Consider the following 57,671-nt stretch of genomic DNA (forward strand, 5'->3'; position numbering starts at 1 on the left):
TTGTATAATTTATCACCATAAAATTTGCTATACTGCTACACTACTATCTTGTAATAATAGCTTCCGAGAACCATTTGGGAATCATTTCTTTACCGTTTTTTAATAAAAACGAAACACTGCTATCAAGAATATAGGTATTTGCGTAATCATCAGCATTTCTAACACTTCTTCCATATGCTTGTATAAGTCGTAGTATCGTATTCCATTCGTACCACTTTGGATTACGCTGTTTTAGTACCGAGACTTTCTTATCCGTTAGATCGGGATATGGAACTTTTACTATTATTTGGAATCTAGAAAGATCATCCTTAAGGTCCACTCCTAAGAACATGGATGGAGATATAAGGACTGTGGGTCTTTCACTTTGAGTATGTTTTAGTATCATTTCATTTCTATCAAACTTTGGATTGGTTTCAATGAGCCTTGATAAATTTGCCTTCGACAAGTTATTCTTTATAAACTGAAGCTGGGAATAAGACGTTGTGTGAATTATACCTTTGTCATTCTTATGCACAGAAAGAAGATTATCAATTACTTTGACTATATTTGGCAAAGACTCGCTCATAGTTCGTGCATTTAACCAGGCTACATTCATCAGATAGATAGGTCTATTTTTAATTGGGAAATCGGAATTTTCAACTCGTATAAACTTTACGTCTTCGTTCTTTAATCCTACAGCTTTACATAGATTTTCTTTACTCAAAATAGTAGCGCTCATCAACAATGAAACGGAACCCTTATCAAAAATATCTGTAAAGTAGTTTGATACTACTAGTGGTTCTAATTTAATTCTTGCAAGTTTATTGTCTATTTCATTTTTAGTAATATTTGTAACTAGCCAGTTTTCCTTATTAATACGCAAGTCCTCTAAAAATGTCAACAAATTTTTTTCATAATTTATGGCATCTATAAGATTCTTTTCGCTAACATGAATATCCTGACTGATGCCCCCTGATCCCAAAATATTTGCGGCTTTCTCAACATACCTAGTAAATTGCTCTTTTAATCGGGTACAAAAATCTATCCAGGTTTCGACATCGGTCTGTTTACTATCGGGTAAATCTATTTTTGGAAAGAACCTAATTAAAGATTCTTTACTGAATATGATATTTTTGAATGAGGATACTTCAGATTCTAGCGTGTGAGCTTCATCTAAGATCAAGAGCTTTCTTTTATTTACGCCAGATGAATAAAAGAGATCGGATAGAAAATATTTGTAATTATAGATAGTATGGCTAGATTTTATAGACATCCATTTTTGATGATAATACTCACAGGGCTTCCATTCGATTCGAACAAGCTGGGAATGTTCTTTTGCTTTGTCATAATATTTTTTTAAAGCGTATTTATTTATCTCTAGGTTTTCATAAATAGTTCCTTCAGATTTTACATCATAATCGCTCATTCTAGTCTTATAGATACAATCAAAATTATCATCTTTCAGGCAAGGTCCATATTCACAACTTTCTCTTATGCCCATATCCTCTTTAACAATGCAAGGAAAATTATTTCGACCTTTAACCTCAGAGAGGTATGGAAAATCTCTATTGTACTGAGTTTGCAGATCCTTTGTTGATGTGCAAATATGAGAGCTTCCTAGAAATCGTGCAAGCGTTACTGCTACGGCACTCTTTCCAAATCCTGTTGGTGCTTCTAAAAAGATGAATTTGTAATCGGATTTGAGTGCTTGGTCAAGTTCATCAAGAACTTTATCCTGGTTAGGACGGATATAATCGAGAGGGAAAAAACTTCGCATAGACATAAGAGGGGATGATTATCTATACACTAACGGATTATTAAAGCGTAACCAAATAATCATGCGATATACATATACAATTCAATTATATTTTTTGGAGTGGAATATACTAGAAATAGAGCGACAATTCACTCCATAATTCCATGACCCATTATCCGCATGCTCTTTGAATCCGGTTTAAATAAAATGCACAAATCATTCTTTACAAATGCCAGTGGTTTTTCAAATGAAATTGATAAATTTGAATCGGACATTTTCTTTATTTTCACTGTCCGTATCTGAAGCCCTACACTCATCATATAATTCTGTGTTTCAGATATTTCTTCCTTAAAATATTGATTTTTGATAAACGCTAACTGAAAATTAGAAGCTGCTATTTTAGCAAACCCTGGAGATGTAATAACATCTCCTCTTGATATGTCCTTAGCAGATGCCCCCTTAATTGCCAGGCCCACACGAGAATCTTTTTTCGAAGTATTGACTGGATCATCATGCATTTGAATGGATTTGATAACCACGGTTTTGTTTGATGGGCTTAATACTAATTCATCATAAGTTTTAATTTCTCCATGTTTAACGGTTCCCAGAACTACTGTTCCTACTCCCTTAACGTCAAAGACATGATCTACTACAATACAAGCTTCAGAGGATTGGAGGTTCCCATCTTCTTTATCTTTTAGATCCGCCACTGTTTCTGTTTCTGTTTCTGTTTCTGTTTCTGTCTCTGTTTTTGATTCCATTTCAGATATACTGTTTTTCAACTGTTCTAAACTATCCACTATTTGAAATGATGATAAGCCAGTATTCTTTATGATATTTCTTACTTTTTCACCATCGATCTCATAACCATATAAAATAAAACCACTCTTTATGCCAAAAATATCAACTGCTATTAGCTGTTCGCCAAGAAAAGAATCGAGTTTGGAGATATTGATGATTGCATGGTTAGACATCGCTACAGATTGTAGGAGGGGCTGAAGTTTTTCAGGATAAGTATTAGGGAAACAATAAGAAATGATTTTATCACTAGTTTTTCTATCATATATGGTAATATCACTTGAAGTTCCCTTTTTTCCCAATTCATTTGCAATTGTTGTATCGCCTAGTAAAACAAAATTAAAACTATTCAAAACTTTTGATTAGTATAGTTTTTTTTAAATAAAATCGTTGCTTTTAGATCAAATTATGATCAAATAACCCATAATATAGAACATTCTAATGCATTGCTTTTTATATAGTACAAACTCATATAGAATTCCTGAGCTGAATATATTAATTGGTTAGTTTTGAAGAACTTGGTATTGAAAAATCTATAGTTAAAGCATTGAAAGAAACTGGAATCGAACAACCATTTCCTATTCAAGAATCAATAATTCCACTTATTTTAAAAGGAGAAGATGTTATTGGTAGATTGAATACAGGAACTGGTAAAACAGCCGCATTCGTACTACCTATGTTGAGTAAGTTAAATCCGAAAAATTTTCTACAAGGACTGATTTTGGTTCCTACTAGAGAATTGGCTATACAAATTACAAGTACTATAAATCAACTTGTAAAATATAGCAACCTGAGGTCCGTTGCAATCTATGGCGGGCAGAATTTCCAAATGCAGAGGAAAATACTCAATAAAGGTGTAAATATTGTAGTTGCAACCCCGGGAAGACTCTTGGATCACATGAATCAAGGAACTATTACGTTAAGTAAAATTAATTTCCTTGTCCTTGATGAAGCAGACAGAATGTTAGATATGGGCTTTATTGATGATATCAAAGATATCCTATCATATATTGATAGTAAAAAGCAAATTTGCCTTTTCTCTGCAACAATGCCTGATTCCATCATGCAACTTGCCAAAGAGCAAATGAAGAATCCGAAACAAATTAGCATTGAAAAGACAATCTCACAGGCAAACATAAATCAATCATACTTGATGCTTTACGAAAAGGACAAATTCCAACAGTTAGTTAGCACTTTGAAGCCTATTTCAAACAATGGTAATAGTCACATCATTGTCTTTACGGCAACAAAACAAAGAGCTAGAGATCTGACGTATAAATTAAGAAATGACGACTTTTTTGTAGATAGTATCCACGGAGATTTGAATCAGAGACAAAGGGAAAGTACTCTTGCAAGATTTAGAAATAAGAAATTCAATATTCTTATCGCTACAGACGTTGCATCAAGAGGACTAGATATCACTACTGTCAGTCACATTATCAATTACGACATACCTGATGATGCAGAGACATATTTCCATAGAATAGGAAGAACAGCAAGAGCAGGAGCAAATGGTACCGCACTTTCCTTTGTTTCCCAACACGACATGTTTACCCTTAGAAAAATTCAAAATATCGCAGCAAACTCCCTAAAGAATCTAAACACAGAGTATGGAATAGAAGTAGATTTCAAATTCAATAGTGCCCCTAGGCCTAATCGTTTCAGGTCTAATTATGGTAGAAGAGGATACAGTCAAAGCAGGGTTCCAGGAGAACAAAGGTCTAGGAATAACTATGACAATAGCGGCAGTAGCAGATATTCGTCTAGGAATAACTATGACAATAGCGGCAGTAGCAGATATTCGTCTAGGAATAACTATGACAATAGCGGCAGTAGCAGTAGCAGTGGGTATCCATCCAGAAGACTAAGTGGTATTACCAGACCCCTTGGCCGAAAGAATAATTATAATAGAGACTCTAACTAGAGACTCGAACTAGGTAGACAAAAAATAGTAAAGAAAAATATGCATGGGACTAGTCCCGCTAAGGATAGTCAACATGCAACAACACTTTTTTTCATAAATTTCTGTTTGTTAATAATATAGTTGTAAATTTGTTCACTCTAATTTCTGCACAGAGCGTTAATACTTATCCGTCCTTAAGGATTGAACTTGGGTTACGGCAGGTCATAAACGTTGAAATCAATTTAGATATTTTTTTTGAATAGATATTAAATTTAAAAAATTTTTAAAAAAAAGAAAAGATTATTCTGATCTTATTCGTGATGCTCGCCGCTTAAATGAGCGATCTCATTAACCCCTAAGACTATAGTGGATGTTGCTGGAAAGTCAATATCCTCTGTAGAGTTATTTTGAATTGCTATATCTGTAATAGGAGTTGTTTCATTTGATGCAATATCTACATGATAAAGACAGAGATCTCCAGGTGTAGACAGTGGTTCTACAAATTCTAATTCAGCTGGGGCTAGATTAGGTGCTTGACCAATCAATACGTTTACAGCGGTAGCACTATCTTCACTACATGGAAGCTTTGCTGCAATGTGGCCATTCATAATTTTATATGGTGTAGAGTCATAAAGATGAATAAAACTGTCTTCAGGTAAGCTTGCACCTTCTAATAATACAGTCTGGGAATCCCTAGTGACAGTGTTTGTTGAAGTTTTGTTTGTTGAAGTTTCATTGTGTTGCTCGTCTGTTTGTTCTACAACTTCATCTCTAGGTGTTGCGCTAGTGGCATTATCGGTAACCAATCCATTGGTAGTATTTGTGGTTGTTGTTGTTGTTGGCAATAATTCTTCTTCAGCTGGTACACTGCTAGTTCCATTAGTGAAATTTTGCTCTGCTGCACCTGTTACATTCGAAGCCTCAGATAAGGTTACATTTTGTTGTGCGTATACATTTCCATTAACAGAAAATATGGCTGATACGAGTACAAAAGCTATAAAAAGGGATATTTTTGTACTAGTTGATTTGTTAGTCATTATTTTATATTAAAAATACTGGTATTTATGTAATTTTTAGTACAATTATCGAACCGAACTATTCATTTACCTTTTTTATATTATTGCGTCTCCTCCTTGATCTCACAATAAATGAAATTCCAATCAAAGCAGCAAGTGGTATGTAAATGTAATAATAATTCATCATAAAGGTTAGTAAAAGATTATAGATTCTTTCTGCTATTGGAACTTCAACATTAACTTCGAATACAGAGTTCAAAGTATTGAAGGTATAGAAAATGTCCTTAATATCCACAAATAAAAGATATTTTCCAGGCTCTCTAAATACATAATCAAAATCGTAATGTCCTTGTCTAACGAGAGTAAAATTATTGGGATTTGAAAATACAGGATTTCCATCTTTAAAAATAGAAAAAGAAACAGGAAGCTCGATTAATTCGTCTCCCGTATCAGAAGTAAGACGAAAAAGAAAAGATGTATCTTTACCAATCATAGGTTTTGATGGATTTACCAAAAGCTCTATAATGTAATTTCCTATTGATTGCGTTTGAGTGCCATTAAAGCTATCATCACTACCTCCAAAAAAAGAATGTGCAAAAGCTAGTTGCTCATTGCCAACTAGAGAGAAACAAATTATTACTATAAATAAAAAAAAGATAGGGACAAAAATTTTTGATGATTGAAAACGTCCCAAGATTCTGATCAGAGAATAATAATTTACAAGAAATGTTAAACCTAGGAAAATAACATATCTAAAAAACAAAACTTTGGTAGATGGAAACACATCCATAATTGGACAAAGTTTAATATAAATTCAATAAATCATAACCATAAAATTACTTCATAGGTATGATGAGAATGTACTCCGCATTTTTTTATTATTAAGGTAATAAAATATATGATTTATTACACTCGGACAAAACTTGAAAAACGATAGGATTATCATACATCAAAATTCCATGATTTTTTAAAAACATGGTTCATCCTAAAGCTGCTGATGAACATCACCATCAGCTTGAATTGATATGCCAAGGTAAAAAGAATATTTTAAGAATTTATTAAGTCTGGTTTATATGATGGATATATATTGACAGACGAGTTTCAACAACAACAACAACAACCACAAAATATATGCAAAAAAACAGTCCAAGAATCAGAAGCAGAGACTACAATAGTAATGCTGCCTTCTGATGCAAACCCACTTGGAAATGTTTTTGGTGGAATGATTCTAAAATATGTGGACCTGTTGGCCGGTTTAGTGGCAAAAAGACATGCAGGTCATGCAAACATTGTTACCGCAAGCATGGATAGCATGACATTTCTAAAGCCAGTATATATTGGAAACGCTTTGATTTTAAAGGCAAAAATAAATTATGTCAGGCGAAGTTCTATGGAGGTGGAGGTAAAAATAGAAGCAGAAGATCTAAACAAGTCCCAAAAGGTTCACACAGGTACAGCATATGTAACCCTCGTAGCACTAGATGAAAAAGGAAAGCCAACCGAGGTTCCTCAATTGCTTTTAAGAGATGAGGAGGAAAAAAGAAGATTTTTAGAAGGACAGGTCAGGATGGAAATGAGGTTAAAGAATAGGAAAAAATAGCGCAAAAGCGGATCCACAACATAGCTTAGGGTTTATTCACTGGTATTGCCACAATGGCCTTGACAGCTTCAACTTCAGTATTATATATCAATTATAAAAAAAGAGTAAATCCACATACAATACTCTCCCAATGACCCTCAAAAGAGCACTTTGAGGAAGGGAATCCAGAAATTATCAGAGGTTAGAAGGTATCCATCCCTCCTTCGAAGGGGGTGTTTTGATTTTTATGCTAGTTTCTGGTTCCAAGAGCATAGAGGACAAAACCATACCAACCACGATATGACCGCTTTTGGACATTTTTTGACCAGGTTTTTTTGAAAAATGACGGTATTACGTAGTATAGTTTGACTATAAATAGCACCAAAACCGCTGAAGCAGTCATAAAATCTTATATAAACGGCCTTCCAAGATCAGAAATTTCAGCAAATACGGGTATTTCTGAAGGGGCAGTCTCAAACATCATCAAAAATTGGAAAGAATCAGGAGAAGAAATCCAAGATATCGAGGATATTAGGGGTTTTATGAAACAGATATACAAAACAGGTGCTACAGTCAAAGAATGCGCTCGGGGTTTTAGAATGGTGCAAATGATGCATTGTTTCTACGATAATAAGAGTCAAGATGTAGAGGTTCCCACCATTTTCTGGGTGTTTATTAATGACATTCTCAGGCCTTGTATAAAGTTAGGAATCCCACCGCCCCTCATCCCTGCTTGGATAAAGGATCTAATAGATTTCCTTTTGCATCCCAATAGACATGGTGATGTTTGTTTCTACTCTAATAGACAGAATATAAGCAATCAACAGCCTATCAATAAAATCTCAACTAGGCCAAATTCAATTAAGACAAAAGCTTGTAGATTAGACTATCCTAACAGCACTGAAAAACTCGAAATAGCAGAGATATCATATGCTAAAAAGCAAATTTTACGGCAAGAAAATAATCTTCCTGGATTAGTTCATAATAGAAAATATTTGGTAGAAAACCCAAACTTTTCTTTTATATCAAAGTTATCATCTCATATCAACACAAAAAAGAAAGAATGTATCGAACTTGAAGAACGTATCAAAGGACAACAAAACAAACTTGAACAACTAAATTTACAAATCGATAGGTCTCAAGCCCTCAGAAATTATGTGATTGATGAGGAACAGTCCATAATGGAGGTGTATAACTGGTATCATGAATTGAAAAACGCATTAATGAAGGATTACAATATTCCAATAGAAGATGTTCACAAATTTGCAAGAGTTATCCACGAGTTTAGCAAAAGTGGATATGATGCAATCTATATTCTTAAAGATTTTTTAAAACTCGGCTATATGAAATTTGAAATACAGGTCCTTGGCACTGAAATTAAACAACTAAAAGATAAGAAAACAGCTATCAAGAGCACATTGAAATTTGATGAATCAAGGATAGAAGAATGTAGGCAAACCATGGATACATACTATCAATTAGAAAAAAAGAATTTTGGGCTAGACAAATTAAGACAATTAAAAGACATACTTGTAGAAACATCTAGAGTCGAAAAAAAGCCGATTAATGTAGTATCAAGAGAGTTCTTTGCAGATATTCAACAGAATTATTATGATACAGTTAGATTTGAATCAAAAGTGATAGAGGAAAGAAAGAAGCTTGTGGAGGTCAAGAATAAGCTAGACGAATCAACTAACAGACTAGTAATGCAACCCCATCTATACGCGGCATTAACAAATCTTTTGCAAAAAGGAGTTTCTGAAAAAGATATTCTGGATACCTATAAAATAATCAAAAGCTTTGCAAACGGCTTAACTAAATTTACTAATACTTTAGAATTGCCAATCTATAATGAAAATGACTATAGTGGTATCGAAGTACAAAATCAAGACCTTCAAACTAATTGGAAACTAATAATAGAAAAAATAAGAACATACAAAAATATGCTTTCAGATGTAAAACTACAGATCATTAAATACAAACAAATCAAAAAGGAATGGACAGTACTTTATTTACAGAAACAGAATTTATATAAAGAACTCAATCGAGGCCTGTATTATTTATGTAGTAGCGGTTCTAGTAAGAATTTATTCTACAGTGTATTATGATTTGGAAATCATAGTATATACAAGGAGAATAAAATTAAGAACAGATTTTAGTTAGATTACTGATTGGAGTGAGTAAGTGAGTGAGTGTTATCTTCTACCATATATTAAGAATGTATCAGCACGTAGAGGGAAAGAAGAAATTTGAGAGAAAATCGTTAACTTATCATATTTGCTCATAATCATTTATTTCTATTCAAAACCTTTGATTCATCTAGTGGATATACATACACATTAGCTTTCTCATCTTCTATTTTTAAAGAATCCAGTATTATGGAGCCCTTCAATTCTGATTTGTCTATACCCCAACCTTTTTTTCCCAGAATACAGGTGTCGTCTATAGTATAGCTAAGAATAGCAGGATTGAAAGGCTCTAATGTTATTCTTTCTTCACCTAACAACCCTTTAGTCCTTATGGATTCAGACAATTTTCTGCCACCGTCATTTAGTAGATACTTGACACCATATTTTTCTCTCAGGATCCAAAGTCCATTGTGAATATCAAATTTTTCCCCAGTATCGATAAAAGTGATAAGGTTGGATTCTTTGATGATCTTTGAAAGATGGTCATAAACTAAACTGGTAGTAAGTATTATTACCTTTTGATTGTTCTTTGGATTCAGCATTGCTATTTTATTTTTCTCATAAAATTCGACCAAATGTGATTCAGAAATACTTTTTAGTGAACGGATGGAAACAATAAAATAAAAATTATCAGGATCCACAAGTTTCTTTGAAAGATTCAAAAGTTCGCTGTATAGAGCCGGGTGTGGTTCCCTTAAGTGTTTTCCAAAAAAATCCCAAGACCAAATTTGACCATAGTTCTCCATCATGTTATTTACTGTAACTATAATAGCTTGATTTCCTACAATGATACGATGCAAAGAAGCAAATATGTTGTCACCCAACTTCCTACTGCCACCTGTGAGTAACGTAACACCTCCTCCTCTTAACCCAAGAAGCTTAAAAATAAAAACTCCGCTATTTGGTGAAAAAGCTTTAGCTGCTATAAAACTTGTAGCTTGATATGGCACACTCATCTTATTAACGAACTCATCTGAAGCCCCAATTACTATGTAGGGAATTATTTTAGATAGATGACTACATTTTAAATCGCTATTGGTATCATATATTTTTACACCTCTTTTCTTATAATGAGTAAAAGTATCGTAATCTAATAGCTTATTTTCAAAAAGCAAACCGAGTTTATCAAAATAATCCTTTTTGATTGAATCAGAATCCATCAAGTTCTTTACACAAGACACAATAATAAGTACACACTTGATTATTCATTCTTTGATACGGAGTACTGGACTTAGGCTGAGAGGCGACAACTAATATCAGACATTATTTCTATTTTGAGATGTTTTATTTTATTTTATTTTATTTTATTTTATTTTATTTTATTTTATTTGACAAAACAATCCAAGTACAATGTTTACATAATCGGTTCTTTAAATGAGTAATAATAATACAGATCTAGTCAAGTAGTTTGCAATTACAGATATCAAGATCGGGGTTTCGGGCTTTGATTATCACAATGATTGGATTTAAGAAATGAAATAATTGATTATCCTACGCACTCGATAATCAAAAAAAGAACTAACTAAAAGAAATTAGCTGATGTAGTTTTTGGCACATTTTTCAATTTCTTCTGTTGACAGATAATTTCCTTTGTCATATGCTCTTTCAAAGCAGGTAGTAAGCAATAATTTGCGCTCTTCTTTATTCACAGTATTTTCGTTGTATACTTTTGCATCACTGTCTTTGTCTTTGTTATCATCATCATTATCGTTGTCTTTTGCATCACTGTCTTTGTCTTTGTTATCATCATCATTATCGTTGTCTTTTGCATCACTGTCTTTGTCTTTGTTATCATCATCATTATCGTTGTCTTTTGCATCACTGTCTTTGTCTTTGTTATCATCATCATTATCGTTGTCTTTTGCATCACTGTCTACATCTACATTCACATTGTTAGTATCATTAGGATTGCTGTTAGTTGTTGTTGTTGTAAATGAAGAGGATTGTACTGGGGCAGAGCTACCAGCATTAGAATTCGTATCCACGACTCGAACTATGCCTACACCAGAACCATCTGTCATGCCTGTTTGAGGACCATCAGATGACGGTAAGCCCTGACCTTGGCTGCTTGGTGCAACAGGGGACATTGATGGGCTACTGCTGCTGCTGCTGCTTGAGCTACCAGTACCACTATTGTTACAATTTTCAGCTGAGGAAGATGTATATACATAGCTTGACATGAAATTCACTACACAATCAGCATTTTGCATGGCGGAGTCTTTATTAGGATCGTTAGGTGAGGTATATGTTTGAAAGTTATTGTTGTAGTTTACCAGATCACCTGGAGCAGCATCAACCAATTTGATTGATGAAAAGTTAACTGAACTTATAACTAATAATAAGAAAATTGCAGGTATGAGACTCGAAGTTAGTTTATTGTAATACATGGTTATGATTTTTTAGTGGATATTCTTTATGAGGATTGTTTTTAATAATTATGTACGTATTTTTTTCTTAAAACTATAATTCAATTCTAGTAGAAGATTAATTTTCTTTGATTTCTATCACGCTCTTTGAACTTTTTATGTGAATCAATATAAAAAGTAAATATTCAAATAATAAACAATTGAAAAAAAACTAATGACAATAAAATTATTGGGAATTGCAGGAAGTATGAGGAGCAATTCCTATAGTTTTAAAGCATTAGAGCACGCTTTAAAAATAGCTAAAGATAATTATAATGCAGAGATTAATTTATTTGACCTCAGAAAAAATCGAATGCCTATTTATGAACCCAATTTGAATCACGATCAGATTCAAACTGCAGAAAAAGAAAGCTTACAAATGGCAGATACTCTAGTCAGATGGGCAGATGCGATTATTTTGACTTCTCCTGATTATCATGGTTCGATGTCAGGTGTATTAAAGAATTTTTTAGACTATTTTTGGAAGGAATTTTCTGGAAAAACATTTGGATACATTTGTGCATCTCATGAAAAAGGACTTACGGTAATGGAACAAATGAGGACTGCAGTAAGACAATGCTATGGATGGAGTATGCCCTACGGCATTTCAACAAGCTCCAATGACTTTGATGATGCAGGCAACTTAATAAACAAAAAAACACTATTACGGATAGAAATGCTATCTAGAGATATAGTTTATTACGGAAAAGTTATTAGAAATCAATTTCTCACAGATGCATCAAACAAAGTCAAAGAATCTTATTCTTTTCTTACATCAGATAGGGACTGACTGGAAAATAATACCAATATAAACATTTTATTAGTTTCTACTATAATTTAGTGACATAGAAAACAATCATATGTCTTAATGACAATTTAACGCATAACTACATACCAATTGTACAAAACCAATACAACATCTTTTTTGAAATGGGCAGGTGGAAAGAGAAGGCTAGTTACATTATTAGACAAATTTACACCAACTAATATTGACAGATATTTTGAGCCCTTTTTAGGTAGTGGTGCTTTTTTCTTTTATTTAATTCAATCAAGAAAACCGTTTAAAGCTTACTTATCAGATTCAAATCCCCATTTGATTAACACGTATAGAGAAGTAAGAAATAACATACATGAACTGATAGAAATCCTGATGGATCATCAAAACAGTTATCATAAAAGTGGAGAAAAATATTACTATTTTGTAAGGGATGATAAAAGTAGTAAAACCAATACAGAGGCAGCAGCGAAGTTTATTTTCTTGAACAAGACATGTTATAATGGATTGTACAGGGTAAACAAGATAGGAAACTTTAATGTTCCCCATGGCAGGTATTTCAATCCAAAAATATGCAATAAAGAGAAGCTTATTGATTGCTCTAGTTTACTCAATAGTGCGGAAATAAAGATTGCTTGTGATATTTATAAAAATACTACTTTAAAGTGTAAAGACAATGATTTTGTTTATTTAGATCCACCCTATTTTCCAGTATCAAGAACATCAAACTTTACAGATTATACTAAAGAAAGTTTTGGAATGCAGCAACACAAAGAATTGGCAAGTGAATTTGACAGATTAGACAATATTGGCTCTAAAGTATTGCTTTCTAATTCTAATTCAGATTATGTTAAATCATTATATAAAAAACACTGCATTTTAAAAGTGAAATCTACTAGGAGTATTAACTGTAATGCGGATAAAAGAAGTGATCACCAGGACTTGATAATCTCAAATTACAATTACAACAGAAAAACAATAGATACTGAGAAGACAACAACCCATAAGTTAAACAAGCTGATAATATCAAAATAGTAAGCGACTGATGCATATATAGGCATTTATACATCATATCAACCATAATCAAAAAATATAAAAATATTTTTTAGATTCTCAAGCTCACTTAGATTAAACCTACCATGCGAAGCTTTTGAGGCAAATAGGTTTCGGATAGATATTTAAATCCATGTTTAAAGAAAGCGTCTAATTCACATTTTTCCTTTTTATTTAAAAAGAGATTTAGTTCTTTTTGCCATTGTTTATTTTGCATCCAAGGTTTCTTTTTCATGTCGTTGGCTCTATTAATATCTTCATCAGTTGCTGTCAATCGAGCAACTTCTGGAATATTATACTGATAAATATCTGAAAACATCATTCCAAGGACCTGAGCATTTGGAGTTACCAGCCTTTCACTATCATAACTTAACGATTCGCTACCAATCTTGTACCTTAACGCAATACCCAAGCCCCAAGGATCGGCATCGGCAAAAACTACCACAGGTTTTTTCCACTGTTCATTTAGAATCTTCACCATCATTCTTGTTGCACGATCCGGTTCACCTGACCCAGTTAACAAAATAGCGTTGTATTTCTGAATAAAACCAGATTTCCTTATATTATTTAGAACGGTGTCTTTTTCGACCACCATTACAAAATCCGCCTTGACATCATCTATTTGGACATCGCCAATGTTGGTTGGGATAAGTTGAGATGTGGCTCTGCTTCCAAGATTACAATCTATTATGTCACCCCCAACCCGCAATTTTATTGGCCCAGAAATCATTCCTTTAGGTTTTGAAGTTACAGAAAACTCTTCTCTTGGGATTCCAGTTAAAAGCTCAACAGCTTTTATAGCATTATCAGAATCCTCTTGGCCTGTCCAAAATTTTTGCTTGTTTTTATCGTCTCCTACATTACTAAGGGTAGCATAATACATCCCTCGAATAGTACTTTCCATATCTTCATCAATTAATTTTTTTACTGCATTGGCCATGACCAAATATTGAGCAAAAGTGGGTATTTTCTTTACGCTATCTGGACTAACTTCAATTTTTTTTTCACCTGTTGTAAGCATTCTTTTTTCATCCGACCAAACAGTATTATCATATCCTATTTTTGGTAAATCTAGAATAGGCATTTGATTTTGCTTGATTACATCATCAGATATTTTCCTCATAATCCTTTTTATGATAGTAACAAATTCTCGTTTTTTTGCAGTAGACAATAGATAGATTATTTATTTCTTTTTACCCTTATTTACCCTTTTACTATAGGAATCTATCGTTGATTGAACTTCTTTGGCTTTAGACTGATTTGGAGGTTTATTAAAGGATTTATGAATTTTTGTCCTGTTTATACTTGTTTTCACAGTGAGGCGCTTGTTTTTATTATTTGTAGTGTCTTTTTCTTTGATGATTAATTTCTTATTCGCACCTTTGTGTTTTTTATTTTTAGTTACATTTCTTGTAGGATCAACCTTACCTAATTTACCAGTAAAGCTCAAACCGATCTTTTTATTATCCTTTTTAAGTTCTATCTCGTTTAAGTTTGGTTTAGAAAAGGCGGCATCTTTGGTCTTTTGAGTCTGTGGGGCCTTTTGAGTCTGTGGTATATCCTGTATATCCTGCTCTAAATCTATATCTGCAAGATCCATTTCATTAGATGCTTGAACGGGTAAAGTAGGATCAGCAGCATCAGATATATCGATTTGGGGTTTCTTGGATAAATGATTCTCAATCAATCTAGAAAACGATTCGTTTAATTTTGAATTTTTACTCCCAAGCGAATCATTTATTGAATCTACTATGAATGGCAGATAGTGTTTATACAGTCTGATCTTATTTTCTGCCTCCTTTAATTTGAGTTCCTTGCGTATTTGTGTACTTAACTTCCTATATAGTTCGGATAAACAGGATTTCATATAATATTTTAGTTCGCCTTCTGAAGCAATACTTTCTTTTCCGGCGGTTTTGTAAGGGATTTTGGTTGAACAAATATGGAAAAAAATATGCAATGGCAAAACCTCAATGACTCTATCTTTTTTTGATTCTTTGTTGACAGAAAATTGTTCCTTTGCTTGTTTTTTGGTGATCCCCATCTTATTAATCTCTACTTCTGATATAACCTCTCTAGCAACATCGGATCCTTCATCGTATAATAGAGGGATTTTATTAGCAAACCGATATAACTTGAATGAAGGAATATCCCCACCATAAGCCAAACCAGTTTCAACTACTGTGGGCCTATTATTTATGACACAAGTTCTTGATGTATAAGTAGTAAGGACAGGCTTAAGGACTTTAACTGAAAAATTTGATTTTGATAAATTATTTTTGAATGGTGTTGGTGTTGGTGTTGGTGTTGATTTCTCATTTTGTATTGATTCAAAAGTCGATGCAGTAACAGTGTCATCGGTTCCTTGAGGGGCAGAATCGGTATTATTAAGAACAGGCTTTTCAACTGTGGTCGTTACTCCTGTGTTATCGTTATCGTTCCCTTTATTTGAGACAATGGTATATTCCGACATCATTCCTATTGTAAGGACTTCTCTACCAATAGGACTCAAATGATCCGTATTGGGATTCTGGAATTTAGTTTTTTTGCAAATGTTTACAATCTTAATAAGATCATGCTCACTAAAATCACCAGTGGAGGTCTTTAATGACAGTCCGGTATTAGTGACGATATCCTTCGCTTTTTCATAAGAAAGCTTTTGAAATGATGAACTTAAAATTTTTGGTAAAGACATTTTTTGAGCTTGGAATTTAGAAATGGCTTTTTTTAAGGTTTTTAGATCCATATCGGAAGGATGAGGCAAGATTTCTTGTGCCGGATTAGGCATTATGGATGTCCTTCTATTAAATTGAAATATTCCATCATCTGTTTCAAAGGTTATGGATGAATAAGGATTTACAATACTCGTTTCAGAAACATACTCATAAATTTTGTTCTTAGTAATAGGTACTAACTTTGCCCTCAAAATAACTTCGATCCTAAAACCTGATGTACCCTCAATACGACGATGTTGTTTAAGCAGTAATTTTTTTGACAATACAATAGGCTTATTGGTTCCAATATCAGTTCGTAACTCAAAATAATATTCATCTTGCTCATCAATTGATTTATTCCAAACTTTTATTGGAAAATCAGTATCTTTTGTAGAAAAAGCCGCAACCATTTTCAAACCAACTCCGAAGAGTCCCCTTTGTTGTTTCTCCATGTATTTTGCAGATGTTAGAAAAGAGCAAACGGCTATGGGCAATTTATCTGAATTTATTCCCGTTCCATTATCTTCGCAAGTCAACATCCACAAATCATTAGATTGATCAAAAATTTTTAATGAAATCTTAATGGACGGCAGAATCGAAAAACTTTCGCAAGAGTCCAAAGAGTTTTCTATAAGCTCTCTAATGGCCATGTATAAAATACGTTCACCGGTAAAACCAGCTAATGCGGAATTATCCACAAAAAACTCGGATTCTGCCTTCTTATTATAAATAATTTTATACTTTTCTAACTTTGTTGCTGATTGAGAGCTATCCCTCTTTAATTCTTCAACTTGTACTTTTACTTTTACTTTTTCTTCGGCTGAGTCTAAGACGGTGGAGGCAGATTTATTCGGCATCAAATACTTTAATTAATATCTTATTTGATTTAATCGTTATTCAAACTCTCCTTGTGATTACCTACTTAATCGATTTGAGAACCATATGGGGTAGATGAATTTTTTAATTCTTTTAAAGTAAGTGGAAGAATTTCTAGATAATACCGCTTCTTTTCCTTTTGAATAACTAGATAATCGGAGCCAGATCCAACTACATTTCCATCCAATAATTCTTTAATTTTCATACAGGTTAATTAGTACAATAGTCAATATTTTGGTTTTCCATAATAAAGAATACGGTTGATAGCTGATGAAACATCAGGCCAATTAATCAATTAATTAATCGACTAGTTAGTTGAATTGATTTTCAAGGTTGATAAAAAAATATTTAAGAATTCAACAACCAATATTCATCATGGACGCCAGATGTGGAAATTGCAATAACAAGGCTAATTTTGATATTGAAAAGAATAGGATAAAATGTGAAAAATGTGGTATTGAAATAGATTACGATGATTATATTGAACAGATGAAAGAAAAAGCGGTTACCTTAGCAGATAATTTTCAATCAAGTTGGGATAAAAGTGGATTTTAATTATATAAAAAATAACCCGCATGCAACAAGTTTATTAGATTAAAATATAAGTTTAGGTTGAAAATTTCACTCAACAAAAGGCAATGAAGAAGAGTGAAATTTTTAGCAAGATTAATTAAGGTTGAAAATTTATCTAATAAAGACTTTGGTAGAATTTAAAGTAGTTATCTCAGATTCAAAGGGTAAAAGCACTAATCAGGAGTTAAAGGATAAAAGTGCTCAACCACTATTAGGTTCTAAACTTGGAGACATATTAGAATCGTCTATTTTAGGATTTAAGGAAGGAAAAATAAAGTTAACCGGCGGAAGCGACAAATCAGGTACACCTATGCGCTCAGATCTGCATGGGGCCACAAAAAAATATGTACTCATGACAAAAGGAGTTGGAATGCGAAATCTAGAACCCGGGGAAAGAAAAAGAAAATTGGTCAGAGGAAGCATGATCACAGAGGAAATCTATCAAGTGAATTGTAGTTTAATTGATGCGACATTGCCTGAAAAAGAGCAACAACCTTCAACACAAGAAGAAGCCCCTCAGGTAACTAAATAAAATTAAAAAAATTTTTTTTATCTTCTCTTATAATTATCTAGTTTAACACTTTAAGTAAATTAATATTTGAATGAAAAAATACATCATGTATTGCACTGGAAGGATACTTTACCTGAATGGTATATTCAAAAATATGGTTATCAACCATGTATAAACATAGGTACCTCAGGACATGTAGATCATGGTAAAACTACACTTATTGAAGCTATAACAGGAGTTTGGACGAGCGGTCATAGTGAAGAGCTTCGACGAGGAATTACGATTAAAGTAGGTTATGCAGATGCCGCTTTTTATAAATGTCCCAATTGTCAGCCTCCATCAAATTATTCTGTTCAACCCAAATGTGGTATATGTAATTCTGAAGCAGAATTATCAAGAGTAGTTAGCTTCGTTGATTCCCCCGGTCACGAAAGTTTAATGGCTAATATGCTTTCTGGAGGTGCTCTTATGGATGGTGCAATATTAGTTGTTGCAGCAAACGAGAAAGTACCACAACCACAAACTAGAGAACATCTACTAGCATTACAGGTACTAGGGATTGAAAATATTGTAATCGTACAAAACAAAGTTGATCTAACTGAAAAAGAGAATGCAATAGAAAATTACAACCAAATAAAAGAATTTGTAAAGGGAAGTGTGGCTGAAAATGCCCCAATAATTCCCATATCAGCACAGCACAAGGCAAATATCGACGTATTAATCGAACACATTGAAAAATATATTCCCACGCCAGAAAGGATTCACAACAAAAATGGTATAATGCACATATTGAGATCTTTTGATATCAACAAACCAGGTACACCCATTAAAAACATCAAAGGAGGAGTATTAGGGGGGGCTTTAATTCAAGGTGAATTTGAAGCAGGCAGTGAAATAGAAATTTTGCCTGGGATTTACAATGAAAAGAAGAACAGATATGACCCTATTTTTTCTGAAATAGGGTCATTAGCCACTGGTGCAGGTTTGGTGGATAAAGTGAAACCAGGTGGATTGGTTGCAATTGGTTCAAAACTGGATCCATCATTCATTAAAAGTGATTCATTAATAGGTGCAGTGGTTGGAAAACCGAATTCATTGCCCCCAGTAGTAGATGAAATTACGATAGACATTAATTTATTTGATACCGCGGTTGGAACACAGGATTTGGTTAAGGTGGAACCCATAAAAACTAAAGAAAATTTAAGGTTGAATATAGGAACAGCGGTTACTATAGGAAATGTTATAAATTCAAAAAATCAGAGGATTGAAGTAAAAATAAAGAAACCGATTTGTCTGATGCCCCAAAGCAGAGTAGCTTTAAGCCGGAGAATAGCAGATCGATGGCGATTGATAGGTGCAGGAATAGCTGTATAAATTAAGATGGAGGTTATTTCTGATACCAGTTTTTTAATGGTTTTATGCTATGATCCAGTCAAAAACCTGGACGCCCTAGAATCTAGATTTGGAAAACTAGTATGGCTCATTCATCCGGAGACGATTAACGAACTAGTTCAGTTAGAAAAAACGGCAGGGATAAAGAGATCAAAAATTGCCAGTCTTTCCTTAAAAATAATAAATGACCAGCTAAATAAAGGGGATTTCAAGTATTTAGACAAAAATGAACTTGATAAGTTAGAATTACCACAACAATCCAATTCAGCAGTGGATTCCATATTATTGAATATTTCAGCGGAAAAAAGACGGCCTTTGGCGACAATAGACCAGAATTTAATTAAAAGGGCTCTTAAAAAAGGAGTTGATGTGATCACATTAAAAAGCAACAGAATTATTTTTGTAAATTCCAAAGTTAGGTCAAATTTAAATTATTCCTAATAACCTTCTTTATACATATATGATGAATATAGAGGGGATCGAAATAAGGTGGAATGGCCATGATGGTTTTAGACTTGAAGTAAATGGTAATAAAATTTATGTTGATCCGTATAAATTAATTTCTTCGTATGCTCTCAAGAGTGATGCAGATATACTTTTGATTTCTCATAATCATTTTGATCATCTAAGTATAGAGGATATTAATAATGTAATAAACAAAAATACAAAAATAATTTGCTCTCATGAATGCATGGAAGTATTAAAAAATAATTATGCAGATAATGAAATAATCCCCTTAAAACCCAAAGAAGCAAAGATTGTTGGAAATATAGAAATAAGAGGTATAGAAGCATATAATACCGATAAAAAATTTCATCCGAAAAAGGATGAAAAAATCGGATTTATCGTATATGTAAATGGCTTAAAAATATACCATACAGGGGACACAGATATTATTCCAGAAATGGAAAATGTAAATCCTGATATTTTATTTGTGCCTGTATCGGGTACTTATGTAATGACCGCTAAAGAAGCGGCAAAAGCCACAAATGAGTTAATCAAGCCCAAAAAAATCGCGATACCGATGCATTATGGATCCATTGTTGGAACAGTCAAGGACGCTGAAGATTTTTGTAATGATGTTAATATTTGTAAAACCGCAATAATGGAAATTGAATAAATTTGTCTAATCAAACATCATCACTACGAATGATTAAATATTAAGTAAAGTTTAAAAAATCATAATTAGCGTGTAGGTAATGGCAGGAAGAGAGTTTTTAAAATCAGAGAAGAGTCATAAGGCAACTAAGTATCTTCTCATAATCGCAGTATTATGTTTAGCTTTTAGCATTGCATTCATTCTTAGAGCATACCCAATCAAATACGGCTTTTATTTAAATGAATTTGATCCGTTTTTTGATTATAGAGCTACTGAATATATAGTAAATAATGGAATTGGACCATATCTTGAGTGGCATGACTACAAGTCATGGTTTCCCGATGGCAGAGATATTGCTGGAACATCACAGTCAGGCTTACACCTAACTGCGGCCATGCTCTACAAAATTTTTGGCATTAACATGTCTTTGATGGATTTCACAATATGGTTTCCGGTAATCATAGGATCCGCATCCACCGTTCTTATGTTCTTGGTAGTAAGAGCTATAACCGGAAGTACCATCCCAGGATTAATTTCATCCCTTTTCTTTGCTGTAAGTCCTGCGATAATTCAAAGAGGAAATCTAGGATGGTTTAAGTCAGAGCCACTAGGTCTTTTCTATGGGTTAGGAGGCACATATCTGTTTTTATCTGCCTTAAAGGATAAAAAATACAAATTTTTGATCCCAAAAGCGATTTTTGGGGGAATCTTAATCGGACTTGCAGTAACCTCCTGGGGTGGAGCTCAGTATTTCGTAATCCCTATTGGTATCTTTATAATAGTCCTTGGATTTGTTTCAAAAGACCTTAAAAATAATTTAGTGGTAGCGGCTCTTTTTACGGCTTCAGTAATCTTAGTTGCCGGTGCTTTTCCGAGACCAGGTATGTCATTTGTTCTGGGATTGCCAGGCTTATTGTTAATGACTAGCACGTTATTCCTATTAGTCACTACAATTGTAAGGTTAAAAAGTTCTGAGAGAAGGACTACTTTAAAAACTGCAGTAATTCTAGGAATTTTCGTAATTATAGGAATGTCCATAGTAGTCGGTGGCTTTTACAAAGTGCCTTCCTTTAGATATCTCAATGCAATAAACCCATTCCTTTCTTCAGAGAACAAACTAGTAGAGTCTGTTGCAGAACATTTCACACCCACGATAGTGGATTACTTTAGACAGTTTTCAATTCTGATCATTTTTGCAGGACTAGGAATATGGCTAGCGTTTAAGAATAAAAATAATACCAATATGATTTTCGCATTGATAATAGGACTTACTGGAATTTATCTAAGCGCAACATTTGCGAGGCTTTTGGTATTTGCCTCGATAAGCATCATAATTTTATCAAGTATAGGAATTTATCAATCAATCAGGGCCATAACATCGATCAGAACAGAAGCGGAACAAACACTAGCGCCGTCAAGTATGAACGGAGTAAAATCACAAAAGAATACGAAACTCAAAAAAGTATTTTTACCATATGCAGGATTTGCGTCCATTTTGATAATAATGTTGACCATTCCTATGGTTTACGATGCTAATACAAATTGGATTACCTCTGCAGATGTTCCTACATCCATTGCTAATGGAGGCACCAATTATCGATTAACAACGGACGATTGGATAGAGACACTAGATTGGATGTCTAAGAACACACCATCTGATTCGGTGGTAACAGCATGGTGGGATTATGGATATTGGATAACAACGTTGGGAAATAGGACATCCATTGCAGATAATGCAACAATTAATCAAACAAGAATAGAAACAATAGCAAAAATGTTCATCAGTCCCGAAGAAGAAGGATGGAAAATTGCTAAAGACTTAAAATCAGACTATATTTTAATATATATAGTTGGACAAAAATTGCCGTCTTTGGATCCCACCAATCCTAGTCCTCTATATGTTTTAGGAAGTGGTGGAGATGAGAGTAAAAAACATTGGTTTATTCGAATAGGTGGATTTAATGAATCAGAATATGTAGAATCTAATGGAGATACACCAAAACAAAAGTACTGGGATTCGCTTCTGGGGAATATGATGCCGTTTCAACCCGTTGGATTCTTTAACCCAAGTAGTGGAACATTATCACCAGCATACCAGCCTAATGCAATACCCTTTTACGTACAGGACATAAAGTATCCAAAAGGTAACACTTCAGAACCACTATCATTAGAATACGCTTCAAAGAGTTTTGAAAGTGATGATCCAGGATTATTTTTTGGAGTGTTGGTGTACAAAGTGAATCATAATTATGAAACAAACAATGTAACAAACGGTACCAACTCCTCCTCCACCTCCACCTCATCCTCTGCCAATACTACTCTAGCTAGCAATGTAACAAACGGTACTTCAAATTTAGTTTTAGAATCTAATATTTTAAATAATATCGACAATACAACATCAAACAATAGTATGACTAGTACCACAAATCACACAGCAATTATTGAAACTACTCAAGGTCCAATAAAAATTGAGTTTTATCCTGACGTAGCACCAAATCACGTCAAGAACTTTCAAGATCTGGCTAGTAAAGGATTTTACGATGGAGTAGTATTTCACAGAATAGTACCAGGTTTCGTTATTCAGGTTGGAGACCCAAATACAAAAAATGACAACAGTAGTAGAGATACTTGGGGTACAGGAGGTCCCGGGTACACAATAAATCAAGAGTTCAACAGTCTACCTCATGAAAGAGGAATATTATCAATGGCTCGAACAAATGATCCGAATAGTGCTGGTTCACAGTTTTTTATTGTATTAAATGATTCGAAATTTTTGGATAATCAATATACAGTATTTGGAAAAGTAACCGAAGGGTTAGAGATTGTTGACAAAATTGCTAATTCAACTACTAACGCAATGGATCAGCCAGAGGATCCCAATGCAGCTCGAATCAATAAAATCATCCTTCAATAGATCGTAAACTCCATCCAAGAAGAACACTTTTTTATTTTGATATCAATGCGTAGTAAATAAATGGTAACACAACGCTCACATCTGCATGAATAGTAACTTGTTTAGCTTGTGTAGTAACCTTTCCCCATGAAATAGCCTCAGCAACTGGAGCTCCGCTTAAACTTCCGTCCCATTCAGATGCAGTTGTAACATAAACGGCATAGTCCAGTCCACCCCTATACTGATTCCACCAGAGAGTATGATGTTTCGAAAGTCCTCCCCCCATCATGAAAGCTCCAGTCTTTTTTGCATCAAAAATAATCTCAGATAACATTGTCTGATCTTTTAGGATATCAATTTTGAAATCTTTATGAGATTGATTAAATAGCCAAATCTGGTTCCCTACTGCACCATCAACAATTCCAGGAACAAATACAGGAATATTGTTCTTAGATGCCCAATACAAAAAGGATGATTCGTTTAAATGACTTCCAATATATCTAATTATTTCAGAAGGTGCAAATTCTCGTGAAGATTTTGAATTATGATATAGTTTTTGCAAAATAGGCTGAACTTTATTTTCAATAAGAGGTCCATAATTCTTATTTGGTATTAAAATGTTACCTAATCTATGAATATCTTTCTTTAGTAGAAATTGATCATCCAATCTAAAATCACCTTCATAATATGAGGAAAATGATTTTGCAATATCATGATCTAATGCACCGCATGTTGTGATAATACAATCAAACATCTTGTTCTTTATCATATCACGTACAATACCTCTGTTCCCCGTAGACATAAGGGCACCAACGAATGATATGAACCTCGTGCAGTTTTTTTCATTTTGCATTTTTTTGAGTATTTCAACACCATTAGCTAAATGTCTCCCCTCAAAACCACCAGAATCAGTCATATTTTTTAAAATCTGGTTTATCGATGTTTTTTGGTTTATAGAAATATCCTGTACATCCTTGGATAAATAATTCGAACTATCTTTAGCATCAACATCTTTTTTTTTGACTTGTCTCAACAAAAAGATGTAATATTTTCACATTAATAAATCACTTTAAATTATAATACTTTACTTGTGTACTCTAACTAGATTACAATTATAATAAGTTCAATCTAGAATAGATGGATTGAACTATAACCGACATAGTTTTTCAGGAAAAAAAATTGAACCCCCGGAAATCTTTGCTGATATGAAAATATCAGAATTGATAAATTTATTCAGAAATACAGGCTACAATGCAAGAAGACTAGCAGAGGCGGCAGATATAATGAAAGAAATGGTGGAATCTGGTGCGACAATTTGTTTAACTATAGCTGGAGCATTAACACCAATCGGCTTTGGAAAGATTATATCAACTATGATAGAGAACGGTTTTGTTGATTGGATTGTTGCAACAGGTGCAAATGCATATCATGATTTACACTTTGCATATGACTTGCCGGTTAGACAAGGCCATTTTGATGTGGATGATGATATATTGTATTCGAAGCAAATCGTAAGAATTTATGACGTATATATAAAAGAATATGGGACACTTCAATCTCAGGATTCGATAATACAAAAAAATATTCAAAACATATATCAAAAACATATTGATATTACCAATAGCTCAACTGCTGATCTATCTTATTTAATAGGAAAAGAAGCTGCAGAAAAATCCAAGTTCCCTGACAAATCATTCATGGTTTCAGCATACAAATCTAATGTACCTATCTATATGCCAGCACTCAGCGATTCTTCAATCGGATTGAATATGCTACCTTCAATGCTTGATGGAAAACCATCTATAAATCCTATAAAAGATATTGCGGAATCAACAGCAATTTTGTGGAAAAGTGATATTTCAGGCGGATTAGAGTTGGGTGGAGGAGTACCAAAGAACTTTTTTCAACAGACTGGCCCAGCGCTGTATCAAATATTAAAAATAAAGGAAGGAGGACATGATTTCCTAGTCCAACTCACTGATGCAAGACCCGATACAGGTGGTCTATCGGGAGCGACATTACAAGAGGGTAAAAGTTGGGGAAAGATTAAGACCTCACACAAAGGAAACGTAATAGTTTATGGCGATACATCGGTATATTTTCCAATTCTTTGTTCTTATTTGCTAAGTGAATGCAAACCAAGGAGTAAAAAACAAATTTACAAGAAAAAAGATTCCTGGGTTGAAGAAATGAAAACACAATATATGAAAAAGAAAAAGCCAAAAAAAAGGATGGATAAAATAATAGGAATATAGAAAAAACAAAAAATAGCCTAAGGTATCTGTATAAATATGTCAGAATTCAATCAACTTTTGGTAAGAAGAATAAGAAACGGTACTGTTATTGATCATATAGAATCGCCCAGGGCGCTTCTTGTTCTCAACATATTAAATATTACAGGTCAAGAGGGAAATGTAATAACAGTAGCATTAAACGTACCTAGTGTTAAACAGAAGAAAAAAGATATTATAAAGGTAGAAAACAAGTTTTTGGAAAAGAAAGAAACCGACAAGCTTGCATTAATTGCTCCTAATGCTACCATCAATATTATTAAAGATTATAAATTAACCGAAAAGAGAAGGATTCAGCTTCCTGATAAGATAATTGGTTTTTTTAAATGCCCTAATTTAAGATGCATTACAAACACAGAAGAAGGATTAAGTTCAAAAATCGAAATAATTGACAAAAAAAATATACTATTAAAATGTCAATATTGTGCACGATCTATAACCACGAATGAATTAATTAAATAGAACACAAATATCATGATGATGATGATGAAGTTGGCTTAAAATGATGAGATAGAAAGCCGTTTTTGTTTTTTTGTTATTTTCAAAATGATCTGAAGAAAGACTGAACATTCTATGCTACGAGCTATAAGTCATATATATAAATGAAAAGTGTTATCCCTCTCCTCCTTCTACTTTTCCTCCACTAAATGCAACAATCTATATGATCAAAAATGCTTGCAGATATCTGTCACTTTTACTCCCCTCTGCAAACTTCACAGGTATAAGAACCATCAGCATAGAGTAGAAAATCGGACCATTCACCGCATTCGTCACAGTATCCAGAAATATTGCGTGGAGAGCGTCCAATCTCGCCTCTTATAAGCAGTGATTTTTCAGAAACTACATCAAATAATTCCGGCGTAACCGCAAGAACATCGGATACCGAAATAATTCCGACTAAATTATCTTTATGGGTCACTCCTAAACGCTTAATTCCATGTTGTCGTAAAAGTCTTGCAGCAGATGTAATACTTTCCTCTCCAGTAATAGTAATTAACTCTTTCATTATATCCGATGCTTTAATTTCAGAAGGGATTGAACCGACAGCTATTGCTTTGGAAACAATATCCCAATCAGTAATTATTCCAACCGGTTTATCGTTATCTAAAATAATAATGCTTCCAATCTGAGCATTAGTCATAAGTTTTGAAATTGTAACAAGGTCATCGTTAGGTCCTGCATGAACTATAGGGCTATTCATGACATCGCTGACTAATACTCGAGTTGTCATGGCAGTAGTTTCATCTCTAATATCTTTAGACACATCAGATCTTTAGAGTTTTAATTTAATTACTTTTCTATTCTTCTTCCCATTGATACACATCAGATCTTTAGAGTTTTAATTTAATTACTTTGGTAAGAAACTACTAAAATCATATTTTAATTCGCCTTTTTCAATAGGCAATAGTTTGAATTGACCTACCGGCAAGATTCTTACTATTTCATCTATTGATAAATTCTTTAGATAATGTATTAACCGTTCAGGAAACTCATTTTTTATAGAGTAATCTACAAAATCAGATTTAATCTTTTTTGAAGCCTTTACGACATCAAAACCAGACGGGATCATATTTCTTAAAAATACGGATCTTTTTAAAATTGCAGAGAAGGGTCCGACAATAAATAGTGGTCGGTCTTCAATGAAAGACAGACCAATTGCAAGTTTTATTTCCAAGTTTTTTACAAAATTTCGCTTGCCTTCAATTATGAATGCCCCCTTTGGAAGATACTGACCCGTAGGTGCGCCTTTTTTTACCTGAGAAGGATAGACCCAATATGCATCAGCAGAAGAAAGATTATCCTTCCAAGACCTACTAAAAGATATAGTTGCCTGAGCAGTTTCAATGATACTTTGTGACAGATCTGCGCTGGTTTTGTTATTAGCGTTCTTTAATATAAAGAAAGGAGAACCATTGACCTCTGCATGAAAAATATAGTCGTTTTCTGTCATATGTCTTCTTATAAGTACTGAATTTGACGATGAATCCCTGCCACCTATAGCTAACACATCATCAGTTGTAAGAAACCATCGATATTTTTCATACCATTCTTTATTAGTCAAAATCTTAATTTCTGCTAATGATGGTTTTTTGTTTTTCTGTTTTTGAATTTTGTCCATTTGTTCAAGTAATTTTGAATGGGAATTTTCTATGGTAATCAATCCTCTTTCCATATCCTTTGCAACATTAAATAACAAGGAAGAAATTTTTGGGATGTTAGAGTTTCCTATATCTATAGCTATTTTTTCATCTACAATTTCCAGATAATTCTTACCTTTTATGCTCAAAATTTTAGCATCCGAATCATGAAGTAATTTTGCAATTGAATGGTTTTCTGGATTCAACACACCGTCAGTCTCTTGCATAAGCAGATTGGCAAAACCTCTGAGCTTGTTTGATTTGGAAATAACAAGGTCTTTAGCTTTTTTCTGCTCATTCAAATCATGTTCTAATGACTCGATCTGCTTCTCTAATTCAGAATTTCTCAATGAACCAGTATGTAAAACGGAATAGTTTAGCAAGTCATCAATTGCATCAGTGTACAAACTATATTTTCTAACATTTTCCGGAGGAACATCTGATGGAGTTATTGGACTTACATCTGCAGGATCATTATCATCATCTAAAATAATGCAGGGTTCATGTCCGAAACCGGTTAAAATATTTCTTATTAATGAGGTCAATTCTTCGAATAAGTTTTTAAGTTCCACTGAAGTCAGATCTTTGACTTTCTTGTTAGAGATTTTACTATTTTGAACTGCCAATTCGATAAATTTCTTTGAAATTGATAACGTTCGTCCTAACCATTTTTTTATATCAATATTCCCCTGGTCGCTATTTTTGATTAAAGATAAAAAATCGTCATAATCTAAAGATAACGGGTCAGCTCCTCTAGAAGGAGGAGGAAAATATTTCAATCCAGGTTTTAACACTCTATGTCGAACGTTAATGGGATTTAGAATATTCAAAATCTTGTGAGATTCATTGCAAATTATTATGTTGCCATGACCAAATAGTTCGACAATTAAATAGTATTTCATTCCTTGAATAGATTGAAAAACAAATTCAACTATTCGTTCTCCAGATACGACAGAGACATCAATCAGTTTTGAACGTTCAAGATCGGTCTTAATTTTTTTTAAAGACTCATTATCCTCAATAATAGAATATTTATACTTAGTAATACAGATTCCTAGGGAAGAAACCAGTAGGGAAACATCATTTTTTTGTGAATGATGAAATTTTATGATCAGAGCATTTTTTGTTATAAGAGAAATATTGCTTACATAGTAAACACTATCAATAACTTCTTTGATGTTATTTACAATATATCTAAGTTCAATCTCTGAAATAGCCATCTAAATTTATCATGATCTAATTGAATATAATAAGATACAATATACACCAATATACAGAATTTGAGATTAGCAGAATCAAATGAAATTGAATTCAAGAATAAATACTAAGATTGAAATATTACAGGATTATGGTAAGCGTTGAAACCAATGAATCTTCCCCATAAGTTCATCTTGCTTGGAGGCTCTTGTTTTCTTAACCGAAGAAAGTAGGAAATAAATGTGGTTAATCAAAAACTAATAGCGCATATCATTGCTAATAGAAGATAAAATATATTATTTAAGAGTCGTTATGGCTGCAGTCGCAGGATCCATTTTGGGCGCCATTGTAAAACCTAATTCTGATCAATCCAATACCATAGGATTAACAATATTAATAGGCATTATTTTTTACTCCATATCCCAGATAATTGCAACTAGGATGGCTGGGGACCTTCCTAAAGAAAAAAAGAAAAAAATAATCACAATAGCAATTTTTGGCTTTATTTTCATGTTATTTACATTTATGGTTTTAACCTATACGGTATTAAACCAACATATAATATGAAACGATGGAAATGATCTGGAATTATAAGACTCCTGGCATTCCTGACGAATTTTTTGATAGGATAGACAACGTACCAATTACAAAAGAAGATATTCGTTCGATAATAATTAGTAAATTACGACTAAAAGAAGGGTTTACAGCCATAGATATTGGATGTGGTAGTGGTAGTATAACTGCGGAATTAATTCTTCAAACCAAAAGTAAAGTTTATGCCATAGATATGGACAAGGTTGCGATTGACCTAACAGAGAAAAATTTAACAAAATTTGAGGTCTTAAATGACGCCACGATTATACATGGATTAGCTCAAGACGTTTTACCCACATTGCCTAATGTTGACGCTATTGTAATAGGTGGAACTACTGGAGAAACAGAACATATAATAAAATTAGCTATTTCCAAGCTAAATGAAGGGGGAAGAATAGTGGTCACATCCATCTTGATAGAAACTATATATAATGCACTTAAATCTATGCAAGATTCAGAGTTGCAGGAGATAGATATAACCCAAGTGACTATTGCAAAGGCAAAAAAAACTGGCTCAGGTACTATGATGATTTCAAGAAATCCGGTAATAATTTTCTCTGGTACAAAGTAAAATACAAAAACTTTAATTAATATTTTTTAAAAACCATCTATGGGTAATTCTACATTATATTGTGTTGGCTGTGGTCCTGGTGATCCCGATTTACTAACTTTGAAAGCAATCAATATTATTAAAAACGCTGAAGTGATTTATACTCCAACTGCAAGAGAGAATAAACCTAGTGTTGCTTTGTCAATAGTCGAAAAATTCCTCACCAAAAAAACTGAAGTTCGTCAGTTAGTTTTTCCCATGGTAAAAGATTACGAGAAATTAAGAGAATATTGGAAGACTAATGCCAAGGAAATAGCTGATGCGGTCCGAAATGGAAAAAAAGCAGTTTATTTAACTGTAGGTGATCCATCTCTTTACAGTACTTGGATATACATTCATAAAGAAATGTGTGAAAATTACAGGGACATTGAGATAGAGATAGTACCAGGAATAACATCGATTTTCTCTTTTTCCGCCGAAATCAAAACACCAATAGGAGAAGGAGAAGAGATAATAGGAATAATCCCCGCTTGTTATAATCTGGACAGATTAAAAATAGCAGCAGAATGTTGTGATACACTTGTATTCTTAAAGGACGGTAGGTATTTTAATAATGTAATAGACATACTAATGGAATCAAGTTTTCCGGAGGATTCAGATGTTTTTATTGCTGAAGACGTCTCAACCGATAATGAAACATTACAAAAAAGGAAGCTTGTGGACGTGGCAAAAAACAAAAAAGAAAACAATGATAAGTACTTTTCAATAATGATTGCCAAAAAGAAAAAATGATTCAAAAGAACACAGTTTATTTTGTAGGTTCAGGACCTGGCGACCCTGAATTAATTACAATTAAAGCGAAGAACCTTTTAGAAAACGCTGATGTAATAATATATTCGGGATCGTTATTAAATCCCGAATTACTGAGGTATGCTAAAAGAGATGCTCAATTACACGATGCAGCGAAATTAGACAGATTAGAAATATATGAAATTCTAAAGGATTCTACAAAAAATGGCAAGTTGGCGATCAGATTTCATGATGGAGACCCAACTATTTTTAGTATATAAGAGAACAAATTGACAGATTAGAGAAAGATAAAATTGAATGTAATGTTGTTCCTGGGATCACTTCACTTCTTGGTGCAGCAGCATCTATGAATCTAGAATTAACTCTGCCTGGCATTACTCAAACGATAATCATAACTCGGGCAGAATTCAGAACACCTGTTCCAGATAGAGAACGAATTTCAGAATTGTCAAAACATGGATCGACCATGGCATTTTATTTAAGTGTGCATTTACTTGAAAGAGTTATTGAAGAATTATTGAAGGGCGGAGTCTACACCACCGATACACCAGTTGCAGTAGTATATAAAGCAACATGGAAAGATCAAAAAATACTTAAAGGTACTCTTGATACCATTACAAAGAAAGTAAAAGAAGAAAGAATTGTTAAAACTGCATTAATAGTGGTTGGAGATGTGATAGCACCAAAGAAATATGAATTTTCCAAAGTTTATGATTCACAATTTACCCATGGATATAGAAAAAGTAAAGAGAGTAATCGGGCTCTTAATTGAGAGGGATACGCTGTAATTCTTTTTGATTTACAGTCGTCCACGCCCCCATACCGCGTCCGTTCGTTCCGTTGAAATCTATAATTTGACTCAATATGATTTCTGTAGGAGCCATTGGAGGCCATAGCATTGCAACATAATCGCCCTCATTACCCGCTTTATTCATATCTGCCAAAGCTAATTTTTCTGGTTTCAAACCAATTTCACCAAGTCGTGATTTAACAGTTTCAAATAATTGCTTTTGACCATGAACTATTATATGAACATTTTTTTCGGTATCATAATTTGACATACTAAACTAAATACTGCATATTTATAAAATGATTACTAATTATCGATATTTATAATAAAATTCCCAGGCATTACATTTTCATTTTCATTTTAACCAGTCAAAATACCAATACCAGATAAATGAAAATTTAACCTGTTTTGAAAAATTTTATTATAATATCATATGGATAAATTGACGTTACAGACAATTACAAAGGATTTGGTTCACTGATTATTCAAGCTCCAAACATTAATATTAAAAAAATAGTATAAAGTTGACTTAATTTGAAAATTTTATATGAAACTATATTATTAATTTGAAAAACAACTTCACAGAAATAATGTTTAAATATATTTAAAATTCGTCAATACTAATTAAAAAACATTTAATACCATCCTTGATTAACTTAGATGCAACATGACATTACCAAAGGGATTTGGTTCTCAATCTAATACTCAAAAGAACAGAACATTTGATGAATGGTGGGCAACCGTGCCGGGAGATTTGAAAACAAAAGCTCGCAAGGGCGATGAAGCCAACAAGGTTTTATTGAATCAGGTAAATTATGTATTACTCCATCTTCATCTTCAGGGTAAACACGATACAAAACCGTCACATGAAGAATTAAAAGACTGGCTTCATAGCGGTCAAGTAGACGTAATGCGTCAAATTAAAAAATAATTTTTTTTGTTAAAGTAATATTTTTTTATTATTTATTTAATATAACATAAAAACAATAAAAATAAAATATATATAAATATACTAATAGATAAAAAGTATTCGAGTTTTGAAAAGAGGTAGCCATATAGCAATTTTTGATACTTTTAAAACTCATCAAGTAAAATCAACTAGGGAATCTAAGAGACAAAGAGGAATAATTGCACACATAGCATCAGAAAAAGACCCGAGTGGAAAAACTAGAACTTCAATAGCGCATATTTTAGCTAAGAAATATGGCATCGCCTGGCAAAATATTTACTCCGCTATTTTTAAAGATCTTGACGAGGTATTGATACCAGCAAAGGTAGTAAAAGAGGGTGGCAGATTGCCAATAAAAAGGGGTCCCAAAGCCCTTCAAATCCAAGGAATACCATACTATGAGCTTACTAATATTGGTCTCATTATTGCATCAACTATTGAAGAAACAGGGGATATTAGATTGCGAATGAAGCTGCTTGAGATTTATCTGTTAAATTCAAATGTTAATAATACAGGCATCAATGAAAATAATGGTATAATAAATGACGGCATTTTGTTACTATCACGCTATGCCCCGACCTTTATTTTGAAAATAATAAACGAGTATATTGTGGCATACAATCGTGGAGAAATAGAAAGACTAGACAGGCTTGATATAGATAATCTGAAGAAAGTAATATCTAATCAAATAACAATTGAAAAAGAATTGGTAGAGGCCTGTATGGTGTTATCTAATGATAAGAAGGAAGTACTAAAGAACTTTATAGAAAAGATTAGTTAATAAACTGCATCTTGAGGTTACCTCAAGTAATGAACCGGTATTATTTTCAGGTCGAACGCTAATTCGGTATGAAAGAATACCGATTTGGCTTCATTTAATAAGATATGGAGATCTTTATATCTACTGCTAAAGTGGGTCAGACATAATCTATGTACTGAGGCCATTTTAGCTAGAGTGGCAGTTTCGATAGCGGTAGAATGATAGGATTCCGTAGCCTTTGTATGTTCATTGGATGAGAATGTTGATTCGAAGATCAGTAAATCACAATTTCTAAAAAAATTACACAAACTGTCAGATGGACGCGTGTCTCCAGAAATACCAATTTTCCTACCACGTCTTGTTGGGCCAACGATATCATGAGAATAAAATAATTTATCATCATAAATAACATCAACACCTTTTTGAAGTAAGCCATATAATTCTCCTTCAGGAATACCTAATTCTTTTGCCCTTCTTGCGTTGAATTCTCCGGGTCTTTCATTTTCAAGCAAACAATATGCATATGAACAAATGTTAGGACCATGCTCAGATCTACAATATAATATCTTATAGTCCTTCTCCTCTACAAGAGTTCCTTGAGAATTAGGAATTATATGAATATCTACTTGAAAAGTTAATTTAATCTGAAGTAGTTTCATGTTCTCAATTAAGAAATTATAAAGTAGTTCTGGACCGAAAATATCAACTGATGTCTTTCTGCCTTGTAGTGATAGTGTTTGTAGAAAACCCAATATACCCAAGATATGATCAGAGTGCATATGGGTAACGAATAGCATAGTTTTCTTATTAAATCCCAATCTAGTACGAATAAAATTATATTGCATTCCCTCCCCCGCATCAAAAATCAATAAAGTTCCATTTCTATTTACTACAAGGGAAGAAAGCGATCTGTCTTCGGAGGGCATCGCTGCGGATGTTCCAAGAAAAATAACTTCGAGATTTACCATAGGAGGCTCAATCACGTGACAAAATGGAGGTCAAGGTATTTCCAATCTCGCTACTCAAATCAATCTTTGAACAGGATCTTGGAATACTATTGGTAGAAACAATCTCATTTATTCCAGAACTTTTCAACAAATTTATGGATTTTTCATCCGCTAGAGCGTGAACGCACATAACAAAGATTTTACTGCAATTGTTATTTTTTAATATATCCACAGCCCTTAGTATAGTTCCTCCACTGGATACCATATCGTCAAGAATCACAATATCTCGATTCGTAACTGTAATATCTAGTTTATCATCCATGGTAATATCTCCAGTGAATCTATCTCTATTTTTTTTTAACCCAATAAAAGAAGCATTCATAATCCCAGCAAACTCTTTTGCTCTAGAAACTCCTCCAAGGTCTGGCGACACAATAACAGGGTCCGTTAAATTAAAATTGTTTGTGGCATATTTTGCCAGCAAGGGCATAGAAGAAATATTAAAAATATAATAATTGAAATAAGATAATGCCTTAGTGCTGTGTATATCAACTGTTATCAGATTCCGGGTTCCAAAATATTCAAACAGTTTTGCTATCATAGACATAGTCACACATTCTCCTTTCAGAAATATTCTGTCTTGTCTTGCATAACCCATGTAAGGAATAACAGGAATAACTTCTGAAGCGCCAGAGTTATTACAATATGACAGCATCATCAAGGTTTGTAAAAAATGTGAATCTACAGGAGGATAGGTGGATTGTACAACAATGCATTTTTTATCATGTAAATTCGCATTAATTCTTATTTTACTTTCTCCATCAGAAAAAGTACGTAATTCAACTTCAACGGGATCAACATTTAAACATGAAGCAATAGAATTCCCCAGCTCTACTGAAGAAGGTCCCGGCAATATGACTACATCTTTCATGACATGATTGAAATAATACGAGAATCTTAAAAATGTTGAACTATGATTGACATCATTTATCAAATATGATCAAATTTCTACAACCTATTAATTGGATTGATATAATTGAGACGTAGGTGCGTAATAATATCATATTGACAAAATATACTATTGAAAAACATGATAAAGGATCAGACAAGATCGAGAGAATATCCATACTCAAGAATATGATTGAAAATTATTTACCACTTCATGTGACAAATATAAAGCACCCAGCGTGACATAATTATGTATCAATATGATTTTATATTGTGTGCAATAAATATAATGCCTATTGCTTGATAATTAGCAAGACCTCGGTATCAATTTTATCTAACTGTTCTCTAATTGCTTGAATTACTTGTTCATTTGCGTTTAAGCTAGAAAAATCCAATAATTGAAACCCATCAACCAATTGAACATTTGGAGATAGATCAGAATTTGAGGAAAATCTTGAGATGATTGATGGGAGATCTGAAGATATTTTGGTTGAAAATCCATGTATCAATTTACCATTATCCAATGAGAGACGCACTCTCCCAAATTTATCTAATATCAATATAGATTGCATTGTTGTTTTAAAGAATAATTTTTTTTTCTGATATATATTAGTAAAAATACAATAATTTCCTAGTTTATGTTTTAAGGTAACATCTCCATCATGATGAAATAGATCTTTTGCAATCATGTCTAATTCTTCTTGCTCTAATTCTTTAGAACCGATATTATTCAAATCTAGAGCAACATTACCTATAACAGTGACTCTCAAAATTGAACGATCGCTTATATATTCCGATTGAACAGATAGTGAATCTGGAGATGCATTTTTTCTAATAGCTACATCCTTAGTCTCAGTTATTAATTGAGTAACATCTTCAGGAGTAGGATTATTAATGGTTTTCTCTTTCTCTTCATAAATCATTCCTGTGGCTACACCTATAGATGAAATGACATCGGCGTACTCTGCCTTTTTGTATTCAAAACTGAGTTTCTTAGCAACAAGTGGTACCAAAACGGAAGCACCTCCTCCTCCTCCAATAACTATTATTCTGTTCTTTGATAATTTGTACTCTTTTATCATTGGAATTATATAATCTGATATCTTTGAAACAGAAATATCTAAAACTTGTTTAGCAATTTGCTCAGGCAACATTCCCATATAGGTAGCCAATTTCGTAAATGCGATTCTAGCCGAATCCACATTTCCATATGCATTATCATTCTTAGGGATGAGACCTAAGGCATTTGCGGCACATGTATTGGTAATCCCGTATGCTTTTCCTCCGGGAACTTTGATACTAATATAGTCATTTGGATCGTTATTAAGTGGACTAAGAGGTACGATTTCACCCTTTATCAATTCATCAGGATCGGCAAAACAAGAATACTCCAATCCAGCAATATGTGAGGATCGAGGACCGACATCAATAATTTTTCTCTTTGATGAAAGCCTCAATAAAGATCCACCAGCAACCCCACAAATTCTTACATCAAGTGATCTTATACAAGTTGGATGTTCCATAATGTTCACATAGCGCATTTCAGGCTTTCCATCTTTAATTATACTAATGTTAGTTGAAGTGCCACCAACTTCAATAAATATGCCTTCTAAAACCTGCAAAAAAAGCAAAGCACCTACAACACTTGCAGCTGGACCCGAAAGCACTGTTATTATAGGCTTGTGCAAAAATGAATCTAATGTGGTTACACCGCCGTCACCTTTCATTATCATTACCGGTACATCTATACCTAAGTTATTGACTGCAGATTTAACATAATTTGCGGTACTCGTGGCTTTTGGAAGAATGCTAGCATTAATTGTTGCTGTTAAAGTTCTGATCTCTAACCCATAAATTCCCGTCAATTCATGTCCGGCAGTGCAAGGAAGTTTAGAATGCTTCATTACAAATAATTCGTTACTTGGATCATCGACTCCGAAAGCCTCACTTACGACTATTGATTGAGCTCCCTCGGAAACTAAATTCTCTATGGATTTTTCGATTCCAGGTTCCTCTAAATATTTAGAGGTATCCAAAAAGGTATAACAGGTTTTTAGAAATTTATTAGAATTTAGAGATATATCTTTAATGTGGGTTCTTTTGACGACATTGGTTTTTTCCATTCCCACTCCCATTCCAATAATTCCAACTTTTGATACATCTCCTTCAAGAAAGGCATTTACTGCTTGGGTAGTACTATGGGAGATCAACTCTATTTCTTCATGGTCTATATTGCACATCTCAATTAATGAGGATAAGGCGTTAACAATACCTACAGAAACACCCCCTTCTAAAGTATGTGTTGTTGAAACAGATTTTTTTCCCAGTATTTTTTTTTCAAGTACATCAATAGCTACGGCTTTGGTAAAGGTGCCCCCTACATCTATTCCGATCCTAATTTTTTTCATACCTTTTGTTCACTCGCTTTCATAGAAACCAGAAAAACGTTTGTTTCATACATTCTAAGTAATTTAAATGCTACCACATCCAGGAGTTACATTTGTAGCGAGACATCAAATATTATTTCTTTAATTCCCATATATCTAAGAATTGACTGAAAGTTTTTTTTATCTGCAGAAACAAGAATTTCGAGTTTGCCTTTGCTATTCTTATTCTTATCAAAGTCTCCAGTATATTTAAGATAATTCTTCACTTCTTTTGCAACTTCAGCTGAAGAGTTTATGAACTTGATGGATGGCAAAATAGATTCAATATAATTTTTAACAAATGGCAAATGAGTGCTACCCAATGCAATAACATCAATTGTGTTATCAATATTGGAGTCAATTATTTCTCGAATTTTATCATAGGTAAATTTCTGATCGAACAAAAATAATCCACTTTCAACTAGATTAATAATCTCTGAAGAATCTACCTTATCCACAAAAATCTGTTGAGGTATCTCTTTTTTTATCAAGTAATTGAACTCTTTACTATGAAGTGTACCTTTCGATGCCATTATTGCTATGTGTTTTTTCCTAGTCAAGTTTATTGTCTTATCTAGCGGTATTTTTGTTGAAATGATAGCTGTCGAAAAATTGTTTTTAATTTCATCATAAATTTGAACAGAGGGTGTATTTGATGCCATTACTATTAGTTTTGGCTGATATTTCTCCAAAAATTTAATGGATTTTAGTATTATTGACTTTAATTCACTCTTAGTCTTATTTCCATATGGAAAATTTTTTTTATCTGCAAAATACAAAATGTTCTCGGAGGGAATAATTTTCCTCAATTCTCTCACAACAGATAGTGAACCCAATCCTGAATCAAAAACCGCAATTGGCCTATATAGCATATCTAACGGTATTTAATAAAGAGGTAAAAATGTTTGAAATGAAATGAAATTATCTTCCAATACAACAACTACCCTCTGGAATATTATATCCGTGGGGACAGATCTTAGGATGTTTTAACAGGGTGCATAGTGCATCGGTAAAAATTTCTTTCATATGATGTTCAATGCCACAAACCATCTCTTCATCTACATCGATTTTTAAGGCATCCCTCATAAGCACTTCTAACAGTCGAGTATTTCGTATCATTTTTTTTCCAATGTTCTCACCCTCTTTTGTAAGCGTCACTATAGAACCCTTTTTATAATCAATTAAAAGAGAATCATTCAACTTATGAAGCATTTGAACCACTGATGGTTGAGTGACATTTAAAATTCTGGCTATGGAACTAACTTTTAACTCTTGGCCACTTTCTAAAATAGACCACATTGCCTTCAAATACATTTCAACATGCTCGGCTTCTGCGGTGCCTACATACAATTGCTCTGGGAGTCCAGAATTTTTTGAATAAACAGTCAATGTATATTATTACACAGTATTATTTTTTAACTTTATTGATTCAAATTTGATTAAAGGAAAAAAATGATATGAATTAATTCATTTTTATAGAGCCTTAACAGACTTATTGCAATATAGAACGATCTAAATTTCGTTCGTTTTTCTTAAATTGTAAAAGGACCTGTTTTTTGTTCAATATCAATTCTACTGACTGGATTTTACTTTTGTAAAAGACAACCTTTTTTCCTTTTTCATTTATCACAATTCTATCAATAAATAAAAGTCCAAGATCCTTAAGTTTTCTTATTTTTTTGTATGTCGAACTAATAGGCAAGTCATTTTCCTTGCAAATTTCAAAAACGGTTTTGGAATCTTCGATGGTAGACATTATAATCTTGTAAGAAAATCCATCAAATAATTCCTTCAATAAAATTGAAGCATTTTTATCTTCTTGATTCAGTAAATATTGCTGATCAGATAACATCATTTAGGCTACCCTAATTGTTAGGCTATCCTAATATTTAAACGGTGTTATATTTATCAAGTTTACTCTGCAAATTTTATTCTGATTTTTCTCCAGTTATACACACTATGATAAATATTTTCAAATACTATCGGAGTTATTGCAATATTTGATAGATTATAAAGAGTCTTGTTATGACTTAACACATTTTGACTACTATTTATATAGAAATCGGTTTTTTGTTATTATACAAATTATGTAGTTGTTTTCTATATTTAGTTATATAGAAAAGATGTCTAAGCAGATAAATTATTACAAACAAAAAAGTGTATAGAGTAGGGGTCTTTATTTTACAACAATCTCACCAACCATCGAAGGGTGGTAAATGCAATAATAATTAAAAGTACCCTTATTATCAAATTTTAAGGTGAATGCCTGTTTTGAAAGTATTGCGTCTGAATCAAACAACTGACCCTCATCAGGATCGCTGTCTGACCCAGAAGTGGCGGTATGTGATACGGTATCTGCATTATACCATGTAATTGTTTCACCAGAATTTATAATAATTGGATTTGGTGCATACGAGTTGTCACCGCTGATACCGTTAATTGTTACCAAAATGGAATCCTCAGGTACAACACTAGATTGTGATGATGGAGATTGAGCCTTCGGAATGCTACTTTGTGAGATTGGCAATATTTTGTACAAATCCCCTGTAAAGCTTAGGACATACAGATATCCGTCAGGTCCTACCTGGATGTCAGTAATTCCACCGAAACCTTGTCCAAACGTAATAGGAATACTTTCAACAGTATTATCCACTTTTTTATCCACTAATGCAGATGCTTGTCCTACATAAGTATTATTTATGTTAATATCATCACGGGCCTCATTCAAAGTAAATCTATATAAATTGCCATTATTAATGTCACCTACAAACATATTATTTTCATATTCTTTACCCAACTTATCTGAATTCAAAAATTTTAGTGCAGTCGGACCTATAGGAATATGCCAAGTAAATTTGGGTTCTGCATATTTTCCGTTTCCAAAAATTATTAGATCACTTGGGGTTGCCCCGTTACCCAATAGATCATCGCCAGAAAATCCCTGAATTAACGACCAGCCACTGTTAAATCCAGGAAAAACTAGGTTGATCTCATCGCCTGCCGTAGGACCATTCTCGGTATCCCATAAATTACCAGTCATAGGATCAAAATCGATCCCGAAACTATTCCTAATACCCATTGCGTAGTAAACACCTAAAGGCAAGTCAGTACCAAAGATTGGTTCATCATCAACTAATCCGCCATCTTGAGTAATTCTGAGAACACCGCCTAATCCATTAGGTGCTGGACCATTTTCTATATTTTGTGCCTGCGTCCTATGGCCTCCAACTTCTCCTATTATCATATAGACGTTATTGTCCGGTCCAATTGTGACTTTACCTCCATTATGATCAGTTCGATTAACATTATTCGGAATCGCAGTCAAATCCAATAGAAGAACAGGATCTATTAATTGGCCATCTACATACTGATAACGATATAGTCTATTTCCTAACGGGTCTATATTATTAGATACATCACTACCATCCTCATTATTTCCAGATTCGGTATAGGATAAGAAAACAAAAGTTTTTCCATCTAGATGTTTAGAAGCAACAATCCCTAATAGTCCACGTTCGATTTTTGTAGCTACCGGTAGATCAAGTAAGGGATTATCCTGTACCTGACCATCGAGTACCCTTATAACCTTACCAGTATTTTTTTCAGTAACTAACATATCATTATTTCCCACAAAAGTCATGCTAGTTGGAAATTTCAAATCGGAAGTAACCTTTTCAACAGTTAAACTATCATCATTAATTGTCGGTCCATCAGGAGATGGTAGAGCTTTAGAGTACGCTCCATAAGAAAAATAAACGGAAGAATAGTTTGAAGATAATAGTATTAAAATAATAGCGAAAGAATAAAGCAATAGTTTAATGTTATACACAAGTTTTATCAACAGAAAAAATAAAGCACGAATTAATTAAAAGGTTACGTAGTATTGTTTTTAAAGATATTCACCAAAAGTAAGAGATTTAATGTACACAAGTGTGTACTTCATCTAATTATTAATAAGAAATACAGATGTAATTTAGAAATTATGAATAATGCTAAATAGGACCATTGAAAACCTCATTTGAGAACAATTGCAGATAATCGATTTAACACTGGATATTGATGAATATATTCAAGTTTTTCCAGATTCACCGAAAGTAAACATTTTACAGTGGTCAAATTTTCACAATCACAAATATACTTCAGAAGTATTATTTGCTAGTACCCATGTAGGCACCCATATAGATGCCCCCTATCACTTTCAAGAGCATGGCACTACAGTAGAAAAAATTCCTCTTAACAGGCTAGTAATTAAAGAAAACATAAAAGTGTTAAAAATTGAAAAAGGAGATGATGAAAAGATCGAAGTTAGTGATCTAAGAAATCATAAAATTATGAAGAACGATACCATCTTAATTAACACAAATTGGATATTTAATAGATCTTTAGACAAATATTTTAGTAAGAACCCCGGACTATCTAAAGCCGCTGCAAGATATCTGGCAGACCTCCAGATAAATCTGGTAGGAATTGATAGTCCCAGCATTGATCCTGCCACCGATCATGACTTTAATTCTCACAGAATTTTTGGCGCTAATGATATTCCAATAATCGAAAATCTGATAAACCTAGATAAACTACTACTCAGTAAGGAATTTACTTTTATGGCATTACCATTAAAATTAAAGAACTGTTCTGGTTCTCCCATAAGAGCAGTGGCCATAATAGCTTGAATGAATCACAAGAGTATAGAACAGCAAAAAAAGACTTTGAAATCAGTCGAAGTAATTCATCTTTTAATGGTTAAGAATCCAAATCCTGACAAATGTAATAGAAAAATGGTTTTTACATTTGTATGGATTTTAACAAATGTTTTTTTTCTTCTTAGATTTTGTAGTATTTATTAGGCCAACCAGTCTATAACCATATTCAAAATTATGTTTAACATGATTAATTCCATGAGTCAAATGTGTTTGGAATTTACCATCCAAAATATTTTCTATGTAAAATTGGACCTTTTTGATTGAAATTTGTGAATGCCTGATTTGTTTATCAGATAAGGAACGTCCAAGTTCGGATTCGATTTCGGTTTTGAAATCTTTTAATCCAACGAGCTTACCATAGCGAAGAACTTTACTATAATTATTGCATATGTCATGCAGTTTTTGTACTTCTTTTTCGGGTAATACGGATAAAGATTTTTTGACTTGATCGGGATCTCGCTGAACAATCTGTGCTAATCTTAATACCATTTCATCTGTCATGTGAATTGTGTTTACTAATTTAGGAGTATAGGACTGCTGAGTATTATCTCGTTTAATAGCAGTATAGGTTTTTTTCACAGGAGAAGAAGGCATCTCAGCAGTATTTAGATTATCAATTAGCTCTTTTGGATTTTTAAATGATTTTCCTGGCAAAAATTGTAGTTCTCTTGATGGATATGAATAAACATGCTCTATCAAGGATGATTTTTTGGATTCATAGTAAGTCTTTAACTGAAAAAGAGATACCTTTTTGCCATCTAAATCGGACTTGAAAAATATTATAGAAAGGACATCTACTAGTAAGCTAGGAAACTGGATTTTCACATTTTTATCAAAAGTATCGTATGTATGAAGGAAGTCATTGCAAATTTCAAAAATAACATTGTCAAAAGTAGATAAAGTAAATGGAATAGAATTGACCTGTTTTTTTATCAAATGATCTATCAAAAACTTGTATGACATTATAAAAAAATCATATACGTCGCTCTTTTGTAATACAAAGCTATTTTTTTGTATTACAAAAGTTATTGTCTTTAATAAAATCATATATGGATTTACAACCTTAATCTCTGGAAATATGGTTTGAAAATCCTTCATTATAGTAGTCATATAGTCATCATCACTTTCTAAATTATCAAGCCAATTAATTCCAAGTTCTTTATAACTTTTTTTAAACAGAACGTTGAAATCACTATTTGAGTCGCTATCCATTTTTAGACATGCTATATGGTATTTTTTTGTTATTAAACATTAGAAAATAATTCAGGTGAAGAAGATTATATTAAAATGTTATCTAAATAAATATGCTAGTTATTTTTTTTGTGATCATCGTCAAAACTACCATCAGAATTATCGATAGCCCATGGAAACCATCTGCCAATTATTTTGGCCCAATCAAATTTAAATGTAAAAAATAATACCACAGCTAATATTACTACAGTTATTATAGGAACCAAAAAGGTCGAATACCCATTACTAGAATCGGTTACAACAAGGAATTTATCCATTATTGGTCGACCTAGAAATACGGTGCCCCACACAATTGTTGCCCCGAGGAAAAACTTACCTGCGAATGTAAATAGAGCAAATCTAGACGGACTGTATTTGGCAATCCCTAGGGGAATATATACCAAATCATCTGGTATTGGAGTTAAAGCGGCCACAAAAACCCCTATACCACCATATTTGCTTAATAGTTTCTGAAGAGGAAGCATTCGGGTTTTTGTCTTTTTACTTAGAATGTTCCTACCATAATAGCTTGCAATAAAGATTATTGTTTTGGCCATAACCGCTCCAATGGTGCTCAGTAAAACAATTAGGTTTGGGTCCAGACTTTTATCTAAAGCTGAAGTAACTAAAACGGGAAAATATGGGACTGGAATAAATGGAATAATACTGCCTACAAAGCTGATCAAAAATATACCAATGTAACCTGAACTGCTGTAAAAAGAATATAGGTCCGGTATATCAATCAAACAAAAGAATATTAAATTAACAAATATAACTACTTTATCAATTTTATTAATTTTTTATAATAAATATAGTAAATATTAGAAGTCTTTGTCTACTTCCTTCCTTACTTCCTTCGTTCATCCTCTCTTATGCTTGTCTCCCACGGACTTTCTCATTGAAGCTATAACTTGCTGACGTCTAGGTTGAATAATTAGAATATACACCGATCCGGCTAGGTATATCGCTAGTAATATTACTTGTCCCAAAACAGTTTCTAAAGTAGGATGGATTCCAGTCATAGTTGCCACATTAATATCGAATCTAGGAATTATGCCCAGCAGATGAGTGGTTGAAATCCAACCGAGCTCTTGGAATTCGCGTAAAGCATTTCCTAAGAATGTAATTGACATAAAAGCTCCAACTCCCATGGTAAGCCCAAACAAAACTCTTAATGGCAATTTCTTCCCCAGTTTTCGAATTATAAAGACGACTGCAATTATTACAGCCATGCCCAGAATTAATCCTGCAAGTACTTGTACAGCTCCATATATTTTGCAAAAGAAAATAGAGCTTGATAAAACAAGACTGTTTCAAAGCCCTCTCTATACACAGTAAAGAAAGACAGCAAAACAAATACCATAAAACTACCAGTAGCGGTTGCTTGCCATACTTTGGCTTTAACAAATTCAATCCATTTCTTAGTTTCAATCTTGTTCAGAACCCAAAAGCTGACCCAGAATAATACAGCTACTGCAGAAATTCCAGCAATAGCCTCAATAAGTTCCCTTTGTGCACCAGATATTTCTATTATGAATTCAGCAATAACCCAAGTCACAGCAGTCAGTGCAATAGCAAGCATTACTCCAGCATATACGTGCTTTTTGTACTTTTCATTTCGTGATGCCTCCAAGTATGTCAAAATGGCACCTAGTATCAAAGCAGCCTCCAAGCCTTCTCTAAAAATAATTGAAAATGATGAAGAGAATGCAATAGCAGGTGCAACGACTCCGATACCCGAAACAAACCGTTCGGATTCATCTAATCCATTTTTAAGTTCTGAAATCTTTGAAACGACTTCATCAGATGGAGCACTTGAAGTAATGAGGTTACGCAATTCAGCAAACTTTATCTCCATTTCGAGAGTAAAATCTGGATCGATGGGCCTCAAGGGTATTTCAATATTTTCATAACTATCAAGATAAGCTGATCTGGCGGTTGCTAGTGCTTGAGAAGTGTCATTTTGATTATAAACAGCTATAACTTCATCTAGTTTAACTCTGATTGTATCTATATCGTTACGAACTTGACCCTTGAAATCTTCCGAGGTTTCGCCCATGGAACGTCTTTCACCAGTATAAATTCCAAACCCTTGTTTTAGAGAATCAATATTGGCAGTATTCGTAACAAAAGAGGATGGTAATGTAAAATTATTGTTGGACTGTGCATTGTTGGCAGTACTTAGCAACTGTTTGGAAACTTGTAGATCATCTTTTATGTTAGAAATGTAAGGTTCAATGACAGCAAGTGAAGTTTGATTTTTGATTAAAGCACGTAGATTTTCTCGCATATTTGTTTCTATTTGCAACATTAAGGTGGAATTTACCTCCTCGATTGGGGCTTCAAGGTATTCATAATTATCCAAGTAGGCAGCAGACACATTTTTGTCTGCAGCAAGATAATTACCATTTTGAACGGAGGAAATGGCGTTATTTAAGAGAGTATCTATGTTATCATAATAGATCTGAAGAGACGGGTCAACGGTGCTGGTTGTGCTTTGCATACGAATATTGTTAGACTCGTTCAAATCATTCTCTATTGCGAAAACTATTCTTGAAAACTCTTGATTATTGTCACTTTTGGAATCTATTATTGTATTCAAATTTGTGAGAAAATATTCTATCTCTTTAGATTTTGCATCAGGCATATTTGGCTTTAATATTTCAAAAATTGTATTTGATTGATTTATCAATCCTCTTGTATTCTCATAATCTATCATGGCAAAGTTTGCAGCATCAGTGTCGGCAGTTTTTGAAGAGTTCAAGTATAACCCATATGAATTATAGGCATCCCTTAATAGATACGACATGGTCTGGGATTCAAGAATTGAAAAATCCTGTGCAGAAAACGTATCTTTCAGTTTTGAATAAAAATCGTCAATTATGTTTTTGGAATCATTTATTTCAGTCAGAATAACAGGAGAATCAGGATTAGAGCGAATTTGCAACGGAATATCAGTTAGTTTATTTTCTAAATTTCTGGCCAATTCTTCGTCAATAGAAATGGCAACAGGTTTAGTGGATGGGAAGATTATTGAATGCGGTATATACGCATGCTCAAATAACAGAGAATTATTATTAATATTTATTTTATTTAATAGAATATCAAGTTGCGTGTCTATTCTATTTAGATTGATATTCAAAAGCAATAGATCCTCATTTGATATTGTAGGATTTTCTGTGGAAGTAGAATTTTGGGCGAGGGCATTACTTACAAACGAAAATGAGATATTTACTATCAGAAATAGCAGAATAAAAGGTGCAAGTAGTTTTACCACATTCTTTTACCTCGCGTACAACCGCTAATGATAGGACTAGAGTGATCTATTAGACATGGCGTTAATACTAATAACATTAGGCTTCCCTAATTTTGTTAGACATGCAATTTAAACATTCTTTGTTAAATTTACTATGATTGACATAGTATGATTAAAAGTATTACAATAATATCTCTAAAGTTTTAATTAATTATAAAACCACGATTCTGAATTAAATATAATTAGTATACAGCTAGAAAATATTAAAAATAAGAAAATGAAAAAATAATTTTATTAGATCAAAGAGTTAGTGCTACATCCGAAGACAATGTATTTGATAGTGTTTCAGTCTTATTCAAATCGGTGAGAGTGACATTAGTTTTTACACTCGTTAGAGAAGGGTCAGAGAAGGATGTAGCAAATTGAATAATTCCCGATTCAGTTATTGTAAAGCCGTTTGGATAAGAAGAGGTCTTTAATAGGGTTCCATTAGGTGCATACACCTGCATTACTCCGTTAATAGTAGAATCTACTAGCGAAAGATCCTTAGTTTGATAGTCAACCAAAAGTTTTACTTGATTAAGGGACGGATTTGAAGTTAATGGTCCGAAGGTAGCAGAATTTAGACTTATTGTAAGTTTCTCTAATGACTGTGCATTTATGGCATTAAATGAATAGGCTCCAAAAAGTAACAAAGTAGCAGCAAATAGAGTTGCAGAAAGCAGCACAATTCTTTTGTGATTTGCTAATGAATTATACATCAATTTAAAATCTAATATAATACTATAAAAACAATATGTTAAGATATAATTATACATTTTACTAAAATAATTTAAAAAAAATAAAATTTGATTTTATGAAGATAAAAAGATAAAGGTGAGATTACTTATTTTCATAAGCCACCTCCTGATGATACGAAATATCCAGGCCCAGGTCCTCCTCTTCTTCCTTTGCTCTAATCCCTATAGCATAGTCTATAATCTTCAAAATTACAAATGTTCCAACAAAAGCTAATAGCGCGCCAACTCCAACACCGAAAGCTTGGATTGGTAACTGCATTGGGTTTCCATATAGCCAACCGTTTGGACCGATTGGATTGACTGCTTGTGTTGCAAACAGACCTATCCACAAGCTGCCAACTATACCAGTAATCCCGTGAACAGAGCTTACATCCAAAACATCATCGATCTTTAATCTTTCCTTTATCAATACAATCCCGTAATAGGATGCAAAGCCCAATACGATACCCAATATGAATGCCCATTGACCTGTAATAAAACCGGCAGTTGGAGTAATTCCAGCCAACCCCGAAATTGCACCATTTATTGCTGCACTAACGGTAGGCTTTCCAGTTCTCTTCCAACTTAGTAGTATCCAAACAAGTGCACAAGTACAAGCTCCTATTTGTGTGGCTAGTAGAGCACTTGCAGCAAGCGCCCCCGATGCCAGAGCACTACCTGCGTTGAAACCAAACCATCCTAGCCACAGTAGAGTAGCTCCTATAGCCGCCAGCGGAAGATTATGAGGCACCATAATTTCCGGACCGAATCCCTTTCGTCTACCCAAGACCAAGGCCGACGCTAGAGCCGCCATACCCGCACTTGTGTGAATAACTATACCTCCTGCAAAATCAAAGACTCCTAACTTTGCTAGCCAACCGCCACCCCATATCCAATGGGCGAGCGGATAGTAAATTACAAGGCTCCATACAATTATGAAAATGAAAAAGGCATTCCATTTCATACGTTCCGCAAAAGCACCAGTAATAAGGAGAGGAGTGATGACTGCGAACATCATTTGGTAGGCAGCGAAGTTAACTCCAGGTATTGTGGGGGCCCAAGAAACCGAATCGCTAAATGGTACATTGTTAAAGAAAAACCAAGAAAGGTCTCCTATAATTCCATTAACGTCCGGTGCAAACACTAACGTGAAGCCAACTATAAACCACAGGGTTGATAGTAGCGCCATTCCCGTCATAGTTTGCATAATTACAGATAACGAATTTTTTAGTCTGATTAACCCTGACTCAAAAAAACCCAGAGCAGGGGTCATCAAAAATACTAATCCAGTGGCGATTAACATCCACGTGGTATCACCAGTATCTATTGCCAACGGTCACAAAAGGTTTACAGTAGATTATAAAGTTTTTCCTTTTTTACTTAAGAATTCGAGTCAAAATAAATAGAATAATAAAATTATCATAAAATTTTGATTTTTTGATTAATAGATTTGAAATATGCAAGATTATAAGGTTTTAATTTTGCTTATTCAGATTCCTAAAAATTATGTATTTAATATACAAGAGTTTGTTGTAAAAGTAAAAGCATGTCAGTAAAAAATTTTCAATTACAATTCTTTAATTCATTTAGATAATGAGAAATTAGTCTGAGAAGAACAACCCCGACTTCATTACTTTAAAAAAATGAAAAATATTCTTTCTTTTTCTTTCTTTTTCTTACTTATTGAAATTCAAGAAATTTTCCCAAAAATTCTTGAAGTCTAATTTTTTTGTTTCAAAACTTTCCTTATCTGTCAACTGTGATTGAGTGTTGTTACTTGTGGAATTTTCAGATAGAGCTGTATTACAGCTTTGACCATTATTACAAGTGGTTACGACGCAGCTATCGTTTCTACAACTTTTTTCGTAATAGGTAGAAGTGCTATTATTGCTATTAAGCGAATATCCATATGGAACTTGGACTACGGAAAACCCAATAACAAATATCACCATAAAAATAAGATAAACATTCATAAGCAAAAGTTATTATTCATTGTATTTCTAAATTTTGATACAATCTAAAAGATGATTACTTACCAAGTATTAACAATAAGAAAACAAAAAAGGTATTATACATAAAATACAACTGAAATAAAATATGAAAGCCCTTTTCTTTAACAAGCCCGGCATTGAAAATTTGATCTTTGGAGATTACGAATTACCAGAAATAGGAGATTATGAAGTCCTAGTACAAATCAAGTGCACCAGTGTCAATCCCATTGATTATTATGCTGTAACGGGAATACACGGAGTAAACGGTCCTGCAATGAAGATAAATCCATATCCTCACATAGCTGGCTCTGAAATTGCGGGGACTGTAAAAAGTAAAGGCAAAAGAGTAAATAATTCAATCAGAGAAGGCGACCGTGTTATACTATATAACAGAGTATTTGACGGAATCTGCAAATATTGTAGGAATAATTATCAAATGCTCTGTGAATACGGCGGAATGATCGGTATTTCAATAAATGGCGGATTTGCAGAATATATAATAATTCCTCAACACAATATCATAAAGATTCCTGACGAATTAGATTGGGAACTTGCCTCTGCTTTACCTATATCAGGATTAACAGCCTATAACGCAATACTAGAATCAGGACTCAAGTCAGATGAGAACCTTGTAGTATTTGGTGGTTCTGGCAATACAGGCCTTTTTTGCTCCCAGATTGGCAAGGCCATTTCTGCTATTACAATATCGCTTTCTTCTAAACCATGGATTAAGCAGTATGGCGCAGACTATGTTTTACCAATTGATGAAAACCTTAGAGCAAAAATTTTTGAGATTACAAATGGAGCTATGGCTGACGTAGTCATTAATTCACTTGGAGAAGAGACATGGACAAAGGGAATGGATGTGGTTGGAAAGCTAGGAAGAATAATTATATTTGGTGTACTTACTGGCGGTAACCTAATTATTGATGGCAGATTGATGTATAACAAACAAATTACGGTTAAAGGTACTACTGGAGGATCCGTTAAAGGTTTACTAAATCTTATAGAAATGACAAAAGAGCAAAATATTAAAACTAAAGTTTGGAAAAGATATTCTCTTGAAGATTCAAGAAAAGCCATAGAAAAGGTTTTTGACAAAAATAGAGAAGGAAGAATAATTATAGAAAACTATTAATGAATTATAGTTAAGAATCTTCACTAGCAATATAGTATTTAATAAGTATCCGATAAACTATAAATTCATTATATAATTAAAATCATAATGATACATTCTAAATTACTAACTAAGGTATTACTTTTATAATAAGAAAAAATATTGATAGTATATGAATAATCTAGGCAAGTTATCCGTTGTAATGATAGCTATTTTCGTAGCAGGTAATTCCATTTATCCAGTTAGTCAACTGGTAAATGCACAATTGGATATTTTAGAGACACCTACAAATCCTAATAACACATCGACATCATCATCAACAACTACAGCAACTACAAAAGCCGTGGACCCTGACAAAAGTGCAAAGATAAAAGAAGCATTAGCTAATATATTCGAAATATATCAAGCCCTAGCAGAAAAGGGCGATGTAGATTCTTTGCTAAAGCTAAATACTATAGAGAGAATATTGCTAGAGTTATTGAGATAAGATAATAACTTAATTTCTTTGTTTATTTTATTTATATTATTTTGCCTAAATACTATTTTTCAGGTTATATAATAATTAGTTAAAAAAAAGAGATGGTTTATGTTGTAGATGTGGTGTTTTGACCGTTCCAGGCTGTTGGAGTACCAACCATATATGGTGTGACCTCCACTGGAATGCTGTTTGTGCCAGTTGGTGGAATTGCATTTGATGGATTTGCATCACTTGTCAAACCAAGACTATTGCTTATAGCGTTGTCTGGACCGTCAACTACAATTAGACCTGCTTGGCCTTTGAACAATTGTGAGTAGTCATGGTTTACAAATGCGTAAACTCCTGGTTGGTCAAATACTACATCAACAATTGCATCGTTAGATCCACCTACTGTGTATGTTTGTTTACCAATTCCATTAACAATGCTACCATCTGTTACTCTGTCAAGTATTTCACCTACAATGTGGAAGTTGACTGGAAGATCACCGTGATTTAGCACGAAGAATCTTGCGTGGTCACCTACTTTCATGAATAATGGCATTTGACCTACTTTTGTAATTACCGGATCATATCCAAATGGCATACCGTTAATCCAAGCGCTGGTAGGAATGTGTGCGTTCATAGCTTCTCTATCGAATGCGCCTTCAGCGGTCAAATAGTATTCTGAGAATTGGAATGTAACTTCTTTAGCATCTGGAGATACGTCTGTTGTATTTAATGCCATAGTACCATTTTCTATGCCGACACCTTCATACCCAGTATAACCATCTACTGGATCAACAATTACACCACCGACCATTCCCTGGAATACGTGTTGGTCCATGTTTATAACCGGAACGCCAGCTTCGGTTCCACCTTCACAATGGTATTTGAAGAATCCTGGTTGAGTTGCAACAAAGGAATACTGTTTTGAGTCACTCACATTTATTGGACCGAAAGCAGGTGAAGCGCTAATTGTAGAAGCATGATGATCTAAGCTGTGGACTAGGGAATTATTGGGATGATTAATGATGTTAACGTTCAAAATGTCTCCTACTGTCAAACGAACTGTTGGTCCCGGAATTGTACCATTCCAAGTCGAAGCTGATATATTTGAACCATCACTTAACGTAATATTCTTCTCAATGGCTACAAAAGTTACATTCTTTTGTGGTGCTTCACTTTCCTCTGCCTCTTCAGTAGAGATCTGTTGGAACCCTCCACCCATTACTAAATTCATATTGGCTAGTGTTAATTGACTTTGATCATTTGATATTGCAAATGATTTCATGTTTACGCCTGGAAGTAAAATTAATCCAGACATCAAAACAGCTGACAAAGCAAAAATTGCTAATGTACTCTTCATCTAGCTAAATTAGATAGAAGATATTCTTAAACCTTTTGGAGATAAGAATTTTATATAAGATAGTTTCATGAACAAAAATTTGGATAATTTTAATTTTAAATGAATGAATAATATTTACTTTCATCTACAAACAATGCAAATCTTTAACAAAACGTCAAAATCCATAACTTATTCTATTTTTCGTCAGATTAACCAATTAATATTGTTAGTTAAAACTATATTTTGGATAATTTATAAAAATGAGTATTATATTATACGAAATGTAGGGGTCAAGGTATAGTGAGTGAATAAGTATCTTATCAATCGTCTTTAATTGTTTCACACCGTTGAAAATTCGATATTTATCCATAACTTCTAAAGTTGATCAATTAAAAAAACAAGAAATATTTATCGCGTTATCTTACTACTGATTAAAATTTTTAGCAAAGAAATTGTGATGATTTGAATACTAATGATCTGAATTAATCATGGTCACTTTGAGAAAGAGCAGGTTTTATCAATTCATTTCAATCGAAATATCTCTTAAAAAATCTATATATTATGTAGACGATTTGCATATATGAAAAGTTAATAGTTAAAATGGAGATTAAAAAAATTGAAGAATATACAACTTCTAACCAAATGTTGCATTAATAGGTGCTGGAGTGGTAGTCGTTGCATTTGTACCATTAGCTATCATAGTAGTTCCGTTAATTTCCATTCCTGGCTGTATTGAAGATTCCGGGTTGGTTTCCATTGCTGACATTGTATTATTTTCTGACTCTGTATTATTTTCTTGAGCTAGTACTGGCATACTTACACCTATAGATAACACTGATACGGCTAGAACGCAAATCGTTGCGAAAATGAGAATGTTATTCATCATGTTTAGTTACACAACAAGGTTTATAACATTCTACTAAAAGTCAAAATTGACCTTTTGTCAATAATTCATATCTTTTATATTTTTATTGCTACTATTAGGATATACAGACATTCCTGATTCAAAGTCCAATCTAATGCCATTTCCCACATCAGGTTCTTATTAATTGATGGCTAAAATGTATTCTTTGTTGGTGAAATAAAAAATTTCAAATCAGCAGTTAGCATAACACCAAAAGATATTGAATTACAATAGATCCATATTTTTCCAATTAATGTTTTTATTGCTACTATTAGGATATACAGACATTCCTGATTCAAAGTCCAATCTAATGCCATTTCCCACATCAGGTTCTTATTAATTGATGGCTAAAATGTATTCTTTGTTGGTGAAATAAAAAATTTCAAATCAGCAGTTAGCATAACACCAAAAGATATTGAATTACAATAGATCCATATTTTTCCAATTAATGTTTTTATTGCAGAAGCAAATTTTATTGATTCGTAACTGATATGGAATTGGCTATTAATTCATACCATATCCTAACGCAGTATTTTGAAGACTATTAAGTAATAGCAATCATAACAGAACAAATTGATTATTTTCCATGAGTTATTATTTTTATTTTACATTATTAGCTCTCATGATGCTTATTCCAACAACCCAATCTATCATCATCATTTTTGAATACACAGGAACAGGATTCCAACAAGACTTGGGTTAGTACACCACAAGGATCTGCAAATCCTGAGTCAGATATGACCGACGTGTTTCAAGACAGTGGTGCCAACCAAGTCAAATTAGAGTTAAGGTTAATGAAACGATTACATGGAATAATAACGATACTAAACCAGATACCAGTAATCAAAGGTAAGATATATCCAAATTCGAAACAGTCTTGTATCTAATAATTTTTTGTGTTGAATAAAAAAAATGGTTACCGTGGTAAAATAATGTCTAACACGAAATTTCAAACGTAATGCATAAGAATGGATAAGCTATCCACGATTTAATTAATTTTAATAAATTATGCAATACGTCTTAATTCATCCAAAATGATCAAATAAGTGATTTATTTATTATCCTGTATGGCCTGGTCATTATTTTCTTAGTTTTTTTCCCTATAAAATCAGGCAATCGCGTAACTGGAATATGCAAATATTCAGCAATGGAGCACACTTTACCTATTTGGAATAGAAATTCTTTTGGATCAATTTCTTCCTTGAATCAGTGTATAGCCATATTTTCAAGAAAGGAGTCGGCTTGTATTTCATTTAATTTCGAATCATTTAGTCTATTTTTTAGCCTCATTGATGAAGCAAGATAAGTCAGACTAAGACCATTTCTTTTCAATAAAACTGCAACTGCTCTGGGTAGGTCAATATCTTTTATACTTTCTTTCTTGACCGCTGTAATTATATTAGTGACACTACCATAGCTTATTTCGTTTTCATCAGATATGATATTACAAGGTTTGTCTTCAAGCCATGCATTTATTACTTTTTCCTTGATGGCAGATGGAACCTTTTGACCCATTGGAATATTAATTTATAAATATTCAAAGGTATTAAAGAACTCCATTACAGCACAAAATGACCACAGAGCAAAATTAGGACATTTGACCATCATTTGACCATCATTTTAAGGAATAAGACATCAGGCCAGATTCATTTATTCCGCAAGGTAGTCAGATATAAGACACTATTGCACAACCATTGTATGTTATACTTTCAAGATGCTTTTATTCTTTAATAGATATTTATGAATCATTGATCCATACTGAATAGCCTTTTTAGGATGCATGGCTGCTTCTTTTGGAACGCCAATTCTTATTGCAATCTCTCGCAAAATATGCTTTCTTAACATATCATATTGGCCATTTATTTTATATTCCATGGGGATACTTTTTGCATATTTAACAAATGTTTTTGATAGAAATGGTTGGTATGAATATATATTCAGTTCTGCTATCACATTGGAAATTTCTCTCATCATATGATCTTCATTGTTTAATTTTTCTTCCATGTAAGTGGTTACAGACTCCTTACCATTTTGATAATAAGATCTATATCGATCATATCCACAAAATAACTCGTCAAATCCGTTAGCGGTTAGGAAAGAATCCTCCAATTCGTGATATTTTATGATTTTACTTATCTGAAAAAAGGCAATACAGTTTTCAATGTGGGAAAGAACATTACAAGAAAGTTTTGATTTTACAAACTTAATGTCATCCTGGACATCCTCCTCCTTAATCTCATAAGCTATGTGATTCATAGCTAAAGAGAGAGATTTAGAAATAGATTTAGAAAAAATAATATCATGGGAATTGGCAAAACCAATTGTTACTAGGTGTACTTGTTTACCCAGATCTTTACAAATTTTTGCCAATAAAGAACTATCAACCCCTCCAGAAAATGCTATCACGACCTTATCAGAATGATTTGTGAACTCTTCAACCGTAGAATATAAAATTTGGGTTAATTCGTCGGATATGAGCACTTTTAGGTATTGGTTACTTCAGAATATATTTGTAATAATTATAATAGAGAGAAGATAAGTAAAAATAGATTTGGATAAAGATGTGAAATACATAGGTCAAAGCAAAAACTTGATCAAGAATAGAACAGGATATTCAATCTCAAAACTATTGGACTTTTTGAAAATTGAATATAATTACGATAATGTTTTAAATGATTCAAAATTAAGTATAGATTTTAAAATTGGAGATAAATTCATTAAAATAATTGAAAACGATAATGACATGAATGAATTTAGAATCATTCAAGAAAGATTCCCATTTGTAGATATGATTGCCGTAGGGAGATCGGCTTACTTAGGCAAAATAAATGAGATGCACAACATCTTCCTGTTTGACAAAGAAAGCAAACAGGTTGGATCTATATTTATCGAGGACCCCTCATTATCATTTGATTATGCTCATATATTACCGCTAGTCGAAAAGTGTTCAATAATTCATGGTCACACGTCTACGGTCATGGTAGAGATTATAGGCGAAATGAAAAATAATCTAGTGATCGACTTCTCAGAGGCTAAAAAATTAATTAAAGAAGCTTTATACCAAATCGATCATAAATTTTTTATTAATAGAAAATATTTAAAGAAGGAAGACAACGATCACTTTTTTATTGAATTTGACGGTCCAAAAGGATTTTTTGATTTAAAAGTTCCAAAGTATACAACCTATCTTTTAGAAGGCGAGGCGACTGTAGAAAATCTTTCTACAGAAATTATAAGAATGCTATCAGGCAAAATGCCCGAGAATGTACAAGCCCTTGGTGTGTATATATATGAGGGAGTCAATAAGGGCGCTCATATTCTTTCCTACATCCGATAAGTGCTAATAATTAGTAAAACCTTGACACTCTCATTTCAGTAGCATTATATTCTAGAATTATTCAAGATTCAGATTACATCTAAAATTCCATCTAGACATCCAGAACATTCGTTGAGACCGACCTAGGAAGGTTAATAACTAATTAATAAAAGAGTATTACAAATTAAAAGTTGAGTTCAAAGATTACTGAAAAGATATGGTCATCAGATATTGAGAAAAAGATCATAGAAGATTGGAAGGTTAATAATGTTTATGATAATGTTGAAACTGATCAAAGTAAAGATAAATATTTTGTTATAGATACTCCCCCTCCCTATCCATCTGGAAGACCGTGGCACATCGGTGCAGCTGCCCATTATTCTCAGATAGATATGATTTCAAGAGTTGCCCGCCTAAAGGGCTTTAGAGTTATTTTTCCAATTGGCGTGGATCGTAATGGCATTCCCGTAGAAATCCACACAGAAAAAAAATACAAGATCAGAATGAGAAATACAGAAAGAAAAGAGTTTTTGAAGTTATGTAAGATAACGCTTGACGATACTGAAAGTGAATTTATAGAAATCCTAGAAAGCTTGGGTTTAAGTGCGAATTTTAAACAGAAGTACCAGACTGATTCTCCTGATTTCAGAGCATTTACCCAGTCA

At 33.2% G+C, this 57,671-nt stretch carries 56 protein-coding genes and 1 pseudogene (1 of these 57 only partly in view); 26 read left to right on the top strand and 31 right to left on the bottom strand.

Going from position 1 to position 57,671, the window contains the following annotated elements:
• Nucleotides 1-43: 43 nt before the first annotated feature.
• Both AB0A59_RS14280 and AB0A59_RS14285 read right to left on the bottom strand, forming a co-directional pair.
• Nucleotides 44-1,762 (bottom strand): helicase C-terminal domain-containing protein, encoded by a 1,719-nt coding sequence (locus tag AB0A59_RS14280; RefSeq protein ID WP_458744851.1) that lies wholly within the window; start codon nt 1,760-1,762, stop codon nt 44-46.
• 122 nt (nt 1,763-1,884) lie between these two features.
• Nucleotides 1,885-2,886 (bottom strand): EF-Tu/IF-2/RF-3 family GTPase, encoded by a 1,002-nt coding sequence (locus tag AB0A59_RS14285; RefSeq protein WP_458744853.1) that lies wholly within the window; start codon nt 2,884-2,886, stop codon nt 1,885-1,887.
• Nucleotides 2,887-3,032: 146 nt separating this feature from the next.
• Here AB0A59_RS14285 and AB0A59_RS14290 point away from each other — a divergent pair, with 146 nt between their 5' ends.
• Nucleotides 3,033-4,457, top strand: a complete 1,425-nt coding sequence (locus AB0A59_RS14290; RefSeq protein WP_458744855.1) for a DEAD/DEAH box helicase — start codon at nt 3,033-3,035, stop codon at nt 4,455-4,457.
• 290 nt (nt 4,458-4,747) lie between these two features.
• Here AB0A59_RS14290 and AB0A59_RS14295 read toward each other — a convergent pair whose 3' ends face one another.
• The gene (locus tag AB0A59_RS14295; RefSeq protein ID WP_458744857.1) at nt 4,748-5,473 is read right to left on the bottom strand and encodes a hypothetical protein; all 726 of its coding nucleotides are present in this window, start codon (nt 5,471-5,473) and stop codon (nt 4,748-4,750) included.
• Nucleotides 5,474-5,531: 58 nt separating this feature from the next.
• On the bottom strand, nt 5,532-6,242 hold the full coding sequence (locus tag AB0A59_RS14300) for a hypothetical protein (protein WP_458744859.1): 711 nt from the start codon (nt 6,240-6,242) through the stop codon (nt 5,532-5,534).
• A gap of 387 nt (nt 6,243-6,629) precedes the next feature.
• Here AB0A59_RS14300 and AB0A59_RS14305 point away from each other — a divergent pair, with 387 nt between their 5' ends.
• Together AB0A59_RS14305 and AB0A59_RS14310 are read left to right on the top strand one after the other, a co-directional pair.
• On the top strand, nt 6,630-7,052 hold the full coding sequence (locus tag AB0A59_RS14305; RefSeq protein WP_458747619.1) for an acyl-CoA thioesterase: 423 nt from the start codon (nt 6,630-6,632) through the stop codon (nt 7,050-7,052).
• 344 nt (nt 7,053-7,396) lie between these two features.
• Entirely contained in the window at nt 7,397-9,139 is a 1,743-nt protein-coding gene (locus AB0A59_RS14310; protein ID WP_458744861.1) for a helix-turn-helix domain-containing protein, read from the top strand.
• A gap of 179 nt (nt 9,140-9,318) precedes the next feature.
• On the opposite strand, the gene AB0A59_RS14315 is transcribed toward AB0A59_RS14310, so the two are convergent.
• Nucleotides 9,319-10,380 (bottom strand): hypothetical protein, encoded by a 1,062-nt coding sequence (locus AB0A59_RS14315; protein ID WP_458744863.1) that lies wholly within the window; start codon nt 10,378-10,380, stop codon nt 9,319-9,321.
• 372 nt (nt 10,381-10,752) lie between these two features.
• Nucleotides 10,753-11,607: a hypothetical protein gene (locus tag AB0A59_RS14320; RefSeq protein ID WP_458744864.1), complete on the bottom strand. Its 855-nt coding sequence runs from the start codon at nt 11,605-11,607 to the stop codon at nt 10,753-10,755.
• Nucleotides 11,608-11,800: 193 nt separating this feature from the next.
• On the opposite strand from AB0A59_RS14320, the gene AB0A59_RS14325 reads away from it, so the two are divergent.
• The gene (locus AB0A59_RS14325; protein ID WP_458744865.1) at nt 11,801-12,415 is read left to right on the top strand and encodes an NADPH-dependent FMN reductase; all 615 of its coding nucleotides are present in this window, start codon (nt 11,801-11,803) and stop codon (nt 12,413-12,415) included.
• A gap of 108 nt (nt 12,416-12,523) precedes the next feature.
• Nucleotides 12,524-13,435, top strand: coding sequence for a DNA adenine methylase (locus tag AB0A59_RS14330; RefSeq protein ID WP_458744866.1), 912 nt, complete (start codon nt 12,524-12,526; stop codon nt 13,433-13,435).
• Between the two features lie 88 nt (nt 13,436-13,523).
• On the opposite strand, the gene AB0A59_RS14335 is transcribed toward AB0A59_RS14330, so the two are convergent.
• The 3 genes from AB0A59_RS14335 to AB0A59_RS14345 form a co-directional block, all read right to left on the bottom strand.
• Entirely contained in the window at nt 13,524-14,624 is a 1,101-nt protein-coding gene (locus tag AB0A59_RS14335; protein WP_458744867.1) for a DNA topoisomerase IV subunit A, read from the bottom strand.
• 12 nt (nt 14,625-14,636) lie between these two features.
• Nucleotides 14,637-17,024, bottom strand: a complete 2,388-nt coding sequence (locus AB0A59_RS14340; protein ID WP_458744869.1) for a DNA topoisomerase VI subunit B — start codon at nt 17,022-17,024, stop codon at nt 14,637-14,639.
• Nucleotides 17,025-17,089: 65 nt separating this feature from the next.
• The gene (locus tag AB0A59_RS14345; RefSeq protein WP_458744871.1) at nt 17,090-17,248 is read right to left on the bottom strand and encodes a hypothetical protein; all 159 of its coding nucleotides are present in this window, start codon (nt 17,246-17,248) and stop codon (nt 17,090-17,092) included.
• Between the two features lie 170 nt (nt 17,249-17,418).
• On the opposite strand from AB0A59_RS14345, the gene AB0A59_RS14350 reads away from it, so the two are divergent.
• From AB0A59_RS14350 to AB0A59_RS14375, 6 genes are all read left to right on the top strand, one after another.
• The gene (locus AB0A59_RS14350; RefSeq protein WP_458744872.1) at nt 17,419-17,598 is read left to right on the top strand and encodes a zinc-domain-containing protein; all 180 of its coding nucleotides are present in this window, start codon (nt 17,419-17,421) and stop codon (nt 17,596-17,598) included.
• A 145-nt stretch (nt 17,599-17,743) separates the two neighbouring features.
• Complete coding sequence (locus tag AB0A59_RS14355; protein ID WP_458744874.1) at nt 17,744-18,148, top strand: S6e family ribosomal protein; 405 nt, start codon at nt 17,744-17,746, stop codon at nt 18,146-18,148.
• Nucleotides 18,149-18,271: 123 nt separating this feature from the next.
• Nucleotides 18,272-19,501 carry a translation initiation factor IF-2 subunit gamma gene (locus AB0A59_RS14360; protein WP_458747620.1) on the top strand — a complete coding sequence of 410 codons (1,230 nt, stop codon included), beginning with the start codon at nt 18,272-18,274 and terminating at the stop codon, nt 19,499-19,501.
• A gap of 6 nt (nt 19,502-19,507) precedes the next feature.
• Nucleotides 19,508-19,960: a hypothetical protein gene (locus AB0A59_RS14365; protein ID WP_458744876.1), complete on the top strand. Its 453-nt coding sequence runs from the start codon at nt 19,508-19,510 to the stop codon at nt 19,958-19,960.
• 19 nt (nt 19,961-19,979) lie between these two features.
• On the top strand, nt 19,980-20,639 hold the full coding sequence (locus AB0A59_RS14370; protein WP_458744877.1) for an MBL fold metallo-hydrolase: 660 nt from the start codon (nt 19,980-19,982) through the stop codon (nt 20,637-20,639).
• A 79-nt stretch (nt 20,640-20,718) separates the two neighbouring features.
• On the top strand, nt 20,719-23,532 hold the full coding sequence (locus tag AB0A59_RS14375; protein ID WP_458744879.1) for a peptidylprolyl isomerase: 2,814 nt from the start codon (nt 20,719-20,721) through the stop codon (nt 23,530-23,532).
• 31 nt (nt 23,533-23,563) lie between these two features.
• Here the strand turns inward: AB0A59_RS14375 and AB0A59_RS14380 are convergent, their stop codons facing one another.
• Nucleotides 23,564-24,544, bottom strand: coding sequence for a deoxyhypusine synthase (locus AB0A59_RS14380; RefSeq protein ID WP_458744881.1), 981 nt, complete (start codon nt 24,542-24,544; stop codon nt 23,564-23,566).
• 109 nt (nt 24,545-24,653) lie between these two features.
• Between AB0A59_RS14380 and AB0A59_RS14385 the strand changes: the two genes are divergently transcribed.
• Together AB0A59_RS14385 and pyrI are read left to right on the top strand one after the other, a co-directional pair.
• A complete protein-coding gene (locus AB0A59_RS14385; protein ID WP_458744882.1) occupies nt 24,654-25,766 on the top strand; it encodes a deoxyhypusine synthase family protein in 1,113 nt (370 codons plus the stop codon).
• Between the two features lie 36 nt (nt 25,767-25,802).
• Nucleotides 25,803-26,264 (top strand): aspartate carbamoyltransferase regulatory subunit, encoded by a 462-nt coding sequence (gene pyrI / locus AB0A59_RS14390; protein WP_186434165.1) that lies wholly within the window; start codon nt 25,803-25,805, stop codon nt 26,262-26,264.
• Between the two features lie 232 nt (nt 26,265-26,496).
• Here pyrI and AB0A59_RS14395 read toward each other — a convergent pair whose 3' ends face one another.
• Complete coding sequence (locus AB0A59_RS14395; RefSeq protein WP_458744884.1) at nt 26,497-27,066, bottom strand: CBS domain-containing protein; 570 nt, start codon at nt 27,064-27,066, stop codon at nt 26,497-26,499.
• Nucleotides 27,067-27,150: 84 nt separating this feature from the next.
• Nucleotides 27,151-29,160, bottom strand: a complete 2,010-nt coding sequence (rqcH, locus tag AB0A59_RS14400; RefSeq protein WP_458744885.1) for a ribosome rescue protein RqcH — start codon at nt 29,158-29,160, stop codon at nt 27,151-27,153.
• 250 nt (nt 29,161-29,410) lie between these two features.
• Here rqcH and AB0A59_RS14405 point away from each other — a divergent pair, with 250 nt between their 5' ends.
• The 4 genes and pseudogenes from AB0A59_RS14405 to cobM all read left to right on the top strand — a co-directional run bounded on the left by AB0A59_RS14405 (nt 29,411) and on the right by cobM (nt 31,863).
• Nucleotides 29,411-29,704, top strand: coding sequence for a hypothetical protein (locus AB0A59_RS14405; RefSeq protein ID WP_458744886.1), 294 nt, complete (start codon nt 29,411-29,413; stop codon nt 29,702-29,704).
• A 10-nt stretch (nt 29,705-29,714) separates the two neighbouring features.
• Nucleotides 29,715-30,302, top strand: coding sequence for a precorrin-6Y C5,15-methyltransferase (decarboxylating) subunit CbiT (gene cbiT / locus AB0A59_RS14410; protein WP_458744887.1), 588 nt, complete (start codon nt 29,715-29,717; stop codon nt 30,300-30,302).
• A 39-nt stretch (nt 30,303-30,341) separates the two neighbouring features.
• Entirely contained in the window at nt 30,342-31,073 is a 732-nt protein-coding gene (gene cobI, locus AB0A59_RS14415) for a precorrin-2 C(20)-methyltransferase (protein WP_458744889.1), read from the top strand.
• Nucleotides 31,070-31,863, top strand: a pseudogene (gene cobM, locus AB0A59_RS14420) (precorrin-4 C(11)-methyltransferase). Before cobI ends, cobM begins: the two are co-directional and overlap by 4 nt.
• Here the strand turns inward: cobM and AB0A59_RS14425 are convergent.
• Nucleotides 31,856-32,152 carry a hypothetical protein gene (locus AB0A59_RS14425; RefSeq protein ID WP_458744891.1) on the bottom strand — a complete coding sequence of 99 codons (297 nt, stop codon included), beginning with the start codon at nt 32,150-32,152 and terminating at the stop codon, nt 31,856-31,858. The pseudogene cobM and the gene AB0A59_RS14425 sit on opposite strands and share 8 nt — an antisense overlap.
• Nucleotides 32,153-32,548: 396 nt before the next feature.
• Here AB0A59_RS14425 and AB0A59_RS14430 point away from each other — a divergent pair, with 396 nt between their 5' ends.
• Together AB0A59_RS14430 and AB0A59_RS14435 are read left to right on the top strand one after the other, a co-directional pair.
• Complete coding sequence (locus tag AB0A59_RS14430) at nt 32,549-32,812, top strand: hypothetical protein (protein WP_144730631.1); 264 nt, start codon at nt 32,549-32,551, stop codon at nt 32,810-32,812.
• 106 nt (nt 32,813-32,918) lie between these two features.
• The gene (locus AB0A59_RS14435) at nt 32,919-33,611 is read left to right on the top strand and encodes a hypothetical protein (RefSeq protein ID WP_458744893.1); all 693 of its coding nucleotides are present in this window, start codon (nt 32,919-32,921) and stop codon (nt 33,609-33,611) included.
• Nucleotides 33,612-33,628: 17 nt separating this feature from the next.
• Here the strand turns inward: AB0A59_RS14435 and rnz are convergent, their stop codons facing one another.
• On the bottom strand, nt 33,629-34,558 hold the full coding sequence (gene rnz, locus AB0A59_RS14440) for a ribonuclease Z (protein WP_458744895.1): 930 nt from the start codon (nt 34,556-34,558) through the stop codon (nt 33,629-33,631).
• A gap of 7 nt (nt 34,559-34,565) precedes the next feature.
• Nucleotides 34,566-35,468 carry a ribose-phosphate diphosphokinase gene (locus AB0A59_RS14445; protein ID WP_458744896.1) on the bottom strand — a complete coding sequence of 301 codons (903 nt, stop codon included), beginning with the start codon at nt 35,466-35,468 and terminating at the stop codon, nt 34,566-34,568.
• A 134-nt stretch (nt 35,469-35,602) separates the two neighbouring features.
• Between AB0A59_RS14445 and AB0A59_RS14450 the strand changes: the two genes are divergently transcribed.
• Nucleotides 35,603-35,728, top strand: a complete 126-nt coding sequence (locus AB0A59_RS14450; protein ID WP_458744898.1) for a hypothetical protein — start codon at nt 35,603-35,605, stop codon at nt 35,726-35,728.
• Nucleotides 35,729-35,778: 50 nt separating this feature from the next.
• On the opposite strand, the gene AB0A59_RS14455 is transcribed toward AB0A59_RS14450, so the two are convergent.
• The 5 genes from AB0A59_RS14455 to AB0A59_RS14475 all read right to left on the bottom strand — a co-directional run bounded on the left by AB0A59_RS14455 (nt 35,779) and on the right by AB0A59_RS14475 (nt 41,740).
• Nucleotides 35,779-37,893 (bottom strand): hydantoinase/oxoprolinase family protein, encoded by a 2,115-nt coding sequence (locus AB0A59_RS14455; RefSeq protein ID WP_458744900.1) that lies wholly within the window; start codon nt 37,891-37,893, stop codon nt 35,779-35,781.
• Between the two features lie 86 nt (nt 37,894-37,979).
• Entirely contained in the window at nt 37,980-38,783 is an 804-nt protein-coding gene (murI, locus tag AB0A59_RS14460; protein ID WP_458744902.1) for a glutamate racemase, read from the bottom strand.
• Between the two features lie 49 nt (nt 38,784-38,832).
• Complete coding sequence (locus tag AB0A59_RS14465) at nt 38,833-39,225, bottom strand: metal-dependent transcriptional regulator (protein ID WP_458747621.1); 393 nt, start codon at nt 39,223-39,225, stop codon at nt 38,833-38,835.
• A gap of 178 nt (nt 39,226-39,403) precedes the next feature.
• Complete coding sequence (locus AB0A59_RS14470) at nt 39,404-39,766, bottom strand: hypothetical protein (RefSeq protein ID WP_458744904.1); 363 nt, start codon at nt 39,764-39,766, stop codon at nt 39,404-39,406.
• 321 nt (nt 39,767-40,087) lie between these two features.
• Entirely contained in the window at nt 40,088-41,740 is a 1,653-nt protein-coding gene (locus AB0A59_RS14475; RefSeq protein WP_458744905.1) for a PQQ-dependent sugar dehydrogenase, read from the bottom strand.
• A 199-nt stretch (nt 41,741-41,939) separates the two neighbouring features.
• On the opposite strand from AB0A59_RS14475, the gene AB0A59_RS14480 reads away from it, so the two are divergent.
• Nucleotides 41,940-42,581 carry a cyclase family protein gene (locus tag AB0A59_RS14480; protein WP_458744906.1) on the top strand — a complete coding sequence of 214 codons (642 nt, stop codon included), beginning with the start codon at nt 41,940-41,942 and terminating at the stop codon, nt 42,579-42,581.
• Between the two features lie 129 nt (nt 42,582-42,710).
• Here the strand turns inward: AB0A59_RS14480 and AB0A59_RS14485 are convergent, their stop codons facing one another.
• The 7 genes from AB0A59_RS14485 to AB0A59_RS14515 all read right to left on the bottom strand — a co-directional run bounded on the left by AB0A59_RS14485 (nt 42,711) and on the right by AB0A59_RS14515 (nt 49,849).
• Nucleotides 42,711-43,823: a hypothetical protein gene (locus tag AB0A59_RS14485; RefSeq protein WP_458744908.1), complete on the bottom strand. Its 1,113-nt coding sequence runs from the start codon at nt 43,821-43,823 to the stop codon at nt 42,711-42,713.
• Nucleotides 43,824-43,918: 95 nt separating this feature from the next.
• Nucleotides 43,919-44,587 (bottom strand): DedA family protein, encoded by a 669-nt coding sequence (locus tag AB0A59_RS14490; protein WP_458744909.1) that lies wholly within the window; start codon nt 44,585-44,587, stop codon nt 43,919-43,921.
• 114 nt (nt 44,588-44,701) lie between these two features.
• Nucleotides 44,702-45,073 (bottom strand): FTR1 family protein, encoded by a 372-nt coding sequence (locus tag AB0A59_RS14495; protein ID WP_458744911.1) that lies wholly within the window; start codon nt 45,071-45,073, stop codon nt 44,702-44,704.
• Between the two features lie 8 nt (nt 45,074-45,081).
• The gene (locus AB0A59_RS14500; protein ID WP_458744912.1) at nt 45,082-47,118 is read right to left on the bottom strand and encodes an FTR1 family iron permease; all 2,037 of its coding nucleotides are present in this window, start codon (nt 47,116-47,118) and stop codon (nt 45,082-45,084) included.
• Nucleotides 47,119-47,396: 278 nt separating this feature from the next.
• Nucleotides 47,397-47,858: a hypothetical protein gene (locus tag AB0A59_RS14505; protein ID WP_458744914.1), complete on the bottom strand. Its 462-nt coding sequence runs from the start codon at nt 47,856-47,858 to the stop codon at nt 47,397-47,399.
• A 121-nt stretch (nt 47,859-47,979) separates the two neighbouring features.
• Nucleotides 47,980-49,209, bottom strand: coding sequence for an ammonium transporter (locus tag AB0A59_RS14510; protein WP_458744916.1), 1,230 nt, complete (start codon nt 49,207-49,209; stop codon nt 47,980-47,982).
• A gap of 343 nt (nt 49,210-49,552) precedes the next feature.
• Nucleotides 49,553-49,849 (bottom strand): hypothetical protein, encoded by a 297-nt coding sequence (locus tag AB0A59_RS14515; RefSeq protein ID WP_458744918.1) that lies wholly within the window; start codon nt 49,847-49,849, stop codon nt 49,553-49,555.
• Between the two features lie 124 nt (nt 49,850-49,973).
• On the opposite strand from AB0A59_RS14515, the gene AB0A59_RS14520 reads away from it, so the two are divergent.
• Both AB0A59_RS14520 and AB0A59_RS14525 read left to right on the top strand, forming a co-directional pair.
• Nucleotides 49,974-51,005 carry an alcohol dehydrogenase catalytic domain-containing protein gene (locus tag AB0A59_RS14520; RefSeq protein ID WP_458744919.1) on the top strand — a complete coding sequence of 344 codons (1,032 nt, stop codon included), beginning with the start codon at nt 49,974-49,976 and terminating at the stop codon, nt 51,003-51,005.
• A gap of 151 nt (nt 51,006-51,156) precedes the next feature.
• Nucleotides 51,157-51,471 (top strand): hypothetical protein, encoded by a 315-nt coding sequence (locus AB0A59_RS14525; protein WP_458744921.1) that lies wholly within the window; start codon nt 51,157-51,159, stop codon nt 51,469-51,471.
• Between the two features lie 97 nt (nt 51,472-51,568).
• Here AB0A59_RS14525 and AB0A59_RS14530 read toward each other — a convergent pair whose 3' ends face one another.
• Together AB0A59_RS14530 and AB0A59_RS14535 are read right to left on the bottom strand one after the other, a co-directional pair.
• On the bottom strand, nt 51,569-52,807 hold the full coding sequence (locus AB0A59_RS14530; protein WP_458744923.1) for a multicopper oxidase domain-containing protein: 1,239 nt from the start codon (nt 52,805-52,807) through the stop codon (nt 51,569-51,571).
• Nucleotides 52,808-53,420: 613 nt separating this feature from the next.
• Entirely contained in the window at nt 53,421-53,672 is a 252-nt protein-coding gene (locus tag AB0A59_RS14535; RefSeq protein WP_458744925.1) for a hypothetical protein, read from the bottom strand.
• A 680-nt stretch (nt 53,673-54,352) separates the two neighbouring features.
• Here AB0A59_RS14535 and AB0A59_RS14540 point away from each other — a divergent pair.
• Nucleotides 54,353-54,577, top strand: coding sequence for a hypothetical protein (locus AB0A59_RS14540; RefSeq protein WP_458744927.1), 225 nt, complete (start codon nt 54,353-54,355; stop codon nt 54,575-54,577).
• Nucleotides 54,578-54,896: 319 nt separating this feature from the next.
• Here the strand turns inward: AB0A59_RS14540 and AB0A59_RS14545 are convergent, their stop codons facing one another.
• Both AB0A59_RS14545 and AB0A59_RS14550 read right to left on the bottom strand, forming a co-directional pair.
• Nucleotides 54,897-55,205: a hypothetical protein gene (locus AB0A59_RS14545; RefSeq protein WP_458744929.1), complete on the bottom strand. Its 309-nt coding sequence runs from the start codon at nt 55,203-55,205 to the stop codon at nt 54,897-54,899.
• 186 nt (nt 55,206-55,391) lie between these two features.
• Entirely contained in the window at nt 55,392-56,171 is a 780-nt protein-coding gene (locus tag AB0A59_RS14550) for an asparagine synthase C-terminal domain-containing protein (RefSeq protein WP_458744930.1), read from the bottom strand.
• 70 nt (nt 56,172-56,241) lie between these two features.
• Between AB0A59_RS14550 and AB0A59_RS14555 the strand changes: the two genes are divergently transcribed.
• Nucleotides 56,242-57,027 (top strand): 6-pyruvoyl trahydropterin synthase family protein, encoded by a 786-nt coding sequence (locus AB0A59_RS14555; RefSeq protein ID WP_458744932.1) that lies wholly within the window; start codon nt 56,242-56,244, stop codon nt 57,025-57,027.
• Nucleotides 57,028-57,197: 170 nt separating this feature from the next.
• Nucleotides 57,198-57,671, top strand: the start of a protein-coding gene (locus AB0A59_RS14560) for a valine--tRNA ligase (RefSeq protein WP_458744934.1). The gene runs 1,899 nt beyond the window's last position; only the first 474 of its 2,373 coding nucleotides appear in the window; the start codon lies at nt 57,198-57,200; its stop codon lies beyond the right edge, outside the window.

This window comes from Candidatus Nitrosocosmicus sp. T, assembly GCF_054408485.1.

Excerpts from the sequence above, each read along its gene's own strand:
- AB0A59_RS14280 (WP_458744851.1), bottom strand. The coding sequence starts at position 1,762 with ATGTCTATGCGAAGTTTTTTCCCTCTCGATTATATCCGTCCTAACCAG.
- AB0A59_RS14295 (WP_458744857.1), bottom strand. The coding sequence starts at position 5,473 with ATGACTAACAAATCAACTAGTACAAAAATATCCCTTTTTATAGCTTTT.
- AB0A59_RS14300 (WP_458744859.1), bottom strand. The coding sequence starts at position 6,242 with ATGGATGTGTTTCCATCTACCAAAGTTTTGTTTTTTAGATATGTTATT.
- AB0A59_RS14305 (WP_458747619.1), top strand. The coding sequence starts at position 6,630 with ATGCTGCCTTCTGATGCAAACCCACTTGGAAATGTTTTTGGTGGAATG.
- AB0A59_RS14315 (WP_458744863.1), bottom strand. The coding sequence starts at position 10,380 with ATGGATTCTGATTCAATCAAAAAGGATTATTTTGATAAACTCGGTTTG.
- AB0A59_RS14320 (WP_458744864.1), bottom strand. The coding sequence starts at position 11,607 with ATGTATTACAATAAACTAACTTCGAGTCTCATACCTGCAATTTTCTTA.
- AB0A59_RS14325 (WP_458744865.1), top strand. The coding sequence starts at position 11,801 with ATGACAATAAAATTATTGGGAATTGCAGGAAGTATGAGGAGCAATTCC.
- AB0A59_RS14340 (WP_458744869.1), bottom strand. The coding sequence starts at position 17,024 with ATGCCGAATAAATCTGCCTCCACCGTCTTAGACTCAGCCGAAGAAAAA.
- AB0A59_RS14345 (WP_458744871.1), bottom strand. The coding sequence starts at position 17,248 with ATGAAAATTAAAGAATTATTGGATGGAAATGTAGTTGGATCTGGCTCC.
- AB0A59_RS14350 (WP_458744872.1), top strand. The coding sequence starts at position 17,419 with ATGGACGCCAGATGTGGAAATTGCAATAACAAGGCTAATTTTGATATT.
- AB0A59_RS14365 (WP_458744876.1), top strand. The coding sequence starts at position 19,508 with ATGGAGGTTATTTCTGATACCAGTTTTTTAATGGTTTTATGCTATGAT.
- AB0A59_RS14370 (WP_458744877.1), top strand. The coding sequence starts at position 19,980 with ATGATGAATATAGAGGGGATCGAAATAAGGTGGAATGGCCATGATGGT.
- AB0A59_RS14375 (WP_458744879.1), top strand. The coding sequence starts at position 20,719 with ATGGCAGGAAGAGAGTTTTTAAAATCAGAGAAGAGTCATAAGGCAACT.
- pyrI (WP_186434165.1), top strand. The coding sequence starts at position 25,803 with ATGTCAGAATTCAATCAACTTTTGGTAAGAAGAATAAGAAACGGTACT.
- rqcH (WP_458744885.1), bottom strand. The coding sequence starts at position 29,160 with ATGGCTATTTCAGAGATTGAACTTAGATATATTGTAAATAACATCAAA.
- cbiT (WP_458744887.1), top strand. The coding sequence starts at position 29,715 with ATGATCTGGAATTATAAGACTCCTGGCATTCCTGACGAATTTTTTGAT.
- cobI (WP_458744889.1), top strand. The coding sequence starts at position 30,342 with ATGGGTAATTCTACATTATATTGTGTTGGCTGTGGTCCTGGTGATCCC.
- AB0A59_RS14425 (WP_458744891.1), bottom strand. The coding sequence starts at position 32,152 with ATGTCAAATTATGATACCGAAAAAAATGTTCATATAATAGTTCATGGT.
- AB0A59_RS14430 (WP_144730631.1), top strand. The coding sequence starts at position 32,549 with ATGACATTACCAAAGGGATTTGGTTCTCAATCTAATACTCAAAAGAAC.
- rnz (WP_458744895.1), bottom strand. The coding sequence starts at position 34,558 with ATGGTAAATCTCGAAGTTATTTTTCTTGGAACATCCGCAGCGATGCCC.
- AB0A59_RS14445 (WP_458744896.1), bottom strand. The coding sequence starts at position 35,468 with ATGAAAGATGTAGTCATATTGCCGGGACCTTCTTCAGTAGAGCTGGGG.
- AB0A59_RS14455 (WP_458744900.1), bottom strand. The coding sequence starts at position 37,893 with ATGAAAAAAATTAGGATCGGAATAGATGTAGGGGGCACCTTTACCAAA.
- murI (WP_458744902.1), bottom strand. The coding sequence starts at position 38,783 with ATGCTATATAGGCCAATTGCGGTTTTTGATTCAGGATTGGGTTCACTA.
- AB0A59_RS14465 (WP_458747621.1), bottom strand. The coding sequence starts at position 39,225 with ATGTATTTGAAGGCAATGTGGTCTATTTTAGAAAGTGGCCAAGAGTTA.
- AB0A59_RS14470 (WP_458744904.1), bottom strand. The coding sequence starts at position 39,766 with ATGATGTTATCTGATCAGCAATATTTACTGAATCAAGAAGATAAAAAT.
- AB0A59_RS14485 (WP_458744908.1), bottom strand. The coding sequence starts at position 43,823 with ATGGATAGCGACTCAAATAGTGATTTCAACGTTCTGTTTAAAAAAAGT.
- AB0A59_RS14495 (WP_458744911.1), bottom strand. The coding sequence starts at position 45,073 with ATGGCTGTAATAATTGCAGTCGTCTTTATAATTCGAAAACTGGGGAAG.
- AB0A59_RS14505 (WP_458744914.1), bottom strand. The coding sequence starts at position 47,858 with ATGTATAATTCATTAGCAAATCACAAAAGAATTGTGCTGCTTTCTGCA.
- AB0A59_RS14515 (WP_458744918.1), bottom strand. The coding sequence starts at position 49,849 with ATGAATGTTTATCTTATTTTTATGGTGATATTTGTTATTGGGTTTTCC.
- AB0A59_RS14520 (WP_458744919.1), top strand. The coding sequence starts at position 49,974 with ATGAAAGCCCTTTTCTTTAACAAGCCCGGCATTGAAAATTTGATCTTT.
- AB0A59_RS14525 (WP_458744921.1), top strand. The coding sequence starts at position 51,157 with ATGAATAATCTAGGCAAGTTATCCGTTGTAATGATAGCTATTTTCGTA.
- AB0A59_RS14530 (WP_458744923.1), bottom strand. The coding sequence starts at position 52,807 with ATGAAGAGTACATTAGCAATTTTTGCTTTGTCAGCTGTTTTGATGTCT.
- AB0A59_RS14535 (WP_458744925.1), bottom strand. The coding sequence starts at position 53,672 with ATGATGAATAACATTCTCATTTTCGCAACGATTTGCGTTCTAGCCGTA.
- AB0A59_RS14545 (WP_458744929.1), bottom strand. The coding sequence starts at position 55,205 with ATGGGTCAAAAGGTTCCATCTGCCATCAAGGAAAAAGTAATAAATGCA.